At 72.1% G+C, this 57,671-nt stretch carries 39 protein-coding genes (1 of these 39 cut by a window edge); 24 read left to right on the top strand and 15 right to left on the bottom strand.

Annotated elements, in window-relative coordinates; genetic code table 11:
* Window positions 1-786 carry the 3' portion of an FAD/NAD(P)-binding protein gene (locus ACWCRA_RS15080; RefSeq protein WP_451067784.1) on the top strand. 1,344 nt of this gene lie to the left of the window's left edge, so only the last 786 of its 2,130 coding nucleotides appear in the window; its start codon lies off the left edge, out of view; its stop codon occupies window positions 784-786.
* On the top strand, window positions 783-2,522 hold the full coding sequence (locus ACWCRA_RS15075; protein ID WP_351555352.1) for an AMP-binding protein: 1,740 nt from the start codon (window positions 783-785) through the stop codon (window positions 2,520-2,522). The genes ACWCRA_RS15080 and ACWCRA_RS15075 overlap by 4 nt, the downstream gene beginning before the upstream one ends.
* 429 nt (window positions 2,523-2,951) lie before the next feature.
* Here the strand turns inward: ACWCRA_RS15075 and ACWCRA_RS15070 are convergent, their stop codons facing one another.
* The 4 genes from ACWCRA_RS15070 to ACWCRA_RS15055 form a co-directional block, all read right to left on the bottom strand.
* Window positions 2,952-3,710 carry an iron ABC transporter ATP-binding protein gene (locus ACWCRA_RS15070; protein ID WP_351555349.1) on the bottom strand — a complete coding sequence of 253 codons (759 nt, stop codon included), beginning with the start codon at window positions 3,708-3,710 and terminating at the stop codon, window positions 2,952-2,954.
* Entirely contained in the window at window positions 3,707-4,756 is a 1,050-nt protein-coding gene (locus tag ACWCRA_RS15065; protein ID WP_351555346.1) for an iron chelate uptake ABC transporter family permease subunit, read from the bottom strand. The genes ACWCRA_RS15070 and ACWCRA_RS15065 overlap by 4 nt, the downstream gene beginning before the upstream one ends.
* Entirely contained in the window at window positions 4,749-5,711 is a 963-nt protein-coding gene (locus ACWCRA_RS15060; protein ID WP_351555343.1) for an iron chelate uptake ABC transporter family permease subunit, read from the bottom strand. The genes ACWCRA_RS15065 and ACWCRA_RS15060 overlap by 8 nt, the downstream gene beginning before the upstream one ends.
* A 67-nt stretch (window positions 5,712-5,778) precedes the next feature.
* Window positions 5,779-6,765 (bottom strand): siderophore ABC transporter substrate-binding protein, encoded by a 987-nt coding sequence (locus ACWCRA_RS15055; protein WP_451067783.1) that lies wholly within the window; start codon window positions 6,763-6,765, stop codon window positions 5,779-5,781.
* A 214-nt stretch (window positions 6,766-6,979) separates the two neighbouring features.
* Between ACWCRA_RS15055 and ACWCRA_RS15050 the strand changes: the two genes are divergently transcribed.
* Window positions 6,980-7,339, top strand: a complete 360-nt coding sequence (locus tag ACWCRA_RS15050) for a hypothetical protein (RefSeq protein WP_451067782.1) — start codon at window positions 6,980-6,982, stop codon at window positions 7,337-7,339.
* A 126-nt stretch (window positions 7,340-7,465) separates the two neighbouring features.
* Here the strand turns inward: ACWCRA_RS15050 and ACWCRA_RS15045 are convergent, their stop codons facing one another.
* On the bottom strand, window positions 7,466-10,222 hold the full coding sequence (locus ACWCRA_RS15045; protein WP_451067781.1) for a SpoIIE family protein phosphatase: 2,757 nt from the start codon (window positions 10,220-10,222) through the stop codon (window positions 7,466-7,468).
* A 519-nt stretch (window positions 10,223-10,741) separates the two neighbouring features.
* Here ACWCRA_RS15045 and ACWCRA_RS15040 point away from each other — a divergent pair.
* The 3 genes from ACWCRA_RS15040 (at window position 10,742) to ACWCRA_RS15030 (ending at window position 13,452) form a co-directional block, all read left to right on the top strand.
* Window positions 10,742-11,248, top strand: coding sequence for an RICIN domain-containing protein (locus ACWCRA_RS15040; protein ID WP_451067780.1), 507 nt, complete (start codon window positions 10,742-10,744; stop codon window positions 11,246-11,248).
* A gap of 563 nt (window positions 11,249-11,811) precedes the next feature.
* On the top strand, window positions 11,812-12,558 hold the full coding sequence (locus ACWCRA_RS15035; RefSeq protein WP_351555331.1) for a phosphotransferase family protein: 747 nt from the start codon (window positions 11,812-11,814) through the stop codon (window positions 12,556-12,558).
* Window positions 12,559-12,846: 288 nt separating this feature from the next.
* Window positions 12,847-13,452 (top strand): GOLPH3/VPS74 family protein, encoded by a 606-nt coding sequence (locus ACWCRA_RS15030; protein WP_351555328.1) that lies wholly within the window; start codon window positions 12,847-12,849, stop codon window positions 13,450-13,452.
* Between the two features lie 213 nt (window positions 13,453-13,665).
* Here the strand turns inward: ACWCRA_RS15030 and ACWCRA_RS15025 are convergent, their stop codons facing one another.
* Complete coding sequence (locus tag ACWCRA_RS15025) at window positions 13,666-14,760, bottom strand: endonuclease/exonuclease/phosphatase family protein (RefSeq protein ID WP_451067779.1); 1,095 nt, start codon at window positions 14,758-14,760, stop codon at window positions 13,666-13,668.
* Window positions 14,761-15,093: 333 nt separating this feature from the next.
* On the opposite strand from ACWCRA_RS15025, the gene rph reads away from it, so the two are divergent.
* Both rph and ACWCRA_RS15015 read left to right on the top strand, forming a co-directional pair.
* Entirely contained in the window at window positions 15,094-17,724 is a 2,631-nt protein-coding gene (gene rph, locus ACWCRA_RS15020) for a rifamycin-inactivating phosphotransferase (RefSeq protein ID WP_451067778.1), read from the top strand.
* Window positions 17,725-18,800: 1,076 nt separating this feature from the next.
* Window positions 18,801-19,664, top strand: coding sequence for an AfsR/SARP family transcriptional regulator (locus ACWCRA_RS15015; RefSeq protein WP_351555319.1), 864 nt, complete (start codon window positions 18,801-18,803; stop codon window positions 19,662-19,664).
* A 97-nt stretch (window positions 19,665-19,761) separates the two neighbouring features.
* Here ACWCRA_RS15015 and ACWCRA_RS15010 read toward each other — a convergent pair whose 3' ends face one another.
* From ACWCRA_RS15010 to ACWCRA_RS14995, 4 genes are all read right to left on the bottom strand, one after another.
* Window positions 19,762-20,553 carry a hypothetical protein gene (locus ACWCRA_RS15010; RefSeq protein WP_351555316.1) on the bottom strand — a complete coding sequence of 264 codons (792 nt, stop codon included), beginning with the start codon at window positions 20,551-20,553 and terminating at the stop codon, window positions 19,762-19,764.
* Window positions 20,554-20,763: 210 nt separating this feature from the next.
* Window positions 20,764-21,534 (bottom strand): thioesterase II family protein, encoded by a 771-nt coding sequence (locus tag ACWCRA_RS15005; protein ID WP_351555313.1) that lies wholly within the window; start codon window positions 21,532-21,534, stop codon window positions 20,764-20,766.
* On the bottom strand, window positions 21,531-22,823 hold the full coding sequence (locus ACWCRA_RS15000) for a cytochrome P450 (RefSeq protein ID WP_351555310.1): 1,293 nt from the start codon (window positions 22,821-22,823) through the stop codon (window positions 21,531-21,533). Before ACWCRA_RS15000 ends, ACWCRA_RS15005 begins: the two co-directional genes overlap by 4 nt.
* A complete protein-coding gene (locus ACWCRA_RS14995; protein WP_451067777.1) occupies window positions 22,820-23,107 on the bottom strand; it encodes an acyl carrier protein in 288 nt (95 codons plus the stop codon). The genes ACWCRA_RS15000 and ACWCRA_RS14995 overlap by 4 nt, the downstream gene beginning before the upstream one ends.
* An 832-nt stretch (window positions 23,108-23,939) precedes the next feature.
* Between ACWCRA_RS14995 and ACWCRA_RS14990 the strand changes: the two genes are divergently transcribed.
* Window positions 23,940-24,725, top strand: coding sequence for a thioesterase II family protein (locus tag ACWCRA_RS14990; protein WP_451067776.1), 786 nt, complete (start codon window positions 23,940-23,942; stop codon window positions 24,723-24,725).
* A 74-nt stretch (window positions 24,726-24,799) separates the two neighbouring features.
* Here the strand turns inward: ACWCRA_RS14990 and ACWCRA_RS14985 are convergent, their stop codons facing one another.
* Window positions 24,800-25,843 carry an acyl-CoA dehydrogenase family protein gene (locus ACWCRA_RS14985; protein WP_451067775.1) on the bottom strand — a complete coding sequence of 348 codons (1,044 nt, stop codon included), beginning with the start codon at window positions 25,841-25,843 and terminating at the stop codon, window positions 24,800-24,802.
* 287 nt (window positions 25,844-26,130) lie between these two features.
* On the opposite strand from ACWCRA_RS14985, the gene ACWCRA_RS14980 reads away from it, so the two are divergent.
* The 8 genes from ACWCRA_RS14980 (at window position 26,131) to ACWCRA_RS14945 (ending at window position 37,631) form a co-directional block, all read left to right on the top strand.
* A complete protein-coding gene (locus ACWCRA_RS14980) occupies window positions 26,131-26,895 on the top strand; it encodes an SDR family NAD(P)-dependent oxidoreductase (protein WP_351544025.1) in 765 nt (254 codons plus the stop codon).
* A 75-nt stretch (window positions 26,896-26,970) separates the two neighbouring features.
* Window positions 26,971-27,852, top strand: coding sequence for a class I SAM-dependent methyltransferase (locus ACWCRA_RS14975; RefSeq protein ID WP_451067774.1), 882 nt, complete (start codon window positions 26,971-26,973; stop codon window positions 27,850-27,852).
* A gap of 17 nt (window positions 27,853-27,869) precedes the next feature.
* Window positions 27,870-29,117, top strand: a complete 1,248-nt coding sequence (locus ACWCRA_RS14970) for a pyridoxal phosphate-dependent aminotransferase (protein ID WP_351544020.1) — start codon at window positions 27,870-27,872, stop codon at window positions 29,115-29,117.
* Window positions 29,118-29,126: 9 nt separating this feature from the next.
* Window positions 29,127-29,876 (top strand): tryptophan 2,3-dioxygenase family protein, encoded by a 750-nt coding sequence (locus ACWCRA_RS14965; protein ID WP_351544017.1) that lies wholly within the window; start codon window positions 29,127-29,129, stop codon window positions 29,874-29,876.
* A gap of 7 nt (window positions 29,877-29,883) precedes the next feature.
* Window positions 29,884-30,945, top strand: coding sequence for a methyltransferase (locus ACWCRA_RS14960; protein ID WP_451067773.1), 1,062 nt, complete (start codon window positions 29,884-29,886; stop codon window positions 30,943-30,945).
* A complete protein-coding gene (locus ACWCRA_RS14955) occupies window positions 30,942-34,052 on the top strand; it encodes a non-ribosomal peptide synthetase (RefSeq protein ID WP_451067772.1) in 3,111 nt (1,036 codons plus the stop codon). The genes ACWCRA_RS14960 and ACWCRA_RS14955 overlap by 4 nt, the downstream gene beginning before the upstream one ends.
* A gap of 123 nt (window positions 34,053-34,175) precedes the next feature.
* Window positions 34,176-37,304: a condensation domain-containing protein gene (locus ACWCRA_RS14950; RefSeq protein ID WP_451067771.1), complete on the top strand. Its 3,129-nt coding sequence runs from the start codon at window positions 34,176-34,178 to the stop codon at window positions 37,302-37,304.
* A gap of 126 nt (window positions 37,305-37,430) precedes the next feature.
* Window positions 37,431-37,631 carry an MbtH family protein gene (locus ACWCRA_RS14945; protein ID WP_351544007.1) on the top strand — a complete coding sequence of 67 codons (201 nt, stop codon included), beginning with the start codon at window positions 37,431-37,433 and terminating at the stop codon, window positions 37,629-37,631.
* A gap of 95 nt (window positions 37,632-37,726) precedes the next feature.
* Here the strand turns inward: ACWCRA_RS14945 and ACWCRA_RS14940 are convergent, their stop codons facing one another.
* Window positions 37,727-38,902, bottom strand: coding sequence for an acyl-CoA dehydrogenase family protein (locus ACWCRA_RS14940; RefSeq protein WP_351544004.1), 1,176 nt, complete (start codon window positions 38,900-38,902; stop codon window positions 37,727-37,729).
* Window positions 38,903-38,994: 92 nt separating this feature from the next.
* Here ACWCRA_RS14940 and ACWCRA_RS14935 point away from each other — a divergent pair, with 92 nt between their 5' ends.
* Genes ACWCRA_RS14935 through ACWCRA_RS14920 form a run of 4 tightly spaced genes read left to right on the top strand, consistent with a single transcriptional unit; the run spans window position 38,995 to window position 48,009 of the window.
* Entirely contained in the window at window positions 38,995-42,309 is a 3,315-nt protein-coding gene (locus ACWCRA_RS14935; RefSeq protein WP_451067770.1) for a non-ribosomal peptide synthetase, read from the top strand.
* Window positions 42,296-43,057 (top strand): thioesterase II family protein, encoded by a 762-nt coding sequence (locus ACWCRA_RS14930; protein WP_351543999.1) that lies wholly within the window; start codon window positions 42,296-42,298, stop codon window positions 43,055-43,057. The genes ACWCRA_RS14935 and ACWCRA_RS14930 overlap by 14 nt, the downstream gene beginning before the upstream one ends.
* Window positions 43,058-43,060: 3 nt before the next feature.
* Window positions 43,061-46,918 carry an SDR family NAD(P)-dependent oxidoreductase gene (locus ACWCRA_RS14925; RefSeq protein WP_451067769.1) on the top strand — a complete coding sequence of 1,286 codons (3,858 nt, stop codon included), beginning with the start codon at window positions 43,061-43,063 and terminating at the stop codon, window positions 46,916-46,918.
* Window positions 46,915-48,009: a methyltransferase gene (locus ACWCRA_RS14920; RefSeq protein WP_451067768.1), complete on the top strand. Its 1,095-nt coding sequence runs from the start codon at window positions 46,915-46,917 to the stop codon at window positions 48,007-48,009. The genes ACWCRA_RS14925 and ACWCRA_RS14920 overlap by 4 nt, the downstream gene beginning before the upstream one ends.
* A 223-nt stretch (window positions 48,010-48,232) precedes the next feature.
* Here ACWCRA_RS14920 and ACWCRA_RS14915 read toward each other — a convergent pair whose 3' ends face one another.
* Window positions 48,233-48,826 (bottom strand): LmbU family transcriptional regulator, encoded by a 594-nt coding sequence (locus ACWCRA_RS14915; protein ID WP_351543991.1) that lies wholly within the window; start codon window positions 48,824-48,826, stop codon window positions 48,233-48,235.
* 458 nt (window positions 48,827-49,284) lie between these two features.
* Between ACWCRA_RS14915 and ACWCRA_RS14910 the strand changes: the two genes are divergently transcribed.
* The 3 genes from ACWCRA_RS14910 to ACWCRA_RS14900 all read left to right on the top strand — a co-directional run bounded on the left by ACWCRA_RS14910 (window position 49,285) and on the right by ACWCRA_RS14900 (window position 55,375).
* Entirely contained in the window at window positions 49,285-50,484 is a 1,200-nt protein-coding gene (locus ACWCRA_RS14910) for an acyl-CoA dehydrogenase family protein (protein WP_451067767.1), read from the top strand.
* 261 nt (window positions 50,485-50,745) lie between these two features.
* Window positions 50,746-52,026, top strand: a complete 1,281-nt coding sequence (locus tag ACWCRA_RS14905; RefSeq protein WP_451067766.1) for an MFS transporter — start codon at window positions 50,746-50,748, stop codon at window positions 52,024-52,026.
* Between the two features lie 46 nt (window positions 52,027-52,072).
* Window positions 52,073-55,375 carry an amino acid adenylation domain-containing protein gene (locus tag ACWCRA_RS14900; RefSeq protein WP_451067765.1) on the top strand — a complete coding sequence of 1,101 codons (3,303 nt, stop codon included), beginning with the start codon at window positions 52,073-52,075 and terminating at the stop codon, window positions 55,373-55,375.
* Between the two features lie 67 nt (window positions 55,376-55,442).
* Here the strand turns inward: ACWCRA_RS14900 and ACWCRA_RS14895 are convergent, their stop codons facing one another.
* Both ACWCRA_RS14895 and ACWCRA_RS14890 read right to left on the bottom strand, forming a co-directional pair.
* A complete protein-coding gene (locus ACWCRA_RS14895; RefSeq protein ID WP_351543980.1) occupies window positions 55,443-56,267 on the bottom strand; it encodes an SDR family oxidoreductase in 825 nt (274 codons plus the stop codon).
* A 63-nt stretch (window positions 56,268-56,330) separates the two neighbouring features.
* Window positions 56,331-57,491, bottom strand: a complete 1,161-nt coding sequence (locus ACWCRA_RS14890) for a winged helix DNA-binding domain-containing protein (protein ID WP_451067764.1) — start codon at window positions 57,489-57,491, stop codon at window positions 56,331-56,333.
* Window positions 57,492-57,671: the final 180 nt, after the last annotated feature.

Below are 57,671 nucleotides of genomic sequence, written 5' to 3'. Positions count from 1 at the left end.
GACATCCGCTCCACCCTCCGCGACGCGGTCGACCACGGCGGTCTGCTGCCCCGCTCCCACCGGGACGACTTCGTGCGCGGCTTCCTCCCGCTCAACTCGCTTCTGTCGGCGGGCCCGCCCGCCGAACGCGTCGAGCAGCTCCGCGCGCTGATCCACCGGGGCCTGGTCGAGATCGTCGGCCCCCAGACGGTGTTCCGGGCCGACGAGGAGCGCGGCCGGTTCACCGTCTCCTCACCCCGTGTGCGGGGCTCCACCCGCACGGCCGCCGTGCTCGTGGACGCCCGCGTCCCCGCGCCGGATCTGCGCCGTGACACCTCGCCTCTGACCCGATGGCTTCTCGCACAGGGGCTGATCAGGGAGTTCGTCACCGTGAGCCCCGACGGGGAGAGACACCCCACCGGCGGACTCGATGTCACCGACGGCTGCGGCCGGGTGCTGAACGGCCGGGGCGAGCCGATGGCCGGCCTCTACGCCCTCGGCATTCCCACCGAGCACACCCGCTGGTTCACCCAGGTCGGCGCGGGCCGGCCCGGGGTGCCCACCCGCTTCCACCAGGAGGCCGACGCGGTCGCCGCCGCGATGCTCGCCGACCGTCCGTCGGCGCGGGCCGCCGGGCCGCTCCGTCCCCGTCCCCGTCCCGCACGAGGACGCCCCGCCGCCGCTCCACCGGCCTCCCCGGAGCCGTACCCCTGCGCGCCGGAGCCGTACCGCCCAGCGCCGGAGCCGGCCGTGTCCCCGCACCCCACCGGGAAGGCCTCGCACCCCACCGGGAAGGCCCCGCGATGAACACCCGACCCCCCTGCCCCACGGCCGTCTTCCGGGCGGCGCGCGACACGCTGCTGCGGCACCGCACCGATCCGGCCGCCGCCGGCCGGGACTTCCGGTGGCCGCGCCCCGCCGCCTTCAACTGGGCGCTCGACTGGTTCGACGCCGTCGCCGCCGACCCGGCCCGGCGGGACCGAACAGCGCTGCGCCTGGTGCGCGGAGCCCGCCCCGAGGACGACACCGTCCTCACCTGGGGCGAGCTGTCCCGCCGCTCCGCCCGGCTCGCCAACTGGCTCCACGGCCTCGGCCTGAGGCGGGGCGACCCCGTTCTGCTGCTGCTCGACAACCAGGAGGCGCTGTGGGAGACCATGCTCGCCTGCGTCGGACTCGGCGCCGTCCTGGTCCCGACCTACATCACCGCCACCGCCCCCGAACTCGACGACCGCGCCGAACGCGCGCGGGTGCGCTGCGTCGTCGCCGACGCCGCGCTGATCGAGCGTTCGCCGGGATGGCGCCCCGATGTCCCCCTCGCGATCGCCGTACCGGCCGCCGGGCCCGGCTGGACGTCGTACGAGGACCACCGCGCGGCCTCGGCGGCCTTCCGCCCCGACGGTCCGACGGGCGCCCACGACCCGCTGCTGCGGTACTTCACCTCCGGCACCACCACCCGGCCCAAGCTCGTCGAGCACACCCACACCAGCTATCCGGTCGGCCATCTCTCCGGCATGTACTGGAACGGCCTGCTCCCCGGCGACGTCCACCTCAACCTCTCGGCGCCCGGCTGGGCCAAACACGCCTGGAGCTCCTTCTTCACCCCGTGGAACGCGGAGGCCGCCGTCGTCGCCCTGGACTCGGTGGCGTCCGCCCGGCCGGACGCCGTCCTCGACGTGCTGCGCACCCGCGCCGTCACCTCGTTGTGCGCCCCGCCCGCCGTGTGGCGCGCCCTCCTCGCCGAGGGTCCCGGACCCCGTCCGCCCGCGCTGCGGGAGGCGGTCTCCGCCGGTGAGCCCCTGGACGCGGGGCTGCTCGACTCCTTCCGGCGGGCCTGGGGAATCGATGTGCGCGACGGCTACGGCCAGACCGAGACCACCGCCCGCCTCGGCTGGACGCCGGGCACGAGCCCCCTCCCCGGCCATATCGGCAGCCCTCTGCCGGGCTGCGGGGCCCTGCTGATCGACCCGGACACCGGACGCGAGGCCGCCACCGGAACGCCCGGTGAGCTCTGTCTCGACCTCGCGGAGCACCCCGTCGGACTGATGCGGGGCTATCCGGACGACCCCGTCCGCACCGCCGAGACCTTCGCCGGCGGCCTCTACCGCACCGGGGACCTCATGGTCCGTTCCCCGGGCGGAGTGCTGCGCTGTCTGGGACGCACCGACGACCAGTTCAACTCCTTCGGCCACCGCCTCTCCCCGCAGGAACTGGAGGCCGCCGTGCTGCGCTGCCCGGCCGTCCGCGAGGCCGCCGTCGTCCCCGTGCCGGACCCGGCGGGCAGCCGGGTCCCCAAGGCGTACGCCGTCCTCGCGCCCGGAGCCCGCGCCGGCACCGCCGCCGAAGCGGTCTTCGCCCTGCTGCGGGCCGAACTCCCGGAGGAGAAGCGGATCCGCGCCCTGGAGTTCCGTGCCTCACTGCCGCGCACCCCCTCGGGGAAGGTGCGCCGCGCGGCCCTGCGGGACGCGCCCCCGGGGACGGAGCACCGGCCGAGAGCCCCGGGAACCCCGCCGACGACACGCTCCGGGGGTCCGGCGCCGGTGTGACCGTCCGCCGCGGCCGCACGTCTCCGGTCCTCCCCGGAAACGCTCCCCGGCGGCCCCGGCGGCCCGCCGGGAACGCCGTCGACGCCGTCCCGATCCCGTCCTCGGCGGGACCGGGACGGCGTCGACGAGGACGGGATCGGCGGACAGGCCCCTGGCCGGACGGTGCGGGCGCGGGCGCGACGCCCGGGCCGGCGGAGCCGTCCCCGACCTGTCGGCCCGGGCACGGCCCCTCTCCGCCCGCCCCGGCGGGGACGACACGTCCTCCGCCGGACGCCCGGCCCGTGGCCGCTCCGTCCGTTCCGGAGCACGTCCCGTTCGCGCGCCCGGTCCGGGGCGTCCTCCCCGGGCCCCGGCGCCTGTCCCCGCCGCACGCCGCACGCCGCACGGCGTGTTCCCGTGAGGACGGGTCCCCGGCGGCCCGGCGCCGGCTCAGCGGTAGTAGACCGCCGTCCGCTTCCCGTCGACCTCGTGGACCTGGACGGGAGTGTCGAACACCTCGCTGAGCACCTCGGCGCGCATCATCGCGTCGACCGTGCCGGAGGCGGCGACGCGGCCGTCGCGGAGGGCGATGATCCGGTCGGAGTAGGTGGCGGCGAAGTTGATGTCGTGGACGATCAGGACGACGGTCTTGCCGAGTTCGTCGGCGGCGCGGCGCAGCTGGCTCATCATCCGCACGGAGTGCTTCATGTCCAGGTTGTTGAGCGGCTCGTCGAGCAGGACGTACCGGGTGTCCTGGGCGAGCACCATCGCCACATAGGCGCGCTGCCGCTGTCCGCCGGAGAGCTGGTCGAGATAGCGGTGCTGGAGGTCGCCGAGGTGGAGGAATTCGAGCGCCTCGTCGATATGGGCGATGTCCTGCGGGGTCAGCCGTCCCCGACTGTGCGGGAAACGCCCGAAGGAGACGAGTTCGCGCACGGTCACCCGGGCGGTGAAGTGGTTCTCCTGGCGGAGGATGGACAGCGTCCGCGCCACGTCCTGCGACTTGGCCCGGTGCACGTCGAGACCGTCGACGGTCACGGTGCCCGACGTCGGCTCGGCGAGCCGGCCGATGATGGTCAGCAGCGTGGACTTGCCGGCGCCGTTGGGGCCCACGAGCGAGGTGACCCCGCCCGCCGGTATCCGCCCGGACACCGGGCCGAGCACGACGTCGTCGCCGTACGCCTTGCGGATGTCGGTGAACTCGATCACAGGGTGCCCTTCCGGAGGAGATGGACGAGGAAGATCGCCCCGCCGAGGAACTCGATGACGACGGTGAGCATGCCGGAGGCATAGAACACGTGCTCCATGACGAACTGGCCGCCCGCCAGGGTGATCAGTCCGATGAGGAACGCCATCGGCAGGACCACGGAGTGCCGGTGGGTGCCGGACATCTGGTAGGCGAGCATCGCGGTGACGAAGCCGAAGAAGGTCATGGGGCCCGCGAGCGCGGTCGACATCGCGATCAGCAGGGAGATCAGCAGCAGCATCAGCGACAGCTCGCGCTTGTGGGCGATGCCCAGGTTCGTGGCGGCGTCCCGGCCGAGGAGCAGCGTGTCGAGCCGGTGGCGGCGCTGCCAGACCACGGCCGCGACGACCAGGCAGACGATGCCCGCGACGGGCAGATACTCCGCCTCGGCGCTGCTGAGCCGTCCGAACAGCCGGGCCGAGAGCACGTCGTACTCGGCCGGTGAGAGCAGCCGCTGAAGGAAGTCGGACAGACTGCGGAAGGCCAGCCCCAGCACCACACCGACCAGCAGCAGCACATGGATGCTGCCCTTGCGGCCGGAGAACAGCCAGCCGAACAGCAGCATCGTGAAACCGGCCATCAGCAGTGTCTGGGTGACGAGCTTCGGCAGCCCGTCCGTCACGGCGAGCACACTGCCGCCGAAGACGGAGACCAGGAGGGTCTGCATCAGGATGTAGACGGAGTCGAACCCCATGATCGACGGGGTGAGAATCCGGTTGTGGGTGATGGTCTGGAACACCACCGTTCCCACGGCCTGGGCGAACGCGACCACCGTCATCGTCCCGAGCATGGTCAGCCGGCGCTCGAAGGCGAACGCGAAGGACCCCTCGATGAAGAGGAAGAGGAAGCAGACCACCGCGACGGCGGCGATCGCGCCCGCCACGGCGAGCCGCGCGGCGACGGGCAGCCCCCGGCGGGCGCGGCCGGACGAGGCCGCCGTACGGGCGCCGCCGCCGTCCCGCGCGGCACCGGACGGGGGCGCGGTGGCCGTCAGCCGGTTCTCAGACATGGGCCTTCCCTCGCTGACGCAGGATCATCACGACGAACACGACCGCTCCGACGGCCCCGAGCACCACCGTCGACGGAATCTCCAGCGGGAAGACGACGAGCCGCCCCACGAGATCGCAGGCGATCATCAGGGCCACGCTGCTGAGCACCACCCACGGGAGGTTCCGGCGGATGTCGTCGCCGCGTGCCATCGAGACGAGGTTCGGCACGATCAGGCCCAGGAAGGGGATGAATCCGACGACGACGGTGGTCACCCCCGTGGCCAGGGCGACCATGACCAGACCGGTGAACATGATCCGGCGGTAGGGGAGCCCCAGGCTGGTGGCGGTGTCCCGGCCGAGCCCGGCGATGGTGAAGCGGTCCGCCGCCAGATAGAGACCGACGACGATGGCCCCCACCACCCACAGCGGCTCGTAGTTCCCGCGCACCACCGAGCTGAACCCGCCCGAGCGCCAGGTGGCGAGCATCTGCAGCAGATTCGTGGACGAGGCGATGTACAGCGTCACCGCGCTCACCAGGGCGCCCAGCATGATGCCCACGATCGGCACGATCACCTGCGACTTGAGCGCGATCCGCCCGAGGACGACCAGGAAGACAAGAGCGCCGGCGAACGCGAAGGCGCTGGCGGCGCCCATCCGCACCATGGGCGAGGCGGCCGGTACGAGCAGGGTGAGGAGCAGGACACCGAGGGCCGCCCACTCGCTGGTGCCCGTGGTGGTCGGCTCGACGAAACGATTCTGTACGAGCATCTGCATGATCACGCCGGAGACGGCCATCGCGGCCGCGGCGAAGACCAGGGCGAGGGTGCGGGGCACCCGGGAGATCAGGAACATCCGCCGGGCCTCGGGGTCCGTGACCAGGGCGCGCAGATCGATGTCGTAACCGCCGATGAACAGCGAGGCGGTGACCAGGGCCAGCACGAGGAGTGCGGCCAGTATGAGCGGGAGTCGGCGCATGGGGCTTCCGGGACGGGTGGGGTGAGCGGCCCCCGGCTCAGCCGGGGGCCGCTCGGAGGTGGAAGTGTCAGCCGGCCGCGTTGAACGCGGTCGCCACCGTGGTGAAGGAGTCCGTGTACGCCTGGATGCCCTCGGTCAGGTAGAAGTCGCTGGACAGGTAGACGACCTGGTCCTTGGCGCGGAAGGTGGTCTTCTCCCAGGCCTCCATGCCGTCCACGACCTTCTTCGCGGCGATCGCCTCACCGGACTCGGGGCCCACGGCCGCGTCCCGGTCCAGCATGATCATCCAGTCGGGGTTGAGCTTGGCGATCGTCTCGGGGGCGAGCCCCGAGTTGTCGTGCACGGAGGTGCTCTCCTCGCCCTCGGCGGCGAGGACGTTCTTCAGGTTCAGCGGCTCGGCGAGCCGGCCGATCCGGCTGGCCCCGTTGTCGATCTTCCCGGCGCTGGCGACGGCGAGGAACACGCTCTCGCCCCGGGTGGCGTCGGTGGCCGACTTCTGCGCCTTGTCCAGGGCGGCGACGATCTCCTTGGCCTTGGCCTCCTCGCCGAAGATCTTCCCGAGCTGCTCGGTCTGGGTCCTCAGCGACGCGACGTACCCGTCCTTGGCCTCGTCGGACGGGGCGATGTCGATCGTCTTGCCGATCTTGGACAGCTTGTCGTGGTGGTCGGTGAACCGGTAGCCGCCGATGATGAGGTCGGGGCCACTGGCGTTGAGCGCCTCGAACTTGGGCTCACGGTGGGTGCCGACGTCCTTGATGGACGCGTCGTTCTTCCAGTCCTCGTAGCCCTCCTGCGGGAGGAGCGCCTTGGGCACCGCGACGGGCTTGACGCCGAACGCCTTGAGCGTCGCGAACGACGTGTTGTCGAGTGCGGCGACCTTGGAGGGCTTCCGCGGTACGTCGAGCCGGCCCTGGGCGGTCGTGACGGTGACCTCACCCTGGCTCTTGTCCGATTCGGACGCCTTGCCGGACTCCCCGCACGCGCTCAGCGCGATGCCCGCGCACAGGACCGTGCTGGTGACGAGGATGGACTTGCGAAAACGGACGGAACGCACGGCGGATGACTCCCGGGGACACAAGGCGCGACGGAACACCGCAGGGTGATGAAGCCGCGAAGATCTGATGACTTAACTGAGCCTAACCTAACCATGAATCGATCTTTTCGGAGGGTCCACTTCCGCTTGCTGCCGCCGCTCCGCCGGCCGGTGCGGCCCGGCGGGCCCCGCGCCCTCCCTCCCCCCGGCAGTCCCCGGCGGGGCGGTGACTACCATGATTGTTCGCACTCGTGACGAAGGGACCGATCCGCTCATGGCGCCCAAGAGCAAGCCCCCTGTCGTACTCCTCCACGATGTCGAGGCCGTTCACGCGGATCTCGTCACCGCGCTGGAGGCGGCCGGTCCGTCGTCCCGGCCCGGGCTCCGGGAGGCCCTGCGCATCGTCGGACACCACCGCTCGCTGACCGATGAGGAGCGGACGGCGGAATGGGTGCGGCGGACCCTCCGCGACGCGGACGCCGATCCGGCCCGCGACCATGTCCACGCCGTCAAGGCGCTGCGCGAGGCCGTGCCCGGACTCGGTCTCATCGCCGCCAACGACCTCGTCAGGACCTCCGGCCGGGGCCGGGCCTGAGGACCGGGGGCGACGCCGCCCCGCCGCTCACCCGCTCCGGACTCCCGCCCGCCGCGCGCGGGCCCGCCGCGACGGGCGCCGCCGCCCCGTCCGGCGGGGAGCGGAGCAGGGCCCGGGGCAGCTCGCTCACAGATCCCACTGTTCGAGGAGCACCCCCGCGGGGTCGGGGCCGAGAGGAGCGGCGGCCGGACCCTGGAGGGACTGCTCGGTCCAGATGACCTTGCCCTCCGCGGTGTAGCGGGTGCCCCAGCGATCGGCGAGCTGGGCCACCAGGAAGAGCCCTCTCCCGCCCTCGTCGGTGAGCAGCGCCCGGCGCAGATGCGGGGAGGTGGCTGATCCGTCGAAGACCTCGCAGATCAGCGAGGTGCTGTGGATGAGCCGTACGGTCACGGGCTGCCCGGCGTAGCGGATGGCGTTGGTGACGAGTTCGCTGAGGATCAGTTCGGTGGTGAAGACGATCTCCTCCAGACCCCAGTCCCGGAGCGTGCGGGCGCACGCGGCGCGCACGGTGCCCACCGCCGCGCTGTCGGACGGCACGTCCCACTCGGCGATCCGGTCGGGGTCCAGCCGTTCGGTGCGGGCCACCAGCAGGGCGATGTCGTCCTGGTGTCGGGCTCCCGGCATGGCGGGCAGCAGCGCCTCGCAGGTCTCCTGGGCACTGATACCGGGCCGTCCGGCGACCGCGTCCCGGAGCCGGGCGAGGCCCGTGTCGATGTCGTGGTCGCGGCTCTCGATCAGCCCGTCGGTGTAGAGGATCAGGCGCGAGCCCGCGGGGAGCCGGAGCACCGCGGTCTCGATGGGCAGTCCGCTGCCGGTGCCGAGGGGCGGTGAGACGGGGACGTCGGGGAACTCGAACCGGCCGTCGGGCAGGGCCAGTCCGGCCGGCGGGTGCCCGGCCCGGGCCATGGCGCAGTCACCGGTCACCGGGTCGTAGACGGCGTACAGACAGGTGGCCCCCGTGATGTCGAGGCCGTCGCCGTTCGTCCCGTGCTCCTGGTCCATGCGGGTGACCAGCTCGTCCAGGTGGCTGAGGATGTCCTCGGGAGGGAGGTCCAGGGCGGAGAAGTTGTGGACCGCGGTGCGGAGCCGTCCCATGGTGGCCGCGGCGTGCAGGCCGTGGCCGACGACATCACCGACGACCAGGGCCACCCGGCTGCCGGGCAGCGGAATGACGTCGAACCAGTCACCGCCCGCACCGGCCTCGGCGGGAAGATAGCGGTAGGCGACGTCGACGGCCTCCTGGACGGGCAGATGGCGCGGCATCAGACTGCGCTGGAGCGTGACGGCCATGGCGTGCTCACGGGTGTAGCGGCGCGCGTTGTCGAGGGAGACGGCGGCGCGGGCGGTGATCTCCTCGGCCAGCGCGCGGTCCTCCTCGTCGAAGGGATCGGGCCGCTCCGAACGCCAGAAGGTGGCGATGCCGAGAAGGACTCCTCTGGCCCTCAGGGGCGCGGTGATCAGGGAGTGGATGCCGTCCTCGACGATCCGCCGGGCCCGTTCCGGGGCCTGCGCGTGCCAGCCCGGGGCGTCGGCCAGGTCCGGTTCGAGGACGGCCCGGCCGGTGATCATTCCCTGCGCCTGCGGGGTGGAGGGGACCGGACGGATCAGCTCGCCCTCCGGATAGAGCGGGGGATGCTCACGGATGCCCGCCAGGCACACCCGGCGCAGCTCCTGTTCCGTGCCGTGGACCTCCTCGCCGCGCAGGACGGGCTCCGCCAGGTCGACGGTGACGAAGTCGGCGAACCGGGGGACGGTGGCCTCGGCCAGCTCTCTCGCGGTGCGCGGCACTTCGAGGGTGGTTCCGATGCGGGTCCCGGCGTCGTGGAGGATCTCCAGGCGGTGGCGGGCCGTCTCGGCCCTGGCGGAGGCGGCGCGGAGTTCGGTGGTGTCCCGCACCGTCGCGACCCGGCTCCGCCGGGCGGTGGCGCCCTCGGTGGGGCGCTGGCTGATGACGAGGGTGCGGTCCCCGACGCGGTGGAACTCGTCGGTCGCCTCCCGGCCGGAGACGAGCAGTTCCGCGATCTCGGGGGGCAGGTCCGTCCGGGCGACCGCGCGGCCCTCGGTGTCGGCGGGCAGGTCCAGGATGCGCCGGGCCTCGTCGTTGGCGAGCAGGAACTTGCCGTCGGTGTCGACGATCAGAACACCCTCGCGCACGGAGTGGAGCACCGCGTCGTGGTGATCGTACAGCCGGGTGATCTCGGCGGGGCCGAGTCCATGGGTCTGCCGCAGCAGCCGCCGGCTGAGGAGCGCGCCGCCGCCGACGGTGAGCAGGACGGCGCCGCCGGTGGCCGTCAGAACGAGCGGCAGCCGCTGTGCGGCGGCGGAGTTGATACGGGCGATGGTGATCCCCGCCCCGACGGCTCCGACCACGACCCCGTCCGCCCGCCGGACGGGAACATAGGCCCTGACCTGCGGGCCGAGCGATCCCGTTCGCTTCTCGACCACGGTCCGGCCCCGGAGCAGGAGAGGCAGCCTGGCCGAACTGCGCTTGCCGATGCGGTCGCTCAGCGGATGGGTGAGACGGGTGCCCCTGCGGTTGAGGACCACCACGAAGTCGACGTCGGCACCCTCGCGGGCCTTCTCCGCGCGGGGCTGGAGGATCGCCGTCGGATGCGCGGACTCGATCGCCGCCGCCGTGCCGGGGGCGTCGGCGAAGCCCTCGGCGAGGGCGAGGGAGCGGCTGCGGGCCTCCTGTGCCTTCTCCTGGCGTGCCATCAGCAACAGCAGCAGAACCGCTCCGGCGGCGAGCAGCAGCACGACGGCGAGCTGGAGCAGGAACATCTGTCCGATGACACTGCGGGCTCCCCAGAGAGGACTGCCCCCTCCGCGCCGGGCGGATCGCTTCCTCCCGGTCGCCGGAGAGACATCCTCGGAACGCTTCATTCCCTCCATAGTGCACTTATATCGTTACTTATATGGCTGTACAGGAGTAACTCTGCCTCCGAGCAGGCGTGTCGGCCGTGAATGGTTCAACGGACCCGCGCGCCGCACGGAGAAGGCGGCGGCCCGGCCGCCTCGGCGGGCTCGGGCCGGCCGAGGACCGGCGCGCCGGCGGTGCCCCGCCCCGGGGGTACGGCACGGTGCCCCCGGCGGCCCGTCTCCGGCGGCCGCGGCGCGCCCTCGCAGCGAGCACCGGCCGGGCCGCGTGAACGCGGGGCAGCGCTCCAGCGGCCTCTTCCGGCCGGTGGAGCGCGGCCCCGGTGGGTCCGTTCGCGCCGGGTGAGCCGGTCCCCGGCCGGCGTGAAGGCCCGCCGTTCCCTGTCAAGGAGCGCGGAACGGACCACTGTGCCGGAGATCAGGACAGTTCCCGCAGCGACCGGATGGGCGGTCCCGGGGGAGGGCAGGACGGTTCCGCCGAACATGTCGAGCGATCCAGGGAGCGGAAGAATGAAGGCTCATGCGATGAGGCGGGTCAGGATGGTGGCGGCTGCGCTCCTGCTGTTCGCGGCGGCGGCCACTCCGGCCGCCGCCGCGGCGGACAGTGGCCGGCAGGGCGCCGCCGACACCCCGTGGAACTGGAAGAACGCCAATGGAATGAAGTGTCTGGTGATACCGGGCGGCAGCACCGCCTACGCCTCACCCGCCACCCAGCGGACGTGCGACGGCACGAACTGGCAGCTCTGGGTGAATGAGGTCAGCGGGAAGCTGACAGAGATCAGGAACCACCACACGGGTATGTGCCTGGACGCCGCCAACGGCAGCACGGCAGACGGTGCGATCATCGCGCAGCGGACATGCAACGGTATGACATGGCAGAAGTGGCGTGCGTTCTTCCAGAGCAGCGGCGCCTATCAGATCGTCAACGAGCACTCCCAGAAGTGCCTGGAGGTCCTCGGCGGCAGCACGGCGGACGGCGCGAGTGTCGTCCAGCGCTCCTGCACCCCGGTGCCCTGGCAGTACTGGTACTGATCGCCGGCCGGAGACGACCGGCCCCGCCGGCCCCTCGCCCAGTGGTACGGAGCGCTCTGCCCGCCCCTGCCATGGGGCGAGCAGCCCCGCGCGGGCGCCGGAACCCTCCGGACGGGGAACCCCGCTCCCGGCCCGACCGGCGGCCCGGGCAACCTCATGCGCCGGACCGCCGACCGGCGCCGGACCGGTGTCGTCCCACCCGTGCCACTGCGCCTCCCGGACGGCCGTCGGGATGAGGCTCCCCGGAGCGTCCTCGCCGGGCCCGGTGGTCGCCCGCTCCCCGGGCGCGCCGCCCCGCGCCTCCCGGACCTGGTGCACTCGCCCCCGGGCCCCGGGAGAGCGGTGTGGGGTCCGAGCCGTCCGCGCGGCGGACCCCGGTGACGGCGACGGTGCCCTCCTGGTCCGGCAGCCGGGCAGGGGCCCCGGTGCCGCGGCCGGCGGATCGACCCGGCCGGCGGCAGGCTGGTGTCGTGCCCGGCGCCCGCGCCGACGGGACGCGGGCCCCGTCACCGCACACGAAAACCCCGCGACCCCGGCGGTCGTCCCCGGGATACTGGGCGCCCATGGACGAGGTCGAAGTCGTGGTTGCCCATGCCGAGCGCGCCACCCTGCGCGTCGGTGACATGTTCCTGAAGGTGGACGCCGATCAGGCGCGCGTCGACGCCGAGGTCGAGGCGATGTCCCTCGCGCCGGTCCCGACCCCGGCGATCCTGTGGCGCGAGCCGCCCGTACTCGCGATCGCCGCACTCCCGGGGACGGCGCTCGGGCGCCTCGGCGGGCCGTCGGCCGGGTCACCCGGGGCATGGGCCGCGGCGGGCGCCGCCCTCCGTACGCTGCACGACGCGCCCCTGCCGCCGCGGACGGGCCGGGCCGGCCGGAGCACCGTCGCCCTGGCGGCGGAACTCGACGACGAGTGCGCGTCGCTCGTGACGAACGGTGTCCTCCCCGCCGGCCTGGTCACCCGCAACCGCGAGGTCGCCGAGGCCGCGCTCCGGCCGTGGACACCGGCGTTCACCCACGGCGACCTGCAGATCGCGCACGTCTTCGTCGACGGCGGCAGGGTCACCGGCATCATCGACTGGTCCGAGGCGGGCCGGGGCGACGCCCTGTACGACCTGGCCACCCTCACCCTCGGACACGAGGAGCACCTCGACGACGTCATCGCCGGCTACGGCAGCGGCGTTGATCTCGGCGTGATCCACGCGTGGTGGTCGCTGCGAAGCCTGCTCGCGGTTGGCTGGCTGATCGAGCACGGCTTCGACCCCTTCGCACCGGGCTGCGAGGTCGACGTGCTGCGGTCCCGGATGTGAGGCCGCGCGGGCCGGGGGACCGTTGTCAGTGGCGGGTGCCATCATCGCCGTACGGCCTCGGTGGAGGGGAACCCCGTTCGACCGGCGGGAGTTCGCCACCCCCGGTGGCGCGGGGTGTCCACCGGCGGACGGAGGCGCGCCCCACCGGGCCACCGGTCGGCCCACGGACAGGACGGAGGAGGGCGATACTGATCGTGAGAGTCGCTCTCGGCACGCGGGGCAGACGCCCCGGACACGGGCCGGGCGGCGCGGACGTACCTGTGCCGGTGTCTTCGAGGGGAGCTGTTCATGACCACGGCGAAAGACCTGTTCATCATCGCCATGGGCCCGGAGGCCGGGCACTCCGTGGGACAGGGCGATCTGTCGCTCGCCCTCGCGGGGGCCGAGCTGATCGATCTCATCGGTGCGGGGACGGTCGCGGTGGACGGCGACCGCATCGTGCCGGGCGGGCCGCCGGCCCCGGACGACCGGCTCGTGGCGGGGGCCGCGGCGGAAGTCGTCCGGCAGGAGCCCCATGAGCGGATCGAGGAGTGGCTGTGGCGCCGGGGCCGGGATCTGTCGGCCGTGTACCAGGCCGCCCTGGAGGAGGACGGCGAGCTGATCCGCGGGCGAAGCGGCGCGTCGCCCTTCGGTCCACGGCGGGTGGAACCGGCCGACACACCCTCGCGCCACCGGGCGGTCTCCCGCTGGGAGGAGGCCGAACCCGTCCTGGGCGCCCTCGCCGCGGCTGTGGGTATCGGCACCGAGGAGTCCGGCGATGAGCCCGGCCTCACGGACGAGGCGGTGACCGCCGTGGTGGCCGCCGTCCACGACGCGGTGATGGAACTGGAGGCCGTGCGCCAGAGGAGGTCCATCGAGAGCGCGGCCTTCGCCAACCTCTGGCGCGGGGTCTGAGCGCGCCGGGGAGGGCGCGGCGCCGCACCGGGCGGCGAGGGGAGAGAGCGGCCACCGGCCGGCAGCGGGGACGACGCCCACCGCGGGTGGTGCCGGGCCGGCCCGGCCACCGCCGTACGGGACAGCGTGAGCGCGGGCCCGCCGGGGCGCTCACGCGCGGAAGGGCGAGGCCCAGGGGACCGGGCCGGTGACCGCCCGGGGAGACGGTCCCGCTCAGCGCGTGGACACCCGGAAGGTGCTGAGCACGGCCTTGTGGTCGGTCGGCCACGTCCAGGTGGGCTCCCAGAACCTCTCCCTGCCCGGCTCCTGCACCCGCTCGTTGCGCACAATGGTGCTGGACGGGCCGACGATCACGCTGTCGAGCAGCCGTATCCGCCGGTCCGGGTGGTAGAAGACGAAGTCGATCCGGTCCCGCTCGTCCGCCTTCGGCGCCCAGGTGAGCTGCCCCACGTCGGCGCCCGGGTTGTCGCTCGGCCAGGTGAAGCCCGGCCTGCGGACGGGGTCCGGGTGGATCACGCGATAGCTGTCGCGGAAGCCGGCGTCCTCGATCGCCTTCGTGGTCGACCACATGACGACGGCGCCGTTGTGGTCGAACCGGTTCCGGGTCCGGCGGGTCCAGTCCCGGTGAGAGGGCTCGTTGAAGTCACCGGCCAGCAGCGTCAGCCGCCCCTTGGCGCGCTCCCTCGCGGCGTCCGCGAGCACCGTCCTCGTCACCTTCGTGCGTCCCGACGCCGTGTTGAGCCGTGTGATCAGCCCGGTATCGGTGACCGGACCGGTCGGGATCTCGTTCCAGCCGTACTCGGAGGTCTCCAGGGGCGACGGCGTGCCGCCGCCGTAACCGCGCGGCAGATAGGTGACGTAGTAGCGGTACTCCAGATGCCCGGAGTAGGCGGCGACCTCGGTGCCGTCGACCGAGACGACCGCCTTCGACCAGTACGGGAAGGACGCGTGCTCGATGATCGGGTAGCGCGAGATCACCGCGGGGTCGACCGGGTTCTCGTTGTCGAAGTAGGTCAGCCCGCGCTCGGCGAGATCGGCCAGGAGATGGGCCACCCGCTCCGGGTTCGACTCGCTGAGCATCACCACGTCCGGTTCCACCGCGGCGATGGTGTCGGCGATTCCCGCCCGGCCGCCCGGCACCCGGCTGCCGCCGAGCCAGATGTTGAACTGCATGACCCTGAGCGTTCGGTGCGAGGGCCCGCAGTGCTTCCGCCCGTCCCTCGGGGCGGCCTCCGCCGTTCCCGTGGCGAGCACTCCCGCTCCGACGGTCGCGCCGACCATCCCGAGCACTTCGCGACGCTTGACCATCCGTGACCTCCAGTGAGTGCCATGTATCCATGGCCCGGTCACGATCCGACACGGGCCGGGACAAGCGTCGAGGCCTCTCGTGTATGACGCGTGAACTCAGGAGCAACGTCAGATGTTGAATGATCAATAGTGTCTCCGGGGGGTGGTGCGGCCGTCCGCCGCACCCTCGCCCACCGGCCCCGGAGCACATGACAAAGGCAAGGAGAGCGCTCTCCTTGCCATGCTCAACTTATAGCGCACGGGGGGGCTTGCCACAAGGCCCCGGTGCCGGCGGAAAATCGTCCACCGACGCCACCAGCAGGTGGTTCGACGGAGTGGGAGGCGCCGGTCGCGATGACGGAGACGTACGTGCTGGATCTTGAAGAGGCCGACGAGACGCGGACAGCGGCCGTCGGCGGCAAGGGCGCGCAGCTGGGCGGGCTGTCGCGGATCGACGGCATCCGCGTGCCGGACGGTTTCTGTGTGACGACGGATGCCTTCCGGCGGGTGATGGCGGATGTCCCGTCGATCGGCGACCGCCTCGACCGGTTGTCCCGGGTGGACCCGGACGACCGGGAGGCCGTCCGCACGCTCAGCGCGGAGATCCGCCGGGCCGTCGAGGGGACCCCCGTCCCGGACGACCTCGCGGAGGCGGTCACCGGCGCGCTCTCCCGGCACGGCGAACGGGCCACCGCCTATGCCGTACGGTCCAGCGCGACGGCGGAGGATCTGCCGACGGCCTCCTTCGCCGGGCAGCAGGACACGTATCTCAACGTGGTGGGGCCGGCGTCGGTGCTCCGGCACATCAGCCGCTGCTGGGCCTCGCTCTTCACCGAACGGGCCGTGGTCTACCGGCGGCGGAACGGCATCGACCACCGCACGGTCCACATGGCCGTGGTCGTGCAGCGGATGGTGTTCCCGGAGGCGTCCGGCGTCCTGTTCACGGCCGACCCCGTCACGGGCAACCGGAAGGTCGCCACCGTGGACGCCGGTTTCGGTCTCGGTGAGGCCCTGGTCTCCGGTCTGGTCAACCCGGACGTCTTCGCGGTGCGGGACGGTGGGATCGTCACCAGGACCATCGCCGCCAAGGAGCGGGCCGTCCACGCCCTGCCGGCCGGCGGCACGCGGGAGGTGGCGGTCGACCCGGGGCGGCAGCGGGAGCCCGCGCTGACCGATGCGCAGGTCGTCCGGCTCGTCCGGCTCGGGCGCCGGATCGAGGCACACTTCGGCCGCCCGCAGGACATCGAATGGTGTCTGGTCGAGGACGGTTTCCGGATCGTTCAGAGCCGGCCGATCACCACCCTGTTCCCCGTTCCCGCCGCCGAGGCCGGCGACCCGGAGAACCGTGTCTATGTCTCGGTCGGCCATCAGCAGATGATGACCGACCCCATGAAACCCCTGGGTCTGTCCGTGTGGCAGCTGACGGCCATGGCGCCGATGCGGGAGGCGGGCGGGCGGCTGTTCGTCGACGCCACCGGGCGGCTGACCTCGCCCACGGGCCGGGCCGGCCTCCTGGAGCTCATCGGCAGAGGTGACCCGCTGGTGCGGGACGCGCTGGAGACCGTTCTGGACCGCGACGACTTCATCCCGCTGCTCCCGGACCCGGAACCCGGCCCGGCCCGGGACCCCGGCGGGCCGCCGGCCCCGATCGGGACGGACGCGGCCGTCGTCACCGGGCTGGTCGAACGCAGCCGGGCCTCGGTCGCGGACCTGGAGCGCGCTGTCGCGACGAAGACCGGACCGGCGCTGTTCGACTTCCTGCTGGAGGCCTTCGACGAGCACCGGCGGGTGATCGCCGATCCGCTGAGCCTCCAGGTCATCACGGCGGGGATGGAAGCCACCTGGTGGCTCAACGACCGGCTGCGGGAATGGCTGGGGGAGAGGAACGCGGCCGACACGCTCACCCTGTCCGCCCCCGGCAACATCACCTCCGAGATGGGACTGGAACTCCTGGACGTCGCGGACGCGATCCGCCCGCACCCCGAGGTGGTGGCGTTGCTGCGGCGCGTCGCCGACGAGGACTTCCCGGACGGGCCGGACGACTGGCTGGACGCGCTGGCGGAGCTGCCGGGCGGAGCCGGGGCGCGCGAGGCCCTGGAGGGCTACCTCGACCGGTACGGCATGCGCTGCACCGGCGAGATCGACATCACGCGACCGCGCTGGCGCGAGCGGCCCGACGCACTCGTTCCGGCGATCCTCGACAACATCAGGAACTTCGGGCCGGGCGCCGCCGGCCGGCGCTTCGAGGAGGGGCGGCGGACGGCGCTGGAGAAGGAACTCGACGTGCTGGCCCGTCTGCGGGCCCTGCCGGACGGGGACCGCAGGGCCGACGAGACCAAGCGGATGATCGACCGGGTGAGGACCTTCATCGGCTACCGCGAGTACCCGAAGTACGACATCGTCAGCCGCTACCTCGTCTACCGGCGGGCTCTGCTGGCGGAGGCGGCGCGCCTGGCGCGGGCCGGCGTGCTGACCGAGCGGGAGGACGCGTTCTTCCTCACCTTCGGGGAGTTCCACGAGGCCGTGCGCTCACGGCGGGTGGACGACGGGCTGGTCCGGCGGCGCGCGGAGGAGTTCCGGTCGTACGCCGCGCTCACCCCGCCCCGGGTGCTCACCTCCGACGGCGAGGCCGTCACCGGGACGTACCGGCGCGAGGACGTGCCGGCCGGTGCCCTGGCCGGCCTGCCGGTCTCCGCCGGGACCGTCGAGGGAAGGGCGCGGGTCGTCCTCGACATCGCGGACGCCGATCTCGAAGCGGGCGACATCCTGGTCACGACCTTCACCGACCCCGGCTGGTCGCCGCTGTTCGTCGGGATCGCGGGCCTGGTGACCGAGGTGGGCGGTCTGATGACCCATGGCGCGGTGATCGCCAGGGAGTACGGTCTGCCGGCCGTGGTGGGCGTGGACCGCGCCACCCGGCTGATCCGGGACGGGCAGCGCATCCGGGTGCACGGAACCGACGGCCACATCGAGTTCCTCACCTGACCGCCGGTGCCCGGTTCCCCGGACGGTGTGCCGGGGCGGCGTCGTGACCGGTGGGCAGGGCGTGCGGGTCCGTCCCGTACCCGCGGCCGGGCACCCTTGTTGAACCGACTGTCACGCGGCGGGTGCGCTGCCGGTCTCCGGCGCGCCCGCCGCTCCGCGTGTCCGGGCCGACGGCCGGCGGGGCGCGGTTCAGCCCGGCGGGGATCGCTTCCCGGAGCGGCCGGAGAACGGAACAGGGACGGAATGGCCGAGCCCATCTCCTCCGCGAAACGCTGAACAGCGTGTCCGGAAATTCGGTTTATTCCTTGTCCGTTCGTGGGTGCGAGGTCCTCAACGCGCCGATCAGCGGTCGACGACGATCAAGCCATTCCCTGCGCTGCGGCCCCCGATAGCGTGGGCGGTATAGACCGGTGGCAGTTCGCGGCCAACGGATGGATCTTGGTTGCGCATCCTGTCCGGGTGCCGAACGAGCGCCTCGCGATGGGCGGCCGCAGCCCGGATCGCGCCGCCCGGCCGGCTTTTCGAGCACGGCCCGGAACCTCGCGCGGGATTCGCGAAAGGTCCCGGCCACTCGTGCGTTTCCTAACGGTGTGTCAAAATGCGAGGCGTGCGACCGGAAACGCAAACGCGCCTACCACAATCCGCGTCGACTGCGCACTCTCCGGGCGGCGAGATCGAGTCCGTTGTGACGATCCGAACCAGCGGCCGGAAAAACACCTAAATCGCCAGAATTGAGGTTGGGGCCGCCCGCACGATGTCTGGTTGACCTCAGTCAGAGGCGGTACGGTCATGTCCACGGTTGTACCTGGCTGTTCGTTCGATCGCTGTAGATGCATCATCGAAGCCCGCTGCGGCGGGTACTTGAGTGTAGGGGACCAAGGGGAGCGAACCAGGGACTGCGGCGGGAATGCCGCAGAGAATGAGAGTGAGGGCATGTGTCAGCAGCGCGCGGCGGTGAGGATGTGAGCGCTCTTGTCCGGCGGCGTTCCGACGCTCACCACATTGTCGAGGTGGGTTCCCGGAATCGGGCTGCGTCGTTCTGCGATGTCCCGGTGCATGGGGGTGGGGAGACGGGGATGAACGGACACTGGATTCCGCACATCGAGGTCGCCTTACTGGGTTCCCTGGTTGTGCGGGTGAACGGAAATCCGGCGGTGCCGTCCGCGCCGAAACTCAGACAGCTCGTCGCGCTCCTGCTGCTGCACGCGAATCGCGCGGTCACGATTCCCGTGTTGGCCAAGGAGCTGTGGGAGGATCACCCGCCTCCGAGTTCGGTGGCCACTCTCCAGAACTATGTGCGTCATCTGCGCAAATTCCTTGGGAAATCACTGGGTGTCACGCCCGAACAGGTCATGCGCGATGTTCTTCTGACGAAGTCCGGTGGATATCTCTTCCATATCGAGTCCGGTGAGACGGATCTTCAGGTTTATGAGCGAACCCTCGCCGATGGGCGGGCCGCCCTCGCCGAGGGGCGCGATGAGGTGGCGTCGCATCGCATCGGGGAGGCATTGAGTGTGTGGCGCGGCTCCCCGATGGCCGATGTGAAGCCGGGGCCGCTGCTCGACGTACAGATCATGCGGCTCCGGGAGTCCCGGCTCATCGCGCTGGAGCAGCGCATCGAGGCCGATATGCGGTTGGGGCGGCACTACGACGTTCTGAGCGAGTTGATAGAGCTGGTCGCCGAGCACCCGCTGAACGAGAGTCTGCACGCCCAGCTGATGCTCGCCTTTCACCGCTGTGGCCGTCGCTCCCAGGCTCTGGCCACCTTTCAACGGCTGCGTCGGCTGCTGAACAAGGAGTTGGGCGTGGGGTCCTCCCTGAGACTGGAGAGGCTGCACCGGGCGATCCTCACCTGCGACCCGATCCTGGACATCCCACAGAACACGGGAGCCCATGTGGTGGTCAACCGGCTGATCGGCACGGTTCCCCGATCGGCCTGAGCCCCTCGGCGATCTCCGCCCCGTGCCGGTGCCCGGGCAGCCGTCGACGGGGACCCGGCCCTGTCTCTCCCCGGCGCGGGCGGTGCCGCCGTCCCGGTCACAGCAGCGCCGGGCCGTGGGGTGGGGTGGCGGGCGCGAAGACCGGGAGTCCGCGCAGCCGCTGAAGACCGAGTGCTTCCAGCTCCGCCACGTGCTGGCGGCTGAGCGCCATGAGGAAGTCCTCCTGGGCTCGGGCCATGGCCCGGCGCTCCCGGATGTCGCCGGCGTACATGCGCACCAGATCCCGGCCGATGGCGATGTGCGCGGGCTCGTCCGCCTCGATGGTCTCGATGTCCTTCATGATGTCGGGCGAGGTGACCAGCCGCAGGACGTTCTTCTCCTGCCGGTCGTGGACCGAGAGGACGACCTCGCCCGAGTACTGGTTCGCCGCCGCCAGTTCGGCGGCGGAGGCGCTGCTCACCTGGGTGCTCAGCATCTCCCGCAGATGGGAGGGGACCGAGTAGCGCTGGAGCCGCCACTCGCCGTTGCGCCGTTTGACGGCGGCGGCGAATATCTCGTAATGGCGGGTCTCCTCCACGATCTGCTGGGTCAGCCGGAGTTTGAGCAGCACTTCGGAGTCCGGGAGCAGGGTGATCTGCCGGGCGGGGGTGACCGCGCCGAAGTACCACTCCCCGAACGACCGGCGCCGCAGATAGGCGATCTCCCGTTCGATCCGCTCCTCCGGCGGCACACCGAGGAGGGCGTAGGCATCGGGGTCGTAGAGGTCGTTGGCGATCGCCATGGCGCGGTCGTAGAGCGTGTCGGCGAAATCGGTGTCCGACGGTTCTCCCAGACGGGAGTCCTCCAGAGCCGAGAGCTGGGGCAGGGAGAGAGAGGCTCCCTCATCCATGACTTTCCTCCTTGACGGACCCCGGAGGGGCGGTGGACCGGCCGGACCGGCGAGGGGGGAGTGCGGCACGCGGTGCCGGCGGCTGCGTCCGGGTGTCGTACGACGGCTCACCGGGCGGTGGCTCACCGGGCGGTGGTCCACAGGGCGTTGGCTCACTGGGCGTTGGCTCACCGGGCGGTCGTGGGGTGCCGGTCGGCGGGGCGGGATCGTTCACGGCGCCGCTCCCTCCCGCCCGCCGGCGAGCGCCGTGCGCACGGTGCCGAGCACCTCGTCCCGGCAGTGGTCGATGAAGAAGTGCCCTCCGGGGTACAGGTGGGTGGCGCAGGGGCCGGAGGTGTGCCGCTTCCAGCCGTCGAGCTGCCCGGCCGACACCCAGGGGTCGCCGTCACCGCCGAACACGGTGACGGGACACTCCAGCGGGGGACCGGGCGACGGCACATAGCTCTCGCTCATCGCGAAGTCGGCCCGGACGACGGGGACGACATGGTCCATGAGCGCGGCGTCGTTGAGGATGTCCTCGGGGGTGGCGCCGTACTCGCGCAGGACCTGGATCAGCGATTCCCGGTCGAGCCGGCTGAACGGCCGCTCGGGGCTGCGGATGTGCGGCGCGGCCCGGCTGCACACGAACAGGTGCGCCACCCCGCGGCCCATCGCCTCCAGCCTCCGGGCCACCTCGAAGGCCAGGACCGCGCCCAGGCTGTAGCCGAACAGGGCGATGGGCTCGCGGTCGGCGGCGAGGACCGGTGTGAGCGAGTCGGCGACCGTGTGGAGATGGCGGGCGGGTGGGAGGCGGGTCAGCCGGCCGCGCCCGGGCAGCTCGATCGTGACCGTCTCCACGTCGGGGGCGAGGTGTGTTCCCCAGGAGCGGTAGAAGGTCGAGGACCCCCCGGCGAACGGCAGGCAGTACAGGCGCAGACGGGACGCGGGCAGCCGGTGGTGGCAGTCCAGCCAGTCCGGTGTCACCACAAGGGAGTCGGTCATCGGGCCTCCGCCGCGAGGGTGCCCGGCAGCGGCAGCGCCGCCGGCCGGGCGGTGAGCCGGACCGGCATGCGCTTGAAGCCCGCGACGAAACTGGACACCAGGTGATCCACCGTCCCCGCCGGCTCGATGCCCTCCACCCGGCTCGCCAGCTCGGAGACGAACAGCCTCAGGGCGACCCGGGCGAGTCCGGCGCCGATGCAGAAGTGCGGTCCGTAGCCGAAGGCGACATGCCGGTTGGGCGTGCGCGCGACATCGAAGGTGTACGGGTCGGGGAACACCGCGTCGTCGCGGTTGGCCGAACCGAGCCAGGCCGTCACGGGCTCACCGGCCCGGATCAGTTGTCCGTGCAGCTCGATGTCGCTGACCGCGTACCGCATGAAATGGCTGGCCGGTGAGGTCCAGCGCAGGCCCTCCTCGACACAGGTGTTGATCAGGGCGGGGTCCCGGGCCAGCCGGGCGTACTGGTCGGGGTGTTCGGCGAGGGCGAGGACGGTGCCACTGGTGGTGTGCGGGGTGGTCACATTGGCGCCGAGCAGCAGGCTGTAGCAGTTGAACAGGATCTGCTCGTCCGTGAGCGGCTCCCCCTCGAACCGCATGGACATCAGCACGCCGATGAGGTCGTCGCCGGGGTCGCTCCGGTCGCGCCGCTTGAGCTCCTCGTGGAAGACGGCGAACAGCTCGTGGTGCGCCTGGCGCAGGGTGTCCAGGGGGGTGCCCTGCTGGTAGTCGGGGTCGTCGTAGGCGATCGTCATGGTGGTGAGCCGCGCGGTGTGCGCCCACACCTCGGACGGGATGCCCATGAGCGTCCCGGCGAAGGCCATGGGGAACATCAGCGCGGCCTGCCCCAGGTCGAAGACCTCCCCGTCCAGCGCCGGCTCCAGCAGATCGAGAGCGATCTTCCGGAACTGCGCCTCCCTGGCCTGGACCGAGCGCATTCCGAGGGCCCGGTTGAGCGGCTCGCGGAGCCGGGTGTGCTCGGGCGGGTCGGTGTCGGGCATCATCTGGCCCGCCGCGATGTCGGGCATGTTGAGATCGACGATGCAGAGCATGGTGCCCCGGCGCGAGGTGAACTCCTGGTGGCTGCGGAGGACCCGGCACACATCGGCGTGGCGGGTCACGGCCCAGAAGGCCTCCCGGCCGTTGAGGGCCGGCTGTTGGTGGAGCGGCTGATCGCGGCGGAGGCGGGCCCAGAGGGCATGGGGGTCCCCCTCGGCGTAGAAGCGGGAGTCCAGCAGATTGACGGAACCCGGGTCGACCGCGGTGTCCGGAGCGGAGGAGGTGAGTTTCACGCGGGCTCGCTCCCGTCGTGGTGCGGGGTCGTGGAGCACAGATCCGTGACGACCCGGGCGAGCCCGGCGACCGTGGGCGACCGGTAGAAGGAGCGCGGCGGCACGTCCACGCCGAAGGACTGCTGGATGGTCTCGGTGAGCCTCATGGCGAGCAGGGAGTTCCCGCCGTGCACGAAGAAGTCGCCCTCGGGGCTGATGTCCTCGCGGGAGAGGACCTTCCGGAAGATGTGCAGCAGTTCGCTCTCGATGTCCTCCCCCGAGGGGGTGACGCGCATATCGTCCATGATCTCCACATCCTTGTTGGTGGCCTGCCCGCTCCGTGGTGGCCGGCCGCTCGGCGGAGCGGTCGCCATGAGCCCGGGTCCGCGGACGGCGAGCGCCCCCTCACCCCCTGGTGGTCGGCGGGCGGTGCGGGGCGGCGCGCGCGGCGGTGTCCAAGGGTGAGTCCGGGTCCTCCTCCCGCACCGTCCCGGAGCCGTCCGTGTGCCGGGGCCCCGGCCCGGCCGGCCCGCTTCCGGAGCGCGAGCCGAGGGGAAGGGTGGAGCTCCCGGGGATCGGGAGGGCAAGGGTGAATGGTTTCTTGAGTCGCGCCGGGAACGATGCCCTCCGGGGCGGCGGCGTCCGGCAGGCGGTCGGGGGAAGCGCTCGGTCGGGTGCTGCGGACATTCCGTCGGCCGGCGGTGTCCGCCGTACGGTCGCCGAATGCGGAGGGATTCTTCCCGGGCCGACCCGTCAGCGCTCAACGACGGTGTGCGTGATCGGCAGCGGAGTCTTGTCCCCGGAATAATACAGAGGTGGCTTCCGCTGTCGACACGCCTTGACGACAACCCGGAAGATGCCTCTAATCAAGTCATGGTCACTTCGCTTCCATCGGAATGTTCCCGGGCTGTCGATTCGCTGGGGGAAAAGGAGTTCCGTGAAATGTGTGGAGTGCGGGGGAGAGGATATGCACTCCCGTGGATTCAGCGGTCGTCAAGGTCCTCCTGAGCGGGCCGATTGCCTCCGGGACCCGCTCGCGGCCGTGCGCGGACGCGTATCCGTCTCGCCGGCGAGACAGAACCCACGACAGTCCGTCCGTGCCACGAGCGGCGGACCGACCACCAAGGAGGGGAACCCGTGGACGGGGCGACGACAGGGGCACAGCCGGCGGGCCGGCCGGCCATGGCCCGGCGAACCAGCGGATCGCGGTGGCTGCTGCGGCCCCCGGCGGAGGACTGCGAGATCCGGCTGTTCTGCTTTCCGTACTCGGGCTGCGGAGCCACCATGTACCGCAACTGGCCCGAGCGCATAGGGCGGATCGAGGTGCTGCCCCTCCAGCTCCCCGGCCGGGAGAACCGGATGCGCGAACCGCACTTCGCCACGTACGAGCGTCTCGCGGACGACTTCGCCGACGAGTTCGCGCCCTGCCTCGACCGCCCCTTCGCCTTCTTCGGGCACTGCGGAGGGGCACTGCCGGCGTTCGAGGCCGTGGTGCGGCTGGCGGAGCGCGGGCTGCCCGCTCCGCTGCGGCTCTTCGTCTCGTCCCAGGTCGCCCCGCACGAGGGGCCCTACGGACGGTTTCTCGGGCTCTCCGACGATCAGCTGGCCGATGAGCTGCGCACCCTGCTGGGCGCCCTGGGCGGGGGCAGAACACCCCCGCCCCAGCTGCTCGAACTGTATCTGGAGGTCCTCGTCGCCGATGTCGAGGCCAACCGGAAGTACCGCAAGCCCGCCGAGGCCGGCATCCCCTGCCCGATCACCGCCATCGGCTGGGACCGGGACGCGGAGGTCCCCCACCGGCTGATGAGCGGCTGGCAGGACTGCGCGCCGACCCGGTCCGTCCTCCTCGGCGGCGAGCACTACACCTTCCTCGACGCCCCGGGCCCGCTGATCGACGTGTTCGCGGCCGACCTGCTGCCCTGACCCGGTCCGCCGGCGGCCCGCGGACCCGCCGGCCTCCCGGCCCCGGGGCGGGGGCCGCGAGGCCGGGGGCCGGGTCAGCGGCCGGACGGGCGAGCGGTGCCGTCCCGGACGCCGGCGAGCCGGGCCGCCGCGACTTCCCGCCACAGCCGCGCGGGCGTGCCGTACCGGACCGCTTCCGCGCCGGCGAGCCGGTAGGCCCGCGCCGGATGGTCATGGGCCAGCATCCCGCGGGCACCGTGCAGCTGGATCGCCAGCCGGGCGGCGCCCAGGGCCAGTTCCGCGGAGGCCGCCAGCACCTGTGCCGGATACGGCCCGGGGGCGGCGCCGGAGTCGAGCCGCCACGCGGCCTCGAACAGCAGCAGCGCGAGCCCGTCGGCCTCGCCGGTCAGCGCGGCGAGCCGGTGGCCCACCGTCTGGAAGTCGATCAGCCGCCGCTCGAACTGCCGGCGGCGGTTGGCGTGCCGGCGGCCCGCCTCCACCGCCGCGTCCGCGACACCCAGCAGAAACGCCGCCTGGCGCACCCGTTCCGCGGCCCGGAGACGACCGAGGTCCGGTCCGGCCGGGAGGACCAGACCGGGCGCCGCCCCGCATCGCAGCCGTACGCCTCCGTGCTCGCCCGCCGCGGCCGGCTCCGCCTCGACTCCTTCACCGTCCGGCTCCACCAGGACCAGCACGTCCTCACCGGAGCGGGTCGCGCGGACCAGGACCAGATCCCAGGCGGCGGCCGCGACCCGGGGCGAGGTGCCCCGCACCCGGTCGCGGGAGTCCACCGTCACCGAGGTGTCCGGCTCCAGCGGACCCGCGCACCCCACGCGGCGGGCCCCCGCCACCACGTCCGTCAGCAGGGCCGCCGACCGTGCGTCCGCGCACCGCGCCAGCACGTGCGAGGCGAGCACCGCGTCCCGCAGACGGGGCAGGGGCTCCAGCGCCCGCCCCAGCTCACGGGCGACGATCGCCTCGGCCGCGAGCCCCAGATCCAGCCCGTCCACCGGGTGGGGCAGCCCGACCACATGGGCGTCGATGGCGGCCAGCCGGTCCCAGGCGTCGCCGTCCTGGTGCAGGGCCGTCACGACGGCCTTGGTGAGATGGCGCTCGAATTCATTGAGCATGAAGTCCATAGCGTGAATCCCAGTCTCTCGCTGTGAATCCTGAATTTCGCCATTCCAGTGGGTTTCCTGGCGAGGTGCGAATGTGACACCATGGTGTGCGAAGGCGCCCGCGCGCCAGGCCGGATGCGGCCCGGTCCGACGCACGGATTCCCGCGCCGGAAGATGGGTTGCGCGGCCGGGGTCGCCCTTGTCGGCCATCGTCCCGTGTCAGAAAATCAATCGCAAGGTATTGTCGATCCGGAAAAGCTTCTTCTACGGTGAATCGGCAATCATCCTTATCTGCGCGGAGGCCATGGGTGTCCCTTGTCGGAAAGGCTTTCCTTGTCACGGGCGCGGGTTCCGGAATCGGGTCCGCGACGGCTGCCGCACTGGTCCGTTCCGGAGCCGATGTCGTCGTCCTGGGCCGGCGGGCGCAACCGCTGCACGCGCTCCGTACCGCGCTCGGGGCATCCGGCGCGCCGGAGCACGGACGGGTGGCCGTCGTCCCGGCCGACGTCGGGGCGGCCGGGACCGGCGAACGCGCACTGGCCGCCGCCCTGGAGAGTTTCGGCCGGCTGGACGGTCTGGTGAACAACGCGGGGCTCGCTCGCTTCGCGCCGATCGACGAGGCGGCCCCGGACGACCTGGATGCCATGTTCACGGTCAATGTCAGCGGCCCCGTGCGGCTGATCCGCGCGTGTCTGCCGCAACTGCGGCAGCACCGGGGCTCCGTGGTCAACGTCTCATCGGTGGGCGGCGTCCTGTCCATGCCCGGCCGCTCCCTCTACGGGGCCACCAAGGCCGCCCTCAACAGTCTGACCCGCTCACTCGCTCGTGAACTCGCGCCAACCGTCAGGGTGAACGCCCTGCTCCCCGGCCCGGTGGAGACCCCCATGTACGACGATCTCGGTCTCGGCCCCGAACGGACGGCACGCCTGCGCGAGGACCTCGTGGCGGCCACCCCGATGGGTCGTTTCGGCGGCCCCGACGAGGTCGCCCGGTGGGTGTGCCATCTGCTCGACGACGCCTCCGGCTGGGTGACCGGGGCGCTGATCCCCATCGACGGAGGCCGTACCGCCTGATCGGGCGGCACGGTCGCGCGACCCGCCCCTCCCGGAGAGCGACCGTCTCCCGGGAACAAGGAAGAAGGAGACAAGGTGTCAGTCACCGAGGAAGGGACCGTCTACGGCCGTCCCGAGTTCCAGAACATCGATGTGAGCGCCCAGATGCGGGACGGGCACGTGGATGTGCGCGACGGGGACGATGTGATCGTCGGCCTGGTGGCCGCGCGCGCCGCGTCGCTCGGCCGGAACCTGGACATCATCGATGTCGGCACCGGCTCGGGATTCCTGTGCGATCTGCTCGCCGACCGGCTGCCGCACAGCAGGATCGTCGCCAATGAGATCGAACCCGTCATGGTGGAGCAGGCCCGAGGCCGGCTGAAGGACCGGCCCAACGTCGAGATATTCGATAAGCCGTTCAGCGAGTGGTCCGACGCGGTCGACGTGATCATCTCCTGGGGCACCCATCACCACATGCCGCACAGCTATCTGGAGCAGAGCGGCGCGCTGCTGCGCGAGGGCGGAGTGCTGATCCTGGGGGACGAATTCGCACCGGAGTACTGCGACGAGCGGGACGCGGCACGCATCGCGGCGGCCCCGGTGGTCGAGTTGCGCGACGGCTATGTGCTGACCAGCGCCGAGGACATCGCCGCCCATGAGCGGTCGGGAGCCCTTCCCGAGTGGTCCCTCGCACTGGAGGACCGGCGCCGCCGGGCCATGTGGCACTGGTACAAGTTCGTCATCGACTGCGCGATCAAGGGCGGCTACTGGACCATCGCCCTCGCGGAGATGCAGATCGCCATGGACGACATCACCACCTCCTTCGAGGAGGAGCACAAGATCTCGCCGCTCATCGTGGAGCGGGAGTTGCAGCTCAACGGGTTCACCACCCTGTCCAAGAACGTCGTCGGACAGCGGGACGCCTCGCTGCAGAGCTTCTTCGTCTACGAGTTCGCTCCCGCCGCCCGGCAGTCCTGATGGGGAGGGCGAAGCACATGACCAGTGACAGCGGACCCGGCGCCGGGGACCGGCTGCGGCCTCTCGCCATCCCGGAATCCTGTCTCCACGGGGTCTTCCGGGCCGCCGAGGAACGCGAGCGGACGACGGGCCGGAAGACGATCCGACTGCATGTCGGCGAACCGGATTTCGCGCCGCCCGACACCGTGCGCGAGGCACTCGTCGCGGCCGTCAGGGACGGCCGCACGGCCTACACATCGGCGGAGGGGCTGCTGGAGCTGCGCGAGGCGCTGACCGCCAAGCTCCGGGAGGAGAACGGCCTGCGCACCTCGCCGGACCGCGTCTTCCTCACCCCCGGCTCCTGCCAGGGGCTGTCGGCGGTCTTCCAGACCCTGGCGGCTCCGGGCGCCGAGATCCTCCTGCCGGAACTGCACTGGCCGATCCATCTCCAGCAGATCATGCTCGCCGGCTTCCGGCCGGTGTTCTATCCGCTGCGCCATGACTTCACGCCCGACGTGGACGCCCTCGCCGCCCTCACCGGCCCGCGGACCCGCGCCGTCCTGGTGAACTCGCCCGCCAATCCGACCGGCGCGGTGATGGACGAGGCGGCCGTGCGGCAGCTGGTGGAACTCGCCCACCGGTCGGGCTGGTTCCTCATCAGCGACGAGGCGTACGAGCACTTCGTCTACCGCGGCCGCCATCTCTCCCCGGCGTCACTGGAAGCCGGTCTCGCGGAGCCCGAGCGGCGGGTCTTCTCGACCTTCAGCTTCTCCAAGAGCTATGCGATGACCGGCTACCGGCTGGGCTACGTGGTCACACCGAACGCCACGACGGCGCGTGCCCTGCGCACCACCCAGGAGGCGAACATCGTCTCGCCCGCGACACCGGTGCAGTACGCGGGGCTGGCCGCGCTGGCGGCGAGGACCGCGACGGAGGAGAACCGGAGGGCGGTCGCGCACGCCGTCGACACGGCGCTGCCGCCGTTGATCGAGGCCGGACTGCTGACCCGTCCACCGGCCGGGGGCTGGTACGCGGTGCTCGATGTCGAACGGACGGGGCTGGAGGCGGAGGTCCTCGCCGCCAAGCTGCTCCACGAGTGCGATGTCGCGGTCGCCCCCGCCCGGGGATTCGCGTTGCGCCCGGTCATGGCGCGGGACTCCACCGTGACCGGCGTGGACGAGCTGCCGAGCGCCCGCCATCTGCTGAGGCTCGCGCTGTGCGGTCCCCCGGAGGAGCTCGTGAGCGGTGTCCGGTCACTGCTGGACCTCGTAGCCGGCCAGAGATGAGGAGTACCGATGCCTGCTGGGACCTACCACGGCTACCTGGGGCTGACACAGCTGCTGGAAGCTCGGCGTCCGGTGCTGCCGGACGAGGCGTCACCGAGGGACCGGGCCGCGGAGGCGTTCTTCATCGTGGTGCACCAGTCCTCGGAGCTGTGGCTGCGCCAGATCCTCACCGACCTGGAGGGCGCCAGGGAGTCGATGGCACCACCGCGCATGGAGACCGAGCTGGCCCTGGAGTTCCTGGAGCGCGTGGTCTCGGTCCACCGTCTCCTCAACGAGCACCTCACCGTGCTCGGTCTGCTCCCGGGCGCGAGCTTCGCCGAGCTGCGGCCCCGCCTGGGCTGCGCGAGCGGCGCCGAGTCCCGTCAGTTCCGCGATCTGGACCGCGTCGTCGGGCTCGACGGCGGGACCGGTCCCCTCTACGACAGCTTCGTCGCGGCGGTGCTGGGGCACGGGATGACGGTGGAGGAGGTCTACCGCCAGGGGCACACGGCGGGTCCGCTGTACCGCATCGCCGAGACGCTGCTCGAAGTGGGACATCTGATCTGGCAGTGGAAGGTCCGCCACCTCGATGTCGTCGCCCGGACGCTCGGCGACCTCCCGGGCACGGGGGGCAGTGCCGGCACCCGGTATCTGAGGGAACGGGTGGGGAGCGTCTTCCCGGAGCTGACCCGGGCGCGCGCCCTCGCCCTCACCGGCCGGGAGAGCGGCCCCGGCGCGCGGCTGGACCGGCAGCGGGCCGTCCCCGCGGAACCGAGGTGAGCCGCCGATGACCTCCACGGACCGCACCGACCCGGCGGGAACGCCCATGGACCTGTTCCGGATGATCACCGGACACTATGTCTCGGGCGCGCTCCACGTCGCCGCGGGCATCGAACTCGCCGACCGGATGGGGCCGGGCGCGCACGACTACCGCGCGTTGGCCCGCGCCACCGGGACGCACCCGCCCGCCCTCCGCCGCCTGCTGCGCTTCCTCGCCTCCGTGGGCGTGGTCCACGACGAGGGGGACGACCACTTCTCCCTCACCGGCCTCGGCGGCCACCTCCGCGCGAACGCCGCCGGTTCCCTGCGGGCCGTCGCGCTGCACCACGGAGGGCCGACGGAACGCGCCTCCTGGGGGGAGCTGCTGCACAGCGTGCGGAGCGGGGGGACCGCCTTCGAGTACGCGTACGGCGAGAGCGTGTACGCGTATCTCGCCGGCCGCCCGGCCGCCGCCGAGGTGTTCGACCGGGCGATGGACGCACTGGCCGGTCCGGTCGCCGCCGATGTCGTGGAGGCGTACGACTTCACCGGACGGGAGCTGATCGTCGACGTCGGCGGCGGGAAGGGAGGTCTGCTGACCGCGATTCTGCGGGCGAACCCGGCCGCGCGGGGCATCGTCTTCGACGCGCCGCAGGTCATCGACGGGACCCGGGGCGCGGTGAACGGCGCCGGTCTGGCCGGCCGCTGCCGCTGCGCCGGCGGGGACTTCTTCGACGAGGTCCCGGCGGGCGGCGATGTCTACCTGCTGAAGAGTGTGATCCACAACTGGGACGACGACCGGGCCGGTCGCATCCTGCGGAACTGCCGCCGCGCCATGGCGCCGGACGCCGTCCTCCTGCTCGTCGAGATCGTTCTGCCGGGCCGGGTGCGACCGGGGCTCGCGAGCCGGACGGCCACGGGCTGCGACCTCAACATGCTGGTCCACACCGGGGGCCGGGAGCGCACCGGGGACGAGTACCGCGCGTTGCTGGACTCCGCGGGCCTGTCCCTGCGCCGGATCGTCCCCGCCCAATCGGGAGAGTCCGCCGTCAAGGGAATGATGAGCATCGTCGAGGGAGTGCCGCAATGACGTTCGTGGACGGGCTGCGAGAGCGATTCCGGCTGTACGAGACATCCACCCCCACATCGGTGAACCACATCGCGGTGGCCCTGCGGCTGCCGGAGACCGCCGACGCGGCGGCGCTGCACCGGGCGCTGGCGGCGCTGGCGGTCCGCCACCCCCATCTCACGGGAAGCGCCCGGGAGACGGACGAGGGCCGGCTCGTCCTGACCCCCGGCGGCCCACCCCGCGTGGAAACGGCGAGCGCCGCCTCCCGCACCGCCGCCGAAGCGCTCGTGGGCGAGCGGGCGCGGCACCCCCTGGACACGGCGTCCGGGCCGCTGCTGCGCGCCCTTGTCGTCCGGACCCCCGAGGGCCCGGTGCTCGGTCTCACCGGTCACCGGCTGGTCCTGGACCACGCCGCGATCCCCGCCCTGCTGGCCGAGGTGGCCGAGTCCCTGCGGACCGGGGCCGCCGGACCGGCCGGTCCCGCGCGCCCGGAAGCGGTCGCGCCGGACCCACCGCCGGTGCCCGTCGACGAGGTCCACGCACGGATCGCGCGCGAACTGGCCGACTGCCCCCCGGTCGTCGATCTGCCGACCCGGATTCCGCGGCGCGGGGCCGCCGTCGGGGCGGTGTCCCACCACGACGTCCCCATCCCCACCGCACTGGCCGCGCGGGTGGAGAGCCTCGCCCGGAGCCTCGGCACGCCCGTGGAGACCGTGCTGCTGGCCGCTCTCCACGCCCTCCTGCACCGTTACGGCGGGCAGGAGCGGCTGATGGTGGGCGTCGCGCTCGACCGCCGCCGCCACGGCCCGGTGGTGGGGTCCCACACCGATCTGGTCCCGGTGGCGACACGGCTCACCCGCGCCACCACCTTCGGCGGCCTGGTCACCGAGACGGCCCGGCAGCGCGCGGACGCGGCCCGGGGGCCCGCCGTCCCGGTGGGTGTCCTCGCGGGGCTGTTCCGCCGGTCCGATGACGAGTCGCCGCTGCCGAATGTCGCCTTCGCCGTCCGCCCCGCGCCGCGCCTGCCCGAGGGCTGGACGGGAGGGTTCCTCGACCCCGCCGAGAGCGAGTTCGACCTGGAACTCACGGTGGAGACGGCACCGCTGCCGCGGACCGCCCGGTTCAGCTACCGCACCGCGCTCCACGACCCCGGGCCGATGGCCGCGCTCGCGCGTCACTATCTGACCCTGCTGGACGCGGCGGTGACCCGCCCGGACGCGCCCGTGCGCACCCTGGACATGCTGTCCGACGACGATCTCGCCGCCTTCCGCGGCGACCCCCGGAAGGCGGCGGAGGTACGGGAGCGCGCCCGGCCCGTCCACCGCTGGGTCGAGGAGCACGCCGCGGCGCGCCCCGGCGCGCTCGCCATCGGCAGGGGCGCCGACCGGATGACGTACGGGGAACTCAACCGGACGGCGAACCGCCTGGCCCGCGAGCTGCGGGTGCGGGGAGTCGGCCGTGAGGACGTCGTCGGCATCTGTCTGGAGAGCTCGCCCGGATGGCTGGTCGGTGTTCTCGCCGCGTTCAAGCTCGGGGCGCTCCCCGTGCCCCTGGACACCAACGCGCCCCCCGCCCGTCTGGAGCTCGCCGTGGCGGCCAGCCCGCCCGTGGTGATCATCGGACGGTCGGGGACGGTGCGCGGCCTGCCGGAGAGCGGGGCGGCCCTGCTGCTGCTCGACCGCGACGGGCCGGCGATCGACCGGCACGCCGACGCGGACCTCGACGAGCCCATCGGCATCGACGACCTCGGCTACATCATCCAGACCTCGGGTTCGACCGGCCGCCCCAAGGCGATCCTCTCCCCGCACCGGGTGCTCTCCCTGTCCTGCGCCCACCTGCTGGAGGTGAACCGCACGACCGCGGCGGACCGGGGCACCTGGCTGGCGCCACCGGGATCGGGGATCTCCTTCTACGAGGTCGGCACGCTGCTCGCCGCCGGGGGGAGCCTGCACATACCGGAGCGCGACACGGTGGCCTCCCCGCCGCTGCTGCGGGACTGGATGGTCGAGCACCGCATCACCCAGTCGTTCATGGTCGCCCCCATCGCCGACGCGATCCAGAGCCTGCGCTGGCCCGCCGGCGCCGCGCTGCGGACGGTGGTGGTCGGCGGCGACAAACTGCACCGGTGGGCACCGCCCGATGTGCCCTTCTCGATCTCCCCGCCGTTCGGTTCCAGTGAGGCGATGCAGATCACCAGCCCCACCCACCCGTGGACCGGAGGCCCGACCCCCGCCACCGCGACCGCGGCGGACCGGGCGTGGCCGCCGCCGGTGGGAAGCCCGGCGCCGATGGCGCGCGTCTACGTCCTCGACGACGACCAGCGCCCCGTGCCACCCGGTGCGGTCGGCGAGTTGTGGGTGGGCGGAGACGGCGTCGTCCTGGGGTACCTCGGCGACCCGGAGGGAACCGCCGCGACATTCCGGCCCGACCCCTTCGGCCCGCCCGGATCGCGGATGTACCGCACGGGAGACCTCGGCCGGTACCGCCCCGACGGCCTCCTCGACCACCGCGGCCGGGCGGGGTCCATGCTCAAGATCAAGGGCTACCGCGTGGAGACCGGGGACGTGGAGGCCGCCCTGCTCACCCATCCGGGGATCAGCCTGGCCGCGGTGATCCCCGTGACGGGCCCGGGCAGCCGGCCCCAGCTCGTCGCCTGTGTCACCTCCCGGGAGCCGGTGACACCGCTGGAGCTGCGCGAGTACGTGGCCGAACGGCTCCCCGAGTACATGGTCCCGGTCGCCTATGTCGTCCTCGACACCATGCCGTCCAACGCCAGCAACAAGATCGACCGCTCCAGGCTGCCGCCCCCCGGCTGGGAGGACTGGCGTCCCAGCCGTCCCTACCGGCAGCCGGCCGACACCGTGGAGCGGGCCCTGGCCGGACTCTGGGCGGAGGTCCTCGGTGTGGAGCGGGTGGGTGTGGACGACAGCTTCTTCGAACTCGGCGGCAGCTCGCTCCAGGCGAGCACCCTGATCACGATGGTCCAGGACCGGATGCCGGTGCGGCTGTCGCTGCGCCAGCTCTTCCTGCTGCCGACCCCGGCCGGACTGGCGGGGCTGATCAAGAGCGACGGAGCGCGGGGGACCGCCCCCGCGCTGCCGGCCGTCACTCCGCTGCGGGGGACCTAGGGAGTTTCTTTCGGACCGGGCCGGATCGGTGAGCGGGGTCCGCCGCGGAGCCGTTCCCCTCCCCGCGGCACCCGGACGGACACCGCTCACACAGGCAGGACAAGGGGTAGAGGAGGACAGGCAGTGAACGCCGACACCACCGCGCCGATGTCGTTCCGGCAGGAGCAGTTCTGGGTCGCCGAGCAGCTCAACCCGGACCACGCGCTGTACACCGAGTCGATCGCGGTCAGGCTGTACGGGCCGCTGAACCCGGCTGCCCTGGAGCGCGCCCTGAGCGAGCTGGTCCACCGCCACGAGGCGCTCCGCACCGTCTTCCCCTTCGTCGACGGGGCACCGGTGCAGCGCGTGCTCCCCACCGTGGCGGACGTCCTGACGCTCGGTCCGGACCCGGCGGACCCCGGTGCGGAGGGCACCGAAGTCGCCGAGGGCACCGAGGGCGCGGAACAGCGGGTCCTCGCCCTCGCCCGCGACTTCGTCGAGCGGCCCCAGGACCTGTCCGCGGGCCCCCTGTTCCGGGCGCTGCTGCTGCGGGTCGCCGACGAGGACCACGCGCTGGTGCTCGCCCTCCACCATCTGACCGGAGACGTCGAGTCCGGCCGCATCCTCATGGCCGAACTGGAGCAGCTGTACACCGCCTTCGACGCCGGCGACCCCTCGCCGCTCGTCCCCCTGGAGCTGCGGTACGCCGACTACACCCGGTGGGAACGCTCGCTGCTGGGCTCCGGCCACCTCGACGACGACATCGCCTACTGGCGGCACACCCTGACGGGCGCCAGGACCGTGCTGGAGCTGCCGTCCGCGCTGGCCCGTCCGCCGGTGAAGGGGGTGCGCGGACGCAGGGAGAAGTTCGTCCTCGGCGACCGGCTCGGCGACCGGCTGCGGGAGACGGCCCGCCGCCTCGGTGCCACGCCCTACATGACCTCCCTGGCGGCCTACGCCGCGGTCATGTCGCGGGCCACCGGGGAGCGGGACCTCAGCCTGGGCATGCTCGTGGCGAACCGTCGCCCCGAGCTGGCCGGGGTCGTCGGCCTGATCTCCAACACGGTGCCCGTCCGGCTGGACCTCTCCGGCGACCCCGACCTCGGCGAGCTGCTGCGGCGGTGCGGCATGCGCTGTCTGGAAGCCGTGGACCACGGGCAGATCGCGCTGGAGAAGGTGATCGAGTCCGTCCGTCCGCCGCGCGACCCGAGCCGCAACGCCCTGATCCAGCACCTCTTCCTGCCCAAGGAGCGGGCGGCCGCGACCAGCGTCTGGGGCGCGCTGCGGGTCGTCCCGTTCGAGGTGCCGCGCGGGCGGGGCCGCCTCGACACCATCGTGGAGTCCGAGACGGATCGCGAGGAGGTGAGCGTCTGGGTGGAGTACGACACCGGCATCCTCGACGACGGGAGCGTCGCCTCGGTGATGAGCGACTACGGGCGGGTGCTCGGCGAGTGGACCCGCGACCCCGCGCTCCGGCTGAGCGAACTCGCGCCGCCGCCCGGGGCCACCCCCGGCCGGTCCGGGACTCCGGTCGCCGCTCCCCTCCGCACCACCGGCGCCGGCGAACCGGTGGAGCCGGTGGACGAGATCCTCCTCGCCGCCATCGCCCACCTGTGGGAAGCGGTGCTCGAAGTCCCGCGCGCCGAACCCGGGGACGACTTCTTCCGGAGCGGCGGCCACTCGATGCTCAGCGCCTGGTTCACGGAACGCATCCACACGACGCTCGGGGTGAAGGTGCCCATCCGGACGGTCTTCGAGCACTCCACGCTCGCGGAGTTCACGGCCGAGGTGAGCCGGCTGCACCCCGGTCTGTCCCGGCGGCTGAGGGAACTCGGCGCGCTCTCGGACGAGGAGTTCACCGGACTGGTGGACGAGGAGGATCTGGCGGCCGCGTCCTCCCCCGGGTTGGCCGCGGCGCCCGGCCCCGCCCCCTCCGAAGCGTCCTTCCTGGCCCCGCTCTCCCACTCCCAGCTCCAGCTCTGGCTGATGGAGCAGCTCCGGCCCGGCCGGCTCACCCACACGGTGCCGCTGGTGGTCTCCGTGCACGGCCCGCTGGATGTCGCGGCGCTGCGGGACGCGGTCAACGAGGTCGTCGCCCGCCACGAGACGCTGCGCACCACCTTCGTGGAGGTCGGCGGCGAGCCCATGCAGCGCGTCGCGGGGGAGCTGACGCTGCCCGTGCCGCTCACCGACCTCTCCGCGCTCCCCGGGCCCGAGCGGGACACCGCCGTCGAACAGTTCCGCCGGGATGCCGGTTACCACGTCTTCGACCTCACTGAGGGCCCCCTCCTCCTCGCCCGGGTCGCCCGGATCACCGCGACCGAACACCTGGTGGCCCTGGTCTTCCACCACCTCCTCACCGACGAGGTGTCGATGACCGTGTTCATGCGGGAGCTGAGCGAGGTGTACGGGGCCCGTCTGGAGGGCCGTCCGCACCGGCTCCCCGCGCTCCCGTTCCCCTTCTCCCGCTATGTGGCCTGGGAGCGGGAGCATCTGTCGGGCCCCGAGGGCGACCGGCTGACAGGGTTCTGGCGGCGGACCCTGAGCGGCGCCGCCGAACTGGAGCTGCCCGTCGACCACCCGCGTCCGGACACCCTCACCTTCGAGGGCGACTACCTCTACGAGCCGGCGTCGGCCCGGACACTGACGGAGCTGACAGCCGTGGCCCGCGAGGAGCGGGCGACCGCGTTCATGGCCTATGTCGCGGCGGTGGTGGCGCTGCTGCACCGGCTCAGCGGCCAGGACGACATCGTCATCGGCGTCCCCTGCGAGAACCGCGGCATGCCCCGGTCGGAGCAGCTCATCGGCTGCTTCCTGAACGCGGTCCCGCTGCGCGTCGACTGCTCGGGAGACCCGACGTTCCGCCGGCTCGTCCGCCGGGTCAGGGACGCGCTGCTGGAGGCGTACGAGCACCAGACGCTTCCCATGTCCAAGATCGTCGAAGCGGTTCGTCCGGCCCGGCGCCCGAACCGCCTGCCGCTGTTCACCATCGCCTGCGAGCTCCAGTTGTCCGGGTGGTTCCCCCTGGACCTCCCCGGCTGCCGGATCGGCTACGACTTCGTCAGCCATGAGACATCCCGTTACGAGATGTCGTTCCACGCGCTCTCCCAGGAGGACCGGATGCAATTGGGGCTGGAAATGAACACGGCACTCTGGCGGAGGGAGACCGGAATGCGCCGGCTCGTCGAACTGCGGACCCTGCTGGAAGAGGTGACCGCTGACCCGGGACGGCGGATCTCCACCTGTTCGGGTGGACTCGACATGTCCGTGTGACTCCCGGAAGCGATCCGGCGCACCACCGCTGCGGGAAGCTTCACGAGGCAATTACTGATGATTCCGGCCGGGCACGGGACCGATTCCCGTAAAGAAGCACCGGACAAGAGAGAGGAATGGCCCAGCATGGTGGGTGACCAGGATGACCGGACCTATCACGTCGTGATGAACCACGAGGAGCAGTATTCGATCTGGCTCAGCGACCGCGACATTCCCGATGGATGGCGGAGCCAGGGCGTGACGGGGTCGAAGGAGCACTGCCTCGCGCACATAGCGGAGGTCTGGGTCGATCTCCGCCCGCTCAGTCTGCGCCGTCGCCAGGGGTGACGGCCGCCGGCCGGCCGGGTACGTCCACACGACCCCCTCGGGGCGTGTGGACGTACCCGTACCCGTGGGACCCCCGTCCCGCCGGGGCCGGCGCGTCACGGTGAGGGCGGCTCCAGCGGAACGGGAGCCGCCCTCCCCGGGGTTTCCCCCGGGGAGCTGTCCAGCAGCCGCGCGGCCACGATGGTCTCCAGCAGCACCTCGGAGGCACCGCCCGAGATGGTCATGCCGGCCGCCTCGCGGCTGGCCGGGGCCAGCAGCGGATCGTCCCCCGCCCCGGCGAGCGTCTCCGCCGCCCACCACGCGGTGCTCTGGGCGGTCTGACTGCAGTACCACTTGGCGAGGGACGCCTCGGTGGTGTCGGGCTCCCCCTCGTGCAGCCGCTGGAGCACCCGCAGGGCCAGCAGCCGTCCCGCGTCCAGCCGGGCCCAGTGGCGGGCCAGCCCCACACGGGCGTGGTCGTCAGCGGGGCCGGAGCGCAGGATCTCCGCCGCCCTCTCGATCCACCCCAGGCCGCGGGCGTAGTAGTCGAAGCCGCTGCGCTCGCCGGCGAACATGGCGCTGATCAGGGACCAGGCCGCGTTGGGGGCGCCCACGACGGCCTCGGGGCCGACCCGGACACCGGTGAGGAGCACATCGTGGAAGTGCTCGTCGGCCAGGCTCCGCAGAGGCCGCACCCGCACCCCGGGGTGGTCCAGGGGGACGAGGAAGAGGGTCAGCCCCTCGTACCGGTTGGTGTTCTGCTCCGTGCGGGCCACACACAGCGCGACATCGGCGTAGGACGTCTTGAGGTTGAACCGCTTGTGCCCGCTGAGGGTCCAGCCGTCCCCGTCGCGCACCGCGCGCGTGGTGACCGCGGCCAGGTCGGAGCCGACGCCGGGCTCGGTGAAGAGGATGCAGGCGAACAGCTCGCCGCGCGCGATCGCGGGCAGCAGGCGTTCCCTCTGCTCGGCGGTGCCCCGGCTCAGCAGCAGTCTCCCGACGATCTGGACCGTGATGAAGTAGAGGCTGAGCGGAATGCCCTTTCGGGCCATCTCCTCGACGACGGCGGCGGATTCGGTGAATCCCAGACCTTGTCCGCCGTACTCCGGCGGCCAGTCTGCGGCGAGGAGCCGGCGCTCGCCCATAAGGCGATACGATTCCCGGGCGTCGCCGTCGAGACCATCCTCGCGATCGGCGATGGACCGAAGCTCGGATTGCAGGAGATCGCTTTCCAGTAGTTCCCGAACTTCGCTGCGGATGCGGTTGGTTGATTCCGGCACTGTGAAATCCATGCCTCTCCTTCTGTCTTGCGTCCGATGGAATCCCGGTGTGACGATCGAAGTTATGCATCGATGCCCGCCCCGTCTATACGTGGAGTGGTGAGATGGAGAAGAAGAACGAGATCATCGAACGGCTGAAGAGGGTTCCGGAGAGCAGGCGGGGAGGCTTCCTCAAACGCCTGAGCGAGACCGTGGCCGAACACTCCCCGGGTGACCTCCTCTCGTTCCGGCAGGAGCAGCTGTGCGTGCTCAACCGGATCGGCAGGAACGCGGGCTACGAGCTGGCCTTCCATCTCCACCTGACCGGCGAGCTGAACCACGGCGCGCTGCGCGGCGCGGTGGGCGACATCCTGGAGCAGCACCCGGTGCTGCGCTCGGTCTTCCCCGCCGGGGAGGTGCCCGACCGCCGCGTCCTGTCCCACCGCGCACCGGATCTCCGCCCGGAGGACATCAGCGACCTGGACGCCGGCCGGCGGCGGGAACACCTCGGTCAGGCGCTGGCCGATGAGCTGCGCTACGGGCTCGACTTCGAGACCGGGCCCCTGCTGAGGACCAGGCTGTTCACCCTCGCCCCCGACCGGCATCTGCTGATGGTGGTCACCCACTACCTCGTCGCCGACCCCGAGTCGCTGGGCATCCTGCGGGACCGGCTCGCCGACTGCTACGCCGCCCGGGCCCGGGGGAGCGCCCCGGCCCCCGCGGCGCCGGCCGGCGGCTTCAACGAGTTCGTCTCCTGGCAGCGGCGGTTCGTCGACGGGGCGGCGGGCGCCGCGTCGGCCGACTGGTGGCGCGACGGGCTCATCGGCTGGGAGCCGACCGAACTGCCCACCGGTCACACCAGGCCGGGCACGCTCGACCTCGCGTCGGACCAGGTCACCCGCGACCTCGACCCCGCACTCCTCGCCGCCGTGGAGACCTTCGCCGCCGGCCTCGCGGTCTCCCCGGAGGCCGTGCTCCTCGCCGCCTACGGCATCCTGCTGGCGCGGTACACCCGGCAGGACGACCTCGTCATCGGCACACCGGTGCGCGTCGGACCCGGCGGCGCGGACACCGTGGTGGGGGACTGCGGCAATCTGCTCCCCCTGCGCCTGGACTGCGCCGGATCGCACGGCCTCGCCGAGCTGGCGGCCCGGTGCCACACGGCGCTCGACGAGGCGAGGAAGCACGCGGCGGTGCCCTTCAAGCGGATACTCGACGCGGCCGGCTTCGACCAGGACGCCTCCCGCCTCCCCCTGGTCCAGCTCGGTTTCGCCGTCGACCCCGCGCCGCGGCCCAGCCGCCGGGCCGCCGGGCTGGAGATCGGCCTGGAGCAGATCCCCACCGGGGGCGGCACCTTCGAGGCACTCCTGCGCGTACGGCTCGACCCCGCGGCGCCCGCGCTCACACTGGAGTACGCCACCTCGCTGTACCACGAGCGCGGATCGGCCCAGCTGCTCGACCACTACGAGCGCCTTCTGCGGGCCGGACTCGCCGCGCCCGGATCACGGCACACCGCACTGCCGATGACATCCCCCGCCGAGCGGAGGCAGGTCACCACCGCCTGGAACCCCCCGGGCACCCCGCGCGGCGAAGCCCTCCTGCACGAGACCTTCCTGGAGCGGGCCCGGCTCTGCCCGGACGCGCCGGCCCTGGTCTGGCGCACGGGAACCATGACGTACGGAGAGCTGGCCGAGCGGGTGGAGAGGCTCGCCGGACAGCTCCGCGGCGCCGGAGTCGGGCCCGAGCACCGCGTGGCGGTCCTGGTGGACCGGGGACCGTGGATGGTCGAGGCGCTGCTCGGTGTCCTCGCCGCCGGCGGAGCGTATGTGCCGCTCGATCCGGCGTACCCCGACGACCGGATCGGCATGGTCCTCGACGACTCGGCCGCGACTGCGGTGATCACCCGGAGCGCTCTGCGGGACCGGGTGCCACCGGGGCCCTGGCAGGTCGTCGACCTCGACGGGCCCGCGCGGCCGGCGGCCGGACCCACGCCCGGGGCCGTGCCGGTGACACCGGGGAACCTGGCCTATGTCATCTACACATCGGGCACCACGGCCCGGCCCAAGGGCGTGCTCATCGAACACCGCAACGCCACCAACTTCATCCGGACCGTCCAGGAGATGTTCGCCCTCGGCCCCGAGGACCGGGTGCTCCAGTTCGCCTCCCTCGGATTCGACGTCTCCGTCTTCGAGATCTTCGGCGCCCTCCTCAGCGGAGCCCGGCTCTACCTCGCCACCGAGGACGAGAAGCGCTCCACCGAGGCGCTCGACCGTGTCCTGATCGATCAGGAGATCACCGTCATCGACCTGCCGCCCGCGGTCATGGGCCTGCTCCAGCCCGAGCGGTACCGCGCGCTCCGGGTCGCGTTCGTGGGCGGCGAGGCGTTCAGCGGCGAGCTCACCACCGCCTGGGCGGCCGGCGGACGTGCCTTCCACAACGGCTACGGCCCCACCGAGTGCACCGTCACCGTGGTGGCCAAGCACTGCACCGGGGTCTGGGACACCTCACCGCCGATCGGCCGGGCGATGGCCAACCACCGCGCCTACGTCCTCGACGGCGAGTCCGCCGCGCTGCCCGTGGGGGTGCCCGGAGAGCTGGCCATCGCGGGTGACGGACTGGCCCGCGGCTATCTGGGCCGCGCGGACCTCACCGCCGAGCGCTTCCGCCCCGACCCGTACGGCCCTCCCGGCTCGCGGATGTATCTCAGCGGCGATCTGGCGGACTGGACACCCGACGGTGACCTGGTCTTCCGCGGGCGCGTCGACCGGCAGGTCAAGGTGCGGGGCATCCGCATCGAGCTGCGGGCCGTCGAATCCGTCCTCGACGCGCACCCGCAGGTGAGCCGGGCCGTCGTGGTGACCGCGCACACCCCCGCCGGCGAGACAGTGCTCGTCGCCCACGTGGCGCCCCTGCCGGGTGCCACCGTCGACCCCGAAGGCCTGCGCGAGTGGGTGGCCGGGAAGCTGCCCCGGCCGATGGTGCCGTCCCTGGTGAGCCTCGTCGACGCCATACCGCTCACCCCGAGCGGCAAACTCGACGTCAGAAACCTGCCACCGGTCGCCTTCCAGGCCACCGAGGACGAGGTCGACCAGCGGGACTGGACTCCCACCCAGCGCCGGGTGGCGGGCGAGGTCTTCGTCCCGCTGCTGGCGGCGGCGCGTGTCGGTCTGCGGGACAGCTTCTTCTCCATCGGCGGTACGAGTCTCGAGGCGCTCCGGGTCATTCCCCGGCTCCGGGCCGCGTTCGGCGTCGAGGTGCCCGTGGCCGACTTCTTCCAGGACCCGACTGTCGCCGGGGTCGCCGCCACGGTCGACCGGGCGGTGGTCGCCCAGCGGTCGCGGCAGGAGGGGCTGCTGAGGGCGCTCGCCGAGGTCGAAGGGCGGTCCGAGGAGGAGATCGCGGAGATGACGCGCGAACGGTTCGGCGATGCTGAGCGTTGATTCCCCTCTGATCAGGCGGTTTCCCCGCACCCGCCCGTCCTGGCGTCTCGTCTGTCTGCCGTACGCCGGCGCGGGCGCCTCCGTCTTCACCGCATGGCCCGCGCTCCTTCCCGACACGGTCGAAGTGGTGGCGGTTCAACTGCCCGGCCGGGAGGACCGGGTCTTCGACCCGCCGCTGACCCGGCTGGATCTGCTGGTCCGCACCCTGGCGATCGCCCTGAAGCCGTATCTCACCACCCCGGTGGCGCTCTACGGCCACTGCGCGGGCGCGCTGCTGGCCTTCGAAGTCGCGGGGGAGCTGCGGACCCGTCACGGCCTGCGGATCCCGCATCTGATCCTCGGCAGCCAGGCCGCTCCCCACCTGGCCGAGCGGCACGCGACCGCGCTGCACACCCTGCCCGACGCCGAGTTCCGCAGCAGGCTCGGCCCCCAGGGCGGTGTGGCACCGGACGTCCTGGCCGACGACCGCATGATGGAGCTGCTGCTGCCCGGCGTACGCGCCGATTTCCAGCTGTGGGAGCGGTACGCGTACCGTCCGCGACCGCCCCTGGACTGTGCCGTCACGGTGATCGGAGGAGACCGGGACGAGCAGCTCGGGACCGGGGATCTCACCGCCTGGGAGGACCACACGACCGGACCGTTCACCCACCACCCGATCAGCGGAGGGCACTTCTTCCTCGACGAGGCGCCGGCGGAGCTGTCCCGTCTGATCACCTCGGCGCTCGGCGTCCCCGAACTGGAGGTCTGATCCATGGCTCTCGTATCCGCCCCGACGGAACCGCCCGACCCGGAGCTGCTGGCCGAACTGACGGGCCGTGCGCGCCGGGTCCCCGGGGTGTCGGACGCCGAGGTGATCGTCCGGCTGCGCCGGCGCGGCGCGGTCGCCGGACCCGGCCCGGCGGCCCCCGTCCCCGAGGTGGGCCGCGACCCCCGCCCCGCTCTCGCCCACGGCACCGGCCCGGCACCCGCCGACGACTGGCCGGCGACACTGCCCCAGGCCCTGGTGCGCGCGGCCCGGGACCACGGGGAGCGCGGCACGACCTATGTCCGCTCCGACGGAACCGAGCACCACCAGTCCTACGCCCGGCTGCTCACCGAGGCCACCCGGGTGCTCGGCGGGCTGCGCGCCGAGGGGCTGACTCCCGGCCAGTCGGTGCTGCTGCAGTTCCAGGACAACCGGAACTTCGTGACCGCCTTCTGGGCCTGTGTGCTCGGCGGCTTTCTGCCCACCCCGGTCGGGGCGGCCCCCACCTACCGCGAGCACAACGCGACCACCCGCCGGCTGCACGGCGCCTGGCAGCTCCTGGACCATCCGCTCATCGTCACCGATGAGGCGCTGCTGCCCGGTGTGGCCGGGCTCGCCGGCCTCTGGGGCGAGGCCGGGGTGCGGACCGCGGCACTGGAGCGGCTCGAACAGTCCCCGCCGGCCGCGGAGATCCATCCGGCCGAACCCGGCGACATCGCCCTCAACCTGCTGACCTCGGGCAGCACGGGGGTGCCCAAATGCGTCCAGCACCCCCACCGCACCATCGCGGCGCGCACCTGGGCGACGGCCGTCGCGAACGGTTTCGGACCCGATGAGGTGTCCCTGAACTGGATGCCGCTGGACCACGTCGGCGGCATCGTCATGTACAACGTGCGGGATGTCTTCCTGGGATGCGCCCATGTCAACGCGCTGACATCGGCGTTCGTCGGCCGTCCCACCCGGTGGCTCGACTGGATCGAACGGTACGGTGCCACCAACACCTGGGCCCCCAACTTCGCCTTCGCCCTCGTCAACGACTGCGCGGACGCCATCGCCGAGGGCGGCTGGGACCTCTCGTCGATGCGCAACATCTGCAACGCGGGCGAGGCGGTGGTCGCGCGGACCGCCCGGAGCTTCCTGCGGCTGCTGGCCCCCCACGGGCTGTCCGGCGGTTCCATGGTCCCCTGCTGGGGCATGTCCGAGACCTCCTCCGGTGTCACCTACGCGCGCATGGACCGCGACGACGACACCACCGGGGTGGTCAGCATCGATCAGCGGACCCTCGACGGAGACCTCGCGTTCGTGACGGCGGACGCCCCGCACGCCGTCAGCTTCACGGAGGTGGGGCCGCCCATCGCCGGGGTGTCGCTGCGGATCGTCGACCACGGCGACCGGGTCCTGCCCGAGTCCCGGGTCGGGAGGCTGCAGGTCAGTGGCACCACGGTGCTGAACGGCTACTACGGCAACCCGGAGGCCAACCGTGAGTCCTTCACCGAGGACGGCTGGTTCGACACCGGGGACCTGGCCTTCCTGAAGGACGGCCGGCTCACGCTCACCGGCCGCGCGAAGGACCTGATCATCGTCAACGGGGGCAACTATCCGAGCCACGACATCGAGTCGGTCGCCGGCCGGGTCCCCGGAGTGAAGGTCTCCAGTGTGGCCGCCTGCGGCATCTCCGATCCGTACCACGGCACCGACCGGGTCGCCGTGTTCTACGTCCCGCTCTCCTCCGAACCGGCCGAGCACACCCGCGTCGCGCGGGAGGTCGGCGTCGCCCTGGCCCGTGAGATGGGCCTCCGGCCCGACCTGGTCGTGCCGGTTCCCGAGGAGGAGTTCCCCAAGACCGAGAGCGGCAAGATTCAGCGCGGGGCGCTCAGGGACGCGCTGCTCGCCGGCCGCTTCGACGACCGCCTGGGGTCCGTCGCGGCCACCGGCGGCGCCGCCCCGGACGACCCCGGCCCGTGGACGTACACCAAGGTCTGGCAGCCGGTGCCGGCGCCCGTGTCCGCGAGCACCGGGGGCGGCGGACCTCTGCTGCTGTTCGAGGACAGCGGGGGAGAGCTGGCGGCGGCGCTCGGAGACCGCTTCCCCCGCACCCGCGTCGTCACCGTCCGGCGGGGGAACGCCTTCACCCGCACCGGCGCCGACACCTTCACCCTCCGGCCCTCCGCACGCGAGGACTGCGTCCGTCTGATCGAGACGCTGGCCGGGGAAGGCGCCGCACCGGAGGCCGTGGTGCACGCCTGGGCGCTGCCGCGCTGGCCCGAGCCTCCGGACGCCGACGACTCCCGTGACGACCTCTACCGCGGCGCGATCAGTGTGCTGTGGTGCCTCCAGTCGCTCGTCGCGGCCGGCGCGGCCGGTACCCGGCTCCTCGTCGTCACCTCGGGAGCGCACCGGGTGCGGGAGGACGACCGGGTCGACTGGTGCAAGGGCGCCATCGCGGGAGTCGTGCGCACCGCGGCCGAGGAGGAGTGTCTGCGCGCGGTCGGCCAACTGGACCTGAGCGGTGACTCGGTGAGCGACGCGGCGGCGGCCGTCGCCCGTGAACTGGGCCTCCCCGCCACGGAGACCATCGTGGCCGAACGGGACGGCGCCCGCGTGGCACCCCGCCTCCGGGAGGTCCCCGAGCCCGATGGGCTCGCCGCGACCGGAACCATCAGGTCCCGGGGCGTCTACCTTCTCGTCGGCGGACTCGGCGGCATCGGTTTCGAGGTCGCGCGGTATCTGCTCTCCGCCCATCAGGCCCGGCTCCTCGTCGTCGGCCGCAAAACCCTCGGCGGCGACGACGAGGCGACCCGCCGGTACACGGAACTCGGCGAACTCGGCGATGTCCGTTACGCGGTCACGGACACCATCGACGCCGAGGCGCTCAGCGCCGCCGTCGCCGCGGCCGAAGCGGCCTGGAGCCGCCCTCTCGATGGCGTCTTCCACCTCGCGGGCGAGCCGGTGGCCGCCCAGTGGGACCGGCTGGAGGAGCACACCGTGCCGCGCGAGTCGGTGGACCGGTTCCTCGACCAGGCCCACCCGAAGGTCGGCGGCGCCTGGGCCCTGCGACAACTGCTCCTCGACCGTCCCGGCGCGCTGCTCGTCCTGTTCTCCTCGGTCAACGGCTTCTTCGGCGGCAGCTCCTTCGTCGCGTACGCCTCCGCGAACAGCGCGCTCGACGCCTTCGGCGACAGCTGGGCGGCCCGGGGCCGCCCGGTGCGCTGCCTCGCGTGGAGCATGTGGGAGGGCACGGGGATGAACACGGGGGCGCCGACCGCGGCGGCGGCGCGGCGGCGCGGCTTTCTGACCATCGCTCCGGAGCGCGGCATCGCGTCGCTGCTCGCCGCGCTCGCCCAGGACCAGCCGTATGTGCTGATCGGAGGGGACGCGGGACAACCCCACTTCCAGCGCGCGCTGGAGCACTCACAGCTGGAGGCCGGCGAGATGGTCGTCGCCATAGCCCCGACCGACCCGGAGGCCGACCCGGACACGCTGGTGGAGGCGGTGCGCACGGCGCTCGGCCCGGTGGGCCCGTACCGCGTGGCTGTCATGGCCCGGCTCCCCAGGGACGCCCAGGGGCGGGTCGACGCGGGTCTGCTCCCGGCCGCGCGGCAGTCCTTCGCCCGGCGGCGGTTCTCCGCCCCCGAGGGCGAGCGGGAGCGCGGCGTCGCCGCCGCCTGGAGCCAGGTGCTGGCGGTGCCCCGGGTCGGGCGGGACGACGGCTTCTTCGAACTCGGGGGGAACTCCGTGCGCGCCCTTCAGATCATGACGCGGGTGAACGACCTCTTCGGCACCGACCACTCGGTCAGCCTGCTGTACGAGAACCCGACCGTCCGCGATCTGACGTCGGCCTTCGGGGAGAGGGCCCGGGGATGAACGACCGCACCCCGTCGAAGCCGCTCGACCTCATCGCCTCCGCGGACCTCGCCACCCCCATGGCCATCCGGGTCGCGGCGACGCTCCGGCTGGCGGACCTGATCTCCTCCGGCCGCACCCGGCTGGCCGAGCTGGCGACCGCGGCGGGCGCCGAACCGGACGCCCTCCGCAGACTGCTGCGCTTCCTGACCTGCCGGGGACTGTTCACCGAGCCGGAGCGTGATGTGTACGCGATGAACCCGCCCGCGTATCTGCTGCGCTCCAACGCGCCCATGGGGCTGCACCCCTGGCTCGACCTCCAGGGCATGGCGGGCCGGATGGAGCTCACCTTCACCGGTCTGCTGGACAGCGTCCGCACCGGGGCCCCCGTCTACGAGGGCCTGTACGGGCAGCCGTTCTGGGACGACATCGGGGCCGACCCGGACCGGGTCGCGTCCTTCGACGCGCTCATGGCGGCGAATGCCGAGTGGTTCGGGCCGGGGGTGGCCGACGGCTACGACTGGCCGTCGGTGCGGCACGTGGTGGACGTGGGCGGCGGCAGGGGCGAACTGCTGCGCAGGCTGCTGACGGCCCACCCGGGGCTGCGGGGCACACTCGTCGACCAGCCCGACACCGCCGCGAAGGCGCGGGAGCTGATCCGGGCGGCGGGGCTGGACGGCCGCTGCGATGTCGTCGAGGGCAGCTTCTTCGACCCGCTGCCGGACGGCGGCGACGTGTATGTGCTGGCGAACGTCCTGCACGACTGGAGCGACGCGCGGGCGCTGACGATCCTGCGGCGGTGTGCCCGGGCCGGCGGGGAGCGGGGCCGGGTCCTCCTGGTGGAGTGGATTCTGGGGGCGGGCCCGGCCGAGGAACAGGCCACGCTGGTGGATCTGCGGATGCTGACCCTGATGGGAGGACGGGAGCGGACACTCGACGAGGTGGGCGGACTGGCCGCCGCCGCGGGCCTGTCGGTGCGGTCGGCCACACCGACGGCCGCCGGGCTGGTCCTGGTCGAGTGTGTGTCATCGGACGCCGCCGAGCCCGTCCCGGACCGGTCCTTCCCGGCGGACCGGTCCTTCCCGGCGGCCGGGGCCGGTGATCCGCCCTGACCCTCCGCTCCCCGCGAGGGGGTGGCGCGGAGGCGGACCCGGCCCCGGCCGCCGGGTGCCGCCAGGTCGTCTCTTTCGGATCGTGCCGGGCTCGCGAGCCCCGGCACCGCGCCTCGCCGCGCTGCCGTCGGTCGCCGGCGCTCCGCGTGGGCTCCCTCCTCCGCCTCGCGATCCACGGCACCGGACCCCGCTCACCGGTCCGGCCTGATCCGAAAGAGACTCCCTAGTTCTCCAGTACGGTCTGCGCGGCCCCGTCGAGCACGGCCGCGGCCCACTCGGTGAGATCGGTGTTCATCAGCTCAGCGGCACGGTGCCAGCGCTGGCGCTGGTCAGGTGTGGTGCGCAGAGCGACCACCCGTTCCGGCCGCTCCGGGTCGGCGGCGCTGCCCGGGGGGTGCTCGGCGCGGGCTGTGAGGGCGGGCGCCGTGGCGGGGGCGGGGAGCGGGGCCGGGTCCGCCCCCTTGGCCAGGCGCACCTGCTTGCGCAGGACATTCCGCGACCAGCCCTCCTGTTCCGCTCTGAGGAGCAGCAGATCCTGTTGCGCCGGGGTGAGCGCGGCGACCTCCATGTGGTGCCCCAGGCTGAGCGCCGCCCGGCGGCGGGACTGGTCGAACCGCCGCGCGATCCAGGCGTAGTTGCGGAGTGTCTGATAGTCCAGGGCGGTGCGCTTGACGGCCTCCCTGTAGCGGTCCGGGTAGGAGTTCTCGCCGTAGACCAGCCAATCCCCCAGCCACCAGCCGGAGGACTCCGATATCCGTGTGAGCTGCCTGCCGATCCTTATCCAGCGCTGGAAGGGAATGTCTGATCTGAAGAGCATTCCGGTGCTCCGCGGGAGCGTTTCCCTTCCGATCTGGAAAATGGTTGGCTGATTCGCTCCCGCGGAGTTCACCGTGCTCGAACCGGGTTCGTTTCCTGTTGTCGGGGTTGGTGTTCGGAGGTCGGAGACCTGCATACCTTCACCCTCTCCATCATGAACAGTTGACGGGCAGGAGTACTGGAGTGAGCATGACACCCGTCCCTGACTTTCCCTTCGCATCTCGCTAGGAGAGCCTTCGGTGACCGGCCGCCGGGCCACTCCGGGCGTCATCGGTCGGGACCCCGTGAACGCGCCGGACGCGTCCACCGGGCCGGCGGCCACTCGGTGAACCGTCCGCGTGCCCGTCCGCGGCGGCGGGCCGTTCGCCGGGGAAGGAGTACGCACGCGGAAGGCGGCCGGCCGGCTGTTGTGCGCCGGGCCGGGAGCGAAGTCCATCCATGTTTCGGAGAGGGTTCACCATGGCTCAGGTCGAGAATCCGGGGAACGTCGAGGAGAACCCGCGGGAAGAGTTGCTCGCGGCGGCACGCGCATTGGCCCCCGCCGTCGCCAAGCGGGCCGGTCATGCGGAGGAACTGCGGGAATTGCCGGAGGAGACGGTCGCCGATCTCGTCGCGACCGGTCTGCCCGAACTGCTGGTGCCCCGCAGGTTCGGCGGACGGGAACTCGACTTCGGCACACTGGTCGGCGCCACGACGGAGCTGGCGCGGGGCTGCGCCTCGACCTCATGGGTGATGTTCAACTACGCGCTGCACAACTGGATGGTCGCGATGTACCCGGAGGAGACCCAGCGGGAGGTCTTCGCGGAACGGCCCTACGGTCTGATACCCGCCACGATTCCCCCGCAGGGGAGGGCCCGGCCCGTTCCCGGCGGATACCGGCTGACCGGCCGGTGGTCGTGGGCGAGCGGGGTGATGCACGCCGACTGGGCGATGATGTGCGCCCTGGCCGAGACACGCGGCGGGCCCGAGGCCCGGGTCTTCCTCCTGCCGATGTCGGAGGTGGCCGTGCGCGATGTGTGGCACACCAGCGGGATGCGGGCGACCGGCAGCAACGACATGGAGGTCACCGACCGGTACGTGCCCGAACGGCGGTCGGTGCGCATGCTCGACATGGTGGAGGGCACGACCCCCGGCGCGGCCGTGCACGACAGCCCCCTCTACCGCTGTCCGCTCATCCCGACCTTCGTCCTCGCCGCCGCTGCCGTGTCCCTGGGGACCGCGCTCGCCCTGGCCGACGACCTCCGGGACCATCTGCGGGAGAGGATCGCCGCCCAGGGGAACGCCCGTCCCGAGGACACCCGGGGCGCGCAGTTGAGGATCGGACGGGCCGGTGCGGAACTCCGCGCGGCCCGGCTGCTGCTCGACGAGACGGTGACGCGTCTGACCCGGACCTACGGAGCGGGGGGCACCTACACCCCCGCCGAGCGGGCGTCCTGCCGCCGGACGGCCAGCTATGTGGTCGGGGCCGCCCGGTCCGCGGCGGACCGGCTGTGCGAGGCCCTCGGCGGACGCGGCCAGTTCCTGGACTCCCCGTTCCAGCGCGCCCAGCGCGATCTGAACACGCTGGCCACGCACAAGCTCCTGGAGCCCGACATGTCCTACACCCTCTGCGGACGGGTGGAGCTGGGCTTCGGTGTCGACCCCGCGACCTGGGTGTGAGGCCGCCGGTGCTCCCGTCCGTCCCTCCGGTCTCGCCGGCGAGACGCGGTGAACCGCCGGGGACGCTGAACGGCCGCATTCCCGTGTGCGCGTGAACGGCGGATTGTGCCGGTCGACCCGACAGAGGAAGGTGAGGCGCTGCACAGGGAAATTCCGGTGTGAGAGCATCCGGACCCGCTCGGCGCGCCATGCGATTCCGGGGGCGCGCTGAATCGGGCGGCTGCGAAAACGGGGGAACCCGGACGGCTTCGCTACACAGGGATGGAAATGGCTAAATTCTTCAAGGGACGCTTATGGCGTGACCGGAACTTCATGCTATTTTGGTCCGGGGAGAGTGTATCTCTCCTGGGCAGTGAAGTGACGGTCATTGTTCTGCCCTCGCTCGCCGTCTTTGTCTTCGGAGCCGGTGCGGCGACCGTCGGGGCCCTGATCTCATTGCAGTGGATACCTTACGTCGTGCTCGGGCCGATCGTCGGTGTCTGGGCCGACCGGGTCTCCCGCCGCATGCTGATGATCGTCTCCAATATGGCCCGGGCCCTCATTCTCGGCTGGCTCCCCGTGGCGGCGGCCCTCGATGTCCTGACCATCGAGCAGATATATGTCGCCGCGGTGCTCAAGGGCTCCATGGATGTGGTCTTCCAGATCTCCTACCACGCCTATATCCCCTCGCTCATCGACCGCGAGGATCTGGTGGAGGGAAACACCAAGACCGAGTTCAGCAAATCCGCGGCCATTCTGTTCGGCCGATCGCTCGGCGGCGTTCTCATCGCCGGATTCGGGGCGGCCAGGGCGGTGATGTTCGACGCCCTGTCGTTCGTCGTCGCCACCATCACCCTGCTGTTCATCGACAAGCGGGAGGAACCCCGGACCGCCGCGGGTCAGGAACGCGGTCTGGCGGCGGTCTGGCTGGAGATGCGCCAGGGGTTCACCCTGGTGACCCGGACCCGTCTCTACCGCTTTCTGCTCGTCATCAGCACCAGCGGAAACTTCGCCGTCTCCATGATGACGGCGACGCTCTTCAGTTTCGTCTACCGCGATCTCGGGCTCTCCGCCCGGGATCTGGGGCTCGCCATGGGTGTCGGCGGAGCCGCGATGGTGGTGGGCGCGCTGCTGGCGCAACCCCTCAACAACCGGTGGGGCATGGGCCCCACGCTCATCGTCGGCCACGCCGTCCTGGGTGTCGCCATCCTGATTCTGCCGCTGGCCGCACTGGGCGCCCCGCTGACGATCCTGATCGTGTCCCAGGTGCTCACGCTCTTCCCGGTCCCCCTGTTCAACGTCGGGCTGCTGACCATCCTCCAGTCGGTGACACCGCTGCCGCTGATGGGGCGTCTGAACGGCATCTCGCTTCCCCTGGTGTGGGGCGCCAACGCGCTGGGGGCCGCGCTCGCCGGCGTCCTCGCGACCGTCTTCGGCAGTGTGGTGTGCCTGGTGCTGGCCGGGCTGCTGGTCCTGTCGACGATCATCTGGATCGTGATGGGGTCGATCCACCGCATCGGTGCCGAGGTTCCCCGGGAGTACGAGGTGGCGGTGCCGAACTGATGTTCCATCAGTGACATGCTGTCGAGCGTGAGGAGATGACCGCACCATGTCCGCAGACGACCTGCAGGACCGGCTGGACCGACTGACCCCGTACCAGCGCGAGCTGCTGGAACGGCTCGTCCCCGAGCCGGACGGACCCGCCGAGGAGCCGATCCGCCCGCGCCCCGCCGGGATGGACCGGGTCCCGACCTCGTTCGAACAGGAACGGGTCTGGTTCATGGACCGCCTGGAACCGCACCGGACGGTCTTCAACACGCCCACGGCCCTCAGACTGCGCGGCCCCCTCGACCCGGCCGCCCTGGAACGGGCGCTCACCGCGGTGGTACGAAGGCACGAGGTGCTGCGCAGCGTGTTCGACGACGCAGGCCCGGACGGTCCCCACCAGGTCGTCCGGCACGATCTCGCGGTGCCGCTGCCGCTGCGGGACATGGCGGACACCGGCGAACCGGAGGCGCGGACCCGCTCCGCGATCCTCGCCTCGGTGATCGAGCCCTTCGACCTGGCGGCCGGCCCCCTGATCCGAACGGCGCTGTACCGTCTCGGCGACGACGACCATGTGCTGTCGATCATCCAGCACCACGCGGTCTCGGATCACTGGGCGCTGGCCATCTTCTTCCGGGAACTCGCCGCCCTGTACGAGGAGGAGTCGGGGGGACCCGCCGCCGGGCTCGCCGAACTGCCCATCCAGTACGCGGACTTCGCCCAGTGGCAGCGCCGGATGATGCGCGAGGACAGGCTGCGGGACATCCTCGACTACTGGCGCGACCACCTCAGCGGAGCACCCCCGGCCCTCGATCTGCCGACCGATCACCCCCGCCCCCGCATCCGGCGGGCGCAGGGCCGGTTCTGCCATGTGCGCTATTCCGCCGCGCTGATCGACCGGGTCCGCGCCCTCGGCCGGTCGGAGTCCGCGACCCTGCACATCACCCTGCTCGCGGCGTGGACCGCCGTCCTGGCCCGGTACAGCCGGCAGTCCGATGTCGTCGTCGGCGTCCCGATCGCCGGCCGGGGCCGCAGCGAGGTGCATCCGCTCATCGGCTACTTCCTCAACTGGCTGCCCCTGCGGATGCACGTCGCGGACGATCCGACCTTCCGCGAGCTGCTCCGGCGCACCCGTACCGCGTCGGTCAACGGCTACGCCCGGCAGTCGCTGCCGTTCGCGCTGCTCGTCAAGGAACTCCAGCCGGAGCGGGACCTGAGCAACACCCCCATCTTCCAGACCTCCTTCAGCCTGCGCGACGCCCAGGCACCCGTACCGCGGATACCGGGTGTCGACGCCGAGTACTTCGAGATGGACGGAGCGGCCACCCACTTCGACCTCATGGCCGAGCTGTGGGTCGAGGACGGCGACGTGGTGGGGTTCCTCCCGCACAGCGAGGAGCTCTTCGAGCCGGAGACCGTACGGAACATGGCCGACTACCTGGGCCGCGTCCTGGAGTCCGCGGTGGCGGCACCGGACCTGCCCGTGTCCCGGCTGTCCCTGCTCTCCCCCGAGGAGCGGACGGCGCGGCCGAGCCCCGCCCCCGCGGAACCGGCCGACGCTCCCGCCGGACGTCCCCTGCACGAACTCTTCGCCGACCGGGCCCGCGGCGGCCCCGACCGTGTCGCCGTCCGCTGCGAGGGCCGGGAACTGACCTACGCGGAACTCGACGCCGGGGCCAACCGGGTGGCGCACGCCCTGGTGGCCCGGGGAGTGCGGCCCGAGCAGCGGGTCGCGGTGTGCGCCGAACGCTCCCTGGACCTGGTGGTCGCCCTCCTGGGGGTGCTGAAGGCCGGTGGCGCCTACGTACCCCTCGACCCGGACGCTCCGGCCGAGCGGCTGGAGTTCACCCTGGCCGACTCCGGCGCGGTGGCCGTGGTGAGCCACCGCGCCGCATCGGCCCGGCTGCCCGCCCGGCGCCCGCCCGTCCTCTGCCTGGACGACGACCGGGGAGAGCTGGAGCGGCAGCCGCGAACCGACCCCGCCGTCCAGGTGGACGCCGCCCAGGCCGCCTACCTCATCCACACCTCCGGCTCCACCGGGCGGCCCAAGGGCGTCGTCGTCCCCCACGCCAACGTCGCCCGGCTGTTCACGGCGACCGAGGGCCACGGGTTCGGTCCCGACGACGTGTGGACCCTGTTCCACTCCTACGCCTTCGACTTCTCCGTCTGGGAGCTGTGGGGCGCACTGCTGCGGGGCGGACGGCTCGTCGTGGTCCCGCACTGGGTGACACGGGCCCCCGACGCGTTCGCCGATCTGCTCGCCGACGAGGGCGTCACCGTACTGAACCAGACCCCGTCGGCGTTCGCGCAGCTCAGCCAGGTCCTCCTGGCGAGGGATACCCCGTGCCCCCGGCTGCGGCTGGTGGTCTTCGGCGGGGAGCCCCTGGACCCGGCGTCCCTGGGACCGTGGTTCGACCGGTTCTCCGACGACCGGCCCCGGATGGTGAACATGTACGGGATCACCGAGACCACCGTGCACGTCACCCACCGCCGCCTGCGTGCCACCGATCTCAAGGACGACCTGGGTTCCGTCATCGGGGAGCCCCTCGCGGACCTGAGCCTCCATCTGCTGGACGAGCACCTGGAACCCGTCCCGCCCGGTATCCCGGGCGAACTGTACGTGGGCGGCGCCGGAGTGGCCCGCGGCTACCACGACGCCCCGGCGCTCACCGCCGAGCGCATGCTGCCCGACCCCTACGCGGGACGCCCCGGTGCCCGCATGTACCGGACCGGGGACATGGCACGCCGGGTCGCGGGCGGTGAACTGGTCTATCTGCGCCGCGTCGACGACCAGGTGAAGATCCGCGGCCACCGCATCGAGCCCGGCGAGGTCGAAGCCGCGCTCCGCGGCCTCCCGGGGGTGGCCGAGGCCGCCGTCATCGCGCGGAAGGAGCCGGACGGAGCCTCCACCCTGGTGGCGTACGTGGTCGGCGAGCCGGGGGCCGGCACCACCGCGCACGGAGTGCGCCGCGGCCTCCGCTCGACCCTGCCCGAGTACATGGTTCCCGCCGGGTTCGTCCTCCTGGACGCGCTTCCGCTCACCCCCCACGGCAAACTCGACCGGCGCGCACTGCCGGACGCCGACGGGAGGCGGCAGAGCGGCGGGGCGCCCCATGTGCCCCCGGCCACCGCGCACGAACGCTCGCTCGCCGCCGTCTGGGCCGATGTCCTCGGCAAGGAGGACATCAGCGCCACGGACAGCTTCTTCGACCTGGGGGGCCACTCGCTCATGGCGGTGCGGCTGATCGCCCGCATCCAGGAGGAGCTGGGCGTGAGGCTGCCGATCAGCGTGCTCTTCGAGCAGCCCGACCTGGTGGGCATGGCCGCGGCCATCGAGGAGATCGCCGGGGCCGGACCGGACCACTGACACCGAGGCCCCCGCCGCCGGCTCAACGCCGTCCCCCTCCCCGGCCGCCCGGGGAGGGAGACGACGTTCAGCGTGCGGTGAAGCCCGCGTCCACGGTGATCGCCGCGCCGGTGATGCCGGCAGCCGCGTCACCGGCCAGCCAGACACTGGTCTCCGCCACATCCTCCGCGCTGACCAGCTCGGGCAGGGCATGCTGCGCCAGTGACCGCCGCTCGTACTCCGCCAGGGTGGAGCCCAGCGACAGCGCCACCGCGGCGGTGCTCGCGGCCAGCCCGCGATCGGCCCGGATGGTGCTGGGGCAGACCGCGTTCACCCGGATGCCGTGACGGCCGTACTCCAGCGCCATCGCCTTGGTCAGTCCGATCACCCCGTGCTTCGACGCGACATAGCTGGAGAAGCGCTCCAGGCCCACCAGTCCGCCGGTCGAGGCGATGTTGATGACGGAACCGGACTGGTTCGCGACCATGTGGGGGAGCACCGCGTGCGCGCAGCGCCAGGGACCGTTGAGATTGACATCGATGACAAAGAGCCACTCCTCCTCGGTGAGCTCGTGCGCGGGCCGGCCACCGGGGCCCAGCACACCGGCGTTGTTCACCAGGACGTCCAGCGCGCCGAACTCGGCCAGCCCCGCCTCGACCGCGTCGGCGACCTGCTGCCGCTCCCGTACGTCGGCCACCGCTGTCAGCACCCGCGCACCCTCACGGCGGCACTCCCGGGCGGTCTCCTCCAGCTGCTGCCGCGTCGCCATCGGATACGGGCCGGGGGACGCCGCGTCGGAGATGTCGACGAGCAGGAGATCGGCGCCCTCCCGCGCGAAGGACCACGCGTGGGAACGGCCCAGTGCCCGTGCCGCCCCGGTGATCATCGCGACCTTGCCATCCAGTTTTCCCATCTCAGTCCCGAGCCCCTTCTGCGCCCGAACGAGTCCGGCGCCTGTTGGTTTTCGCTGATCCGGTCATCCCCAGGAAAGTTCCAGCCGGCCTCCCGTGAATCCGGCCAGGCGCGCCGCCTCGGCCTCGGCGGCCTTGCGCACCTTCGCCGGCACATCCGTGAACGGCTCGATGGTGACGGAGGTTCTCCCGCCCTTGTTCTCGACGTTCCAGATGCCGTGCATCCGTCCGTCCACCAGCAGGACCGGGGAGATCCAGCCCTGCTTGCGGTAGACGCGCTCCCGGAACGCGTCGGGGCACTGCGCGTCGACGCTGCGCGAGGCGCCGATCACCCAGGGGTCGAAGGCCGGCACCAGACGCACGGTCCCGCCCGGCCCGGCCTCGGCCGCCGCCGCGGCGTCCTCCGTCCGCATCCACGCGGTGTAGCCCTCGACCTCCACCTCGGTGACCTCGTCCCCGAGACTCTTGATCATCCGCCCCGCGGCGGCGGGGGTGTGCGCGCTCCAGCGCGCGTAGTCCTCCCGGGTGGCCGGACCGAACGCGCGCAGATAGCGACGCGTCATCAGCTCCAGTCCCTCCTCGGGAGGCACCGGCTGATAGCCGTCCAGCCAGAGATCCGGGGTGGTGAACTGGGCGTTCCGGTCCCTGTTGGGAGCGAAGCACAGCCGCCCCTGGAAGGACGCGGGCTTCAGAAGCGCCCCCCAACTGTCCCGCAGCTTCTCCCCGAGGGAGGGGAAGTCCGTCTTCCGCACCACGGCCTCGGCGAGTTCCTCCCGGGTGAGCATCGAGCCGCCGTCCAGCGCGCTGCTGATGGCGGGCAGTAATGCGTCCATTTCCTCTTCGGTGACACGGAAACCGCGCAGCCAGCTGGGTTTCAGATAGTGCTGATAGCCATTCAGGGCCCCCTGCCAATTCGGGTAGTCACGCGCGGGGATGAGATGCAGGGTTCCGCGCATCGCCCATGTCTTGACGAATTTCCGTTCGTCCCAGAGAGCGTTTTCCAGCCAGTTGGCCTCCAGGCCGTCGATCCGCGCCCAGAGGGACAGCTCCGCCGAGCTCAGCAACTGCGCGTGGAGCAGGCAGATGTCGTTGGTGACGTCGAAGACCTTCTCGGCCGGGACGCGTTCGACCAGGTGGTGCTGGTGCATCCGCCATGCCAGTACCTGATCCCAGGACAGCTTGACCGGTGGTCGCTTCGAAGCGGTGGCGGTTGGCGGGGGTGCCATGTGAATCCTCTCGCTCAACTGTGCAGATCCGAGACGGATCGCGTGTGATTTCTCTGGGTTCCGCTCACGTGCTTCTCGCGGGTATGCGGAGCTGCGGCGTTGGATATGGATAGTCATTCCCCGGGGAACCTGTCAAGCCCAACTGCCCCGACGGCTCGCGGAAATTACCTCTCCCGCATG

The organism is Streptomyces sp. NPDC001889, from assembly GCF_053594535.1.
This window is presented reverse-complemented; position numbering and strand designations above follow the sequence as displayed.

What these genes read in the sequence shown, in the direction of transcription:
- ACWCRA_RS14910 (WP_451067767.1), top strand. Translation starts at nt 49,285, where the DNA reads ATGGCTCAGGTCGAGAATCCGGGGAACGTCGAGGAGAACCCGCGGGAA.
- ACWCRA_RS15040 (WP_451067780.1), top strand. Translation starts at nt 10,742, where the DNA reads ATGAGGCGGGTCAGGATGGTGGCGGCTGCGCTCCTGCTGTTCGCGGCG.
- ACWCRA_RS15045 (WP_451067781.1), bottom strand. Translation starts at nt 10,222, where the DNA reads ATGAAGCGTTCCGAGGATGTCTCTCCGGCGACCGGGAGGAAGCGATCC.
- ACWCRA_RS15060 (WP_351555343.1), bottom strand. Translation starts at nt 5,711, where the DNA reads ATGCGCCGACTCCCGCTCATACTGGCCGCACTCCTCGTGCTGGCCCTG.
- ACWCRA_RS14955 (WP_451067772.1), top strand. Translation starts at nt 30,942, where the DNA reads ATGACGTTCGTGGACGGGCTGCGAGAGCGATTCCGGCTGTACGAGACA.
- ACWCRA_RS15005 (WP_351555313.1), bottom strand. Translation starts at nt 21,534, where the DNA reads ATGACCGACTCCCTTGTGGTGACACCGGACTGGCTGGACTGCCACCAC.
- ACWCRA_RS14965 (WP_351544017.1), top strand. Translation starts at nt 29,127, where the DNA reads ATGCCTGCTGGGACCTACCACGGCTACCTGGGGCTGACACAGCTGCTG.
- ACWCRA_RS15010 (WP_351555316.1), bottom strand. Translation starts at nt 20,553, where the DNA reads ATGGATGAGGGAGCCTCTCTCTCCCTGCCCCAGCTCTCGGCTCTGGAG.
- ACWCRA_RS14935 (WP_451067770.1), top strand. Translation starts at nt 38,995, where the DNA reads ATGGAGAAGAAGAACGAGATCATCGAACGGCTGAAGAGGGTTCCGGAG.
- ACWCRA_RS15025 (WP_451067779.1), bottom strand. Translation starts at nt 14,760, where the DNA reads ATGGTCAAGCGTCGCGAAGTGCTCGGGATGGTCGGCGCGACCGTCGGA.
- ACWCRA_RS15030 (WP_351555328.1), top strand. Translation starts at nt 12,847, where the DNA reads ATGACCACGGCGAAAGACCTGTTCATCATCGCCATGGGCCCGGAGGCC.
- ACWCRA_RS14920 (WP_451067768.1), top strand. Translation starts at nt 46,915, where the DNA reads ATGAACGACCGCACCCCGTCGAAGCCGCTCGACCTCATCGCCTCCGCG.
- ACWCRA_RS15035 (WP_351555331.1), top strand. Translation starts at nt 11,812, where the DNA reads ATGGACGAGGTCGAAGTCGTGGTTGCCCATGCCGAGCGCGCCACCCTG.
- ACWCRA_RS14985 (WP_451067775.1), bottom strand. Translation starts at nt 25,843, where the DNA reads ATGGACTTCATGCTCAATGAATTCGAGCGCCATCTCACCAAGGCCGTC.
- ACWCRA_RS14915 (WP_351543991.1), bottom strand. Translation starts at nt 48,826, where the DNA reads ATGCTCTTCAGATCAGACATTCCCTTCCAGCGCTGGATAAGGATCGGC.
- ACWCRA_RS15075 (WP_351555352.1), top strand. Translation starts at nt 783, where the DNA reads ATGAACACCCGACCCCCCTGCCCCACGGCCGTCTTCCGGGCGGCGCGC.
- ACWCRA_RS14940 (WP_351544004.1), bottom strand. Translation starts at nt 38,902, where the DNA reads ATGGATTTCACAGTGCCGGAATCAACCAACCGCATCCGCAGCGAAGTT.
- ACWCRA_RS14995 (WP_451067777.1), bottom strand. Translation starts at nt 23,107, where the DNA reads ATGGACGATATGCGCGTCACCCCCTCGGGGGAGGACATCGAGAGCGAA.
- ACWCRA_RS15050 (WP_451067782.1), top strand. Translation starts at nt 6,980, where the DNA reads ATGATTGTTCGCACTCGTGACGAAGGGACCGATCCGCTCATGGCGCCC.
- ACWCRA_RS15065 (WP_351555346.1), bottom strand. Translation starts at nt 4,756, where the DNA reads ATGTCTGAGAACCGGCTGACGGCCACCGCGCCCCCGTCCGGTGCCGCG.
- ACWCRA_RS14895 (WP_351543980.1), bottom strand. Translation starts at nt 56,267, where the DNA reads ATGGGAAAACTGGATGGCAAGGTCGCGATGATCACCGGGGCGGCACGG.
- ACWCRA_RS14905 (WP_451067766.1), top strand. Translation starts at nt 50,746, where the DNA reads ATGGAAATGGCTAAATTCTTCAAGGGACGCTTATGGCGTGACCGGAAC.
- ACWCRA_RS14945 (WP_351544007.1), top strand. Translation starts at nt 37,431, where the DNA reads ATGGTGGGTGACCAGGATGACCGGACCTATCACGTCGTGATGAACCAC.
- ACWCRA_RS14925 (WP_451067769.1), top strand. Translation starts at nt 43,061, where the DNA reads ATGGCTCTCGTATCCGCCCCGACGGAACCGCCCGACCCGGAGCTGCTG.
- ACWCRA_RS14930 (WP_351543999.1), top strand. Translation starts at nt 42,296, where the DNA reads ATGCTGAGCGTTGATTCCCCTCTGATCAGGCGGTTTCCCCGCACCCGC.
- ACWCRA_RS14890 (WP_451067764.1), bottom strand. Translation starts at nt 57,491, where the DNA reads ATGGCACCCCCGCCAACCGCCACCGCTTCGAAGCGACCACCGGTCAAG.
- ACWCRA_RS15015 (WP_351555319.1), top strand. Translation starts at nt 18,801, where the DNA reads ATGAACGGACACTGGATTCCGCACATCGAGGTCGCCTTACTGGGTTCC.
- rph (WP_451067778.1), top strand. Translation starts at nt 15,094, where the DNA reads ATGACGGAGACGTACGTGCTGGATCTTGAAGAGGCCGACGAGACGCGG.
- ACWCRA_RS14900 (WP_451067765.1), top strand. Translation starts at nt 52,073, where the DNA reads ATGTCCGCAGACGACCTGCAGGACCGGCTGGACCGACTGACCCCGTAC.
- ACWCRA_RS14970 (WP_351544020.1), top strand. Translation starts at nt 27,870, where the DNA reads ATGACCAGTGACAGCGGACCCGGCGCCGGGGACCGGCTGCGGCCTCTC.
- ACWCRA_RS14960 (WP_451067773.1), top strand. Translation starts at nt 29,884, where the DNA reads ATGACCTCCACGGACCGCACCGACCCGGCGGGAACGCCCATGGACCTG.